Genomic DNA, 54179 nt, shown 5'->3' on the forward strand with positions numbered 1-54179 from the left:
CAACTTGAAGGCGGTGTCAAAGCTTCTACGGGTACGTGATGTCATGTCTTTCTGGGTCCTCGTTGGGGATGATCATCCCCTATCGAGGTGTCCACGAGAATTAGACCAGTACAATCAACTCAAGGCGTGCATCAGGCAACCCTGACCGACCCTCGCGCGCGTTCGACCCAGGCCACAACCACTGACACCGGGACGGCTCCACGTCTGCTCACAGATGTCACGACGCTACCGCGCACCCTGCTGGCCGGCGTCGAGATTCATGGCCGCAGCCTGCGTATTTCGTTCACCTTCCAGGGCCAACGCTGCCGCGAAGTGGTCGAGCGCAGCACCGATGCGGCGGCCCAAGCGCGCGCCGGCCACTTGCGCGCCCAAGTGCTCCAAGCCATCCAGGCCGGTACCTTCTGCTATCGCAGTTTCTTCCCGGACTCACCTCGTGCGGCGCACTTCGATTTGCTCGAGGTCAACCCGGCGGGCCAGCCCTCCCCCTCTAACCTTCACCAAGATATGTCCGTGCGCGCGGACGTGGCCAAATGGTTGGATAGCAAGTGCCTGGAAACTGCCACTGACTCCTCTCCGACATATGAATTATGTAGTGAGACACAACAACTACAAGAAAAACCAACCATGAGAGATTTCTTGATTGAAGCCTACAAAATATTGGGCAGAACTGGTTTTATCGAAGCTGTTAGAAAAGCTGGAGAATCTTTTAGCACTGATAACCTCCGAGGCAGGAAGCGCGATCTGGGCGAGCGTCTAAATGTATCGAGCTTCTATGCAGGCTTGATCGCCAAGCACTTTCCGAGTATACGAAGGTATTACCATCGCGGCTGCAATGCATATCAACGTATTTTTCCGACGCATACATCAGAAGCCATTGAAGCCGAACTGCGGGCCGCGATGGGGCTGAAGGTATCTGCGGCTGAGTTCCCGAATTACCTAAGGGCACGCTTAGTCAGCAAGCTTGACATATAAGCGGAGCACAATCACATCGACAGTTGTTTGAATAAGCCCCTCCCAGGGGCTTTTGTTTGCCATGCCAACTTTCCAGTATGATTGAGTCAAGACTCACAGAACGGACTCACTACGCACATCGACCTTCTCATCACCACCCTCCTCCCCGCGCTGGGCATCGCAGAAGAGCCCAAGATCCTGTTATCTGCACTGCCATTTGCGTGCAGCGAACGCCCGGCCGCTAGCATGAACGCTGACGACAAACTTAAACACTGCTGTCATTACCACGTCGCTCCCGGCACACCAGAAAACGAGCGCAGCTTTGATCTCAATACCTCGTATTTCACCAAAGTCCGGGGTGATGCCAACGCCCTGACGCCCCGGCTATTCAAGTCATCGTGCCATCTGCTTGGGTTCATTAACCCAACAACTGAGTGCCGCGACGAGGAGTACGAGGAAAAGGGGTGCCAAGCGAAAGCGCTGGATTACAGGTTGTACGGGAGGTACCGGGCTCAGTTCAAGCCGTGTCTCGACGATAAGCGTGTCAAGAGCACTGGAAGATGGGGGTATCTCGGCTTCAAAGGAATCAACACGCTTGACGGTATGCACGAACTCTTCATCGGCTCGCTCCCTGCCCGCGCGGACAACTTGATTATCGGCGACAATCTTGACCGGACGGAGGTGCAACCATTCACCGAATATCTTAAAAAGCGCTGAACCTAGCAGGGCTCAACCAGCCGCATGGATACTCGCTCGCCACATACTCAAAGTCACCGCCATTGAGCCTTAAACTACCCAATGGCGGTTAGCCAACTTCTTCTGGATCACGCTGCCAACTGTTTCTTCAATCGGTAATTCTCACGCCGCAGCTCTTCACACACCTGTTTACAGGCATCCAATTGAAACTCCTCAGGTAAATATATCAACACCATAGGTTCTTTACGCAGAGCAACCAATGCAAGCTCCTTGGTACATTTTCCGTTATATAAATGAATAATTGCCATAGGGTAGGCTTCAATCAACTCCCGCATCAGCTCATCCGCTACGTCAATGTACTTAACAATGCCAGGCACGGGGCCCACCATCATCAGCAGCCATTCCCGAGATAGAATTTTCTCTGGCACGAACCGAATCAAAAATGGCTCGTGATCAACAGCCTGAGCGATGACAGGCAAGATGATGTCTGCAACATCGATCCCATACTCCTCGCACCTCAACGTCGTCCGTTGAGACAAGTACTCAATGAAACCCTCCGCCACCGGCACCGTCCAGTGCTCCCCTTCGTCGGGCTGACGCAGCGTAACTGCGACATTGCCAAGATCGCAGTCCACGCGGAATCGCTGGAGCTGCGTCGCGTGCTGCTTGAAGTTTTTGCAAGCATCACTCTCTCCGCGCTTGCTGAAGGCCAACGGGTACAATGAGCGAAACATCAAGGAGTAGATATCCGCCAGGGTAAATCCCTCTTCGGTTTCGTAGTTGTGCATATCAGTCAACTGATTCATGTGCTTACACCTCTTAATGGAAATGGCTTAAAACCTTAACAACCGTCACCGGCAGCGCGTTCACCCCCGGTCATTCCCCCCTTAGTTGGCGATTCTGATCCGCATGTTGGCCTCCTTTGGTGCAGTAGTTTTCACTCGAATACCAATAGCAACAGCTATTACGCTAATCATAAAAATTGACAGAGAGAGGCCTGCCAATCGCTTATTGCAAGTAGAAAGTCGTTACCTTGATATGCGCCTGCACATCAAGGCAGTCGCAGCACCGAACCAAGGCCCGGACATCACCTCGAGCGACAGGCGCGGGCGATGCGAATCCTTGAGCCATGGGCTGCGTTTCTGCGGCGAGCGGCACTTGCGTGCACACCACAGGCGGAACTAAGCCGCTTCAGGTACTTTTCGTCCCTCCACAACCAATGGTGGGATCCAGCGATAGACAAACTTTCGTTCCCCGGTGCGTGGCCCCGTCCAGAAGCCATGCCAGTGCCCCCGACGCAAATGGGTTGTCACAGTGCGCCTGGGACATCCTTCGGCAATGGGGCAGACATTAGCGGACGCTCGCAATGCTTCACCGACATTGCGACCTACCACCCATTGTCGCGGTTGATCGGGAACAAAGAAGCGGCGCCCATGGGGACGGGGGCGAGGATTTGCTCGCGAAGAGTGGCATCCCGGCTGTCGCATCTCGTCAATCTCCGGCTCTTCGGAGCACAAGTACAGCAGGAGCGAAACGAGTGGCATCAATTGCTCTGTAATCGCAATCGTCTCAGACCCGACATCGAATTCTGACAGACGCAGGTGAACCACTTCCTTGAGCGTCCCAACCGCCGTCTTGAGTGACCAAGCCCCCAACGGGAGGGCATGCGGCACCAAGTGCGACTTACCATCGAGCAGGAACCTGAGCTCGGTGCCCCCGGTGTTGATGTCCCATTCCAAGTGCGCCCAAAAGCCAAACAACGGCTCGCCCATCCACGACCAACCTGGCGTCTCGATGTAAATGCACCACTCGGGCAAGTGGAGCAAGGCGTCTGCGGGCAAATCCCCTTCTAGCCTGCTGTGCTTGAGCGCGCTCAACAGCGTCGGGTCAAATCGGTAGATGCCTTGGCTGTATTGCCAGGTACCGATTGCCGCCACCATTGCCGCCTCATAGAAGTAGGCGACACGCAGGTCGGCGATAGAGCTATCCCCGAGGTAATTTCCCATCAAAGTGTGCCACCCGCCAAACGGAAGAAAGCACCAATCAGGCCAACTGGGCGTGCCGCCAACACCGCGCCTCCTAACCAGTTGCTCGGTTAGCTCCGAAAAGCCCCGATACCGTTTTTTCATCATCCGCAGGTGCTTGTGGGGGCGAGCAGCCGTCATTTGCCGCACCTCCCCTGCAACCCAAGGCCATTGTCACAGCGAGCCACATGACCGCTGCCTTGCTCTCGCCCCCTCGACGGACACCAATGCCCACCTCCCCGGTTTTTCATGCTGATCACTCCTCCTGCCCATGTGCAGCACATGCCGCACACACCAACAGCCTTTGCTATCCGTAAAATCATATTAGCGATTAAAATAGCATTGTCAACGACAAATATTGACAATCACATTTTTCCTGATTAGTATCGGCTTACCCATCAAGGAGGCGCACCGATGAACCAAGACCTGGATACGCTGGGCAAGCGCGTCGCATTTGCACGCAAGCTTCGCCGGCTGACTCAAGCAGACTTGGCCACGCGTATTGGTATCGGTCAGTCCAGCATTGCCACCCTGGAAGGCGGACGCAGCAAGAGCTCACGCTACATGCACAGGCTAGCCGAGGTGCTGAATGTCTCAGGCCGGTGGTTGGACGAAGGCGGAGTGCTGCCCCCTGAGTTGGCGTCGGAGCCACAAGCGTCGGACACCTATACAGAGGCTGTCATGTTTTCGGCCCCAACCATGGATGAGCATGCCCCCATGCCGGCGTTGCCCTCTCCAGACATAGCGGCGCCTCAGTTGAAGACCCTCGCACAACGTCTGGTGTATGCCCGTGAACGCCATCAGCTGACGCAAGGGCAACTCGCCACCAAGGCTGGAATCTCGCAAGCCACCGTGGCCAACTTGGAACGCGGAAGGAATCAAGCGACGAGGAAAATCGTCCAATTGGCAGAGGCGTTACGCGTGACGCCGCAATGGTTGTTGTATGGAACGGATGACCGCCTGGCTATCGGTCGGCAAGTCCGAAAAGATTTCCATGTCACCTCCTCAGCAGAGGCCGCACAAATGGACTTTCACAAGCAACTCGCCAATGCCAAGTGCGCCCCGCCAGTCGAAACCTCCGCCGAGGGGACACTGCCAGTAGCGCCGCCCCCGGTGGCTCGCAAGCTGCCTGTCCTCAACTGGATGGACAAACTGCTGCAAAACCCGCTACTGGCCCATACCAGCCTTCTGGCCGAAGCCTGGTACCCCTGCCAGTTCGCGCACAGCCCAGAGTCGTTCTACCTTCGCGTGCCGGGCGACTCGATGGCGCCCGAGTATCGGACGCACGAGCTGATCCTGGTCGACCCCCAAGTCAAACCTGAAAACAATCTGGATGTAGTGGCCATCGATGCCCAGAGAAACCCGGCCTTCGCGCGCCTTACCGACGGCGTGGAGGGCCGGTACCTCACCATTCTCAATCCGTCGTATCCCGACCGCGTAAGACGTCTGACCGAAGACATGCAGATCGTCGGTGTGGTGACCTGGAGCTTCGTCGACCGCACCAAGCGCAACTGAGTAAGAGTCGCATAAGGTTTGTTTTCGCCTGCAAACATAGCCGTTGCTATTTATATATTTGTAATCACTAAAAGGAGTGGCACTATGCAAGAACCCCTGGCCCCATTGGCCGATAGCAACGGTCATTCCGTGGGCAAGACCAGGACGCTGTTCGTGATTCAACCGGCGAAATGGGTCAGGCAGGAACTGCTCTTCCCGATCTTCGGTATCTCGCCGGAGGCGGCCCGCAAGTACCGCACAACCAATCAGTGGTGCCTGGGCAAACACTGGGATCGCGATCCGGCCAATCGCATCGTGTACAACCGCGATGCCATCGAGAAATGGATGATGGGGGCGCTATGACACTTGAATGTCCACGCGGAGTAGAGATCCACGGCCAAGTGGTGCGCATCGCCTTCATGCTCGATGGCAAGCGCTGCCGCGAGCCACTGCGCGACATGCCCGTGAACGAGAAGACCATCGCCTATGCCAAGAGCATCCGCGAGATTGTGCTCGAAGAGATCAAACGGGGCGCCTTTGACTACGCGAAGCGCTTTCCCGACTCTCTCCGGTTCAGGGTCAAACGGCCCGAGGTTACCCAGGGCGAGACGCTCACGCCCGGCCAACCTCTCGCGCCCGCCACCACCAGCCTGGCGCCTGCCGCTGAACCGGCGATCAGCCCTGACACCACCCCGGGGCTGACCGTAAGGGAGGGCGTCAGGCTCTGGCTGGAAGTGGCCAAGACCGACAAGGCCTCGACCACCTACACCAACTATGCCTGCAAGGCCCGCCACGTCGTGCGCCGCTTCGGGGATCGCCTGATTCAGGACATCTCCCTGCAAGAGCTGAAGCTCTTTCGTAATCAGCTAGTGAAGCCCGCGAACGGTAAAAAAGGCCTGTCGCCGAAAACGGTGAACGACATCTTCACAGTGGTACGCGGCGTCTGGGGCGATGCCGAAGCCAACGAGTTGATCGAGATCAACCGGGTGGACAAGATCAAGAATCACAAGGTGAAGTACAAAAGCCAGGCGTTCCCCTTCACCCGCGAGGAAATCACGCGTCTCCTGACGGCAGACTCCAAACGCCATCGCGAGGCACGCGTAGTGGTGTTCAACTGCTGGACAGGGCTGTCCCGCTCTGAATTGCTCGGGCTGGCCCGCGAGGATGTCGACCTGACGCACAACCGCCTACGCGTCCGCCGGGCCTTCGTGGACGGCATTTACCGGATCCCCAAGGAAGAGCACCGTGAACGGGAGATCGAGCTGATTGCGCCTGCCGCCAAGCTGATCAGAAGCATCATGGAGGACACGGCAGCCGTACCGATTAGCCCGATTGAGGTCGTGCAGCGGGATAATCTGAGCACGGAGCCTGAACAGGTGACTCTCCTGTTCCGGGACTGGCGCACGGGGCAGGAGTGGGATGCGGACGAACTCGACGAGTGGTTCAAGCAGCATCTGGTCAAGGCCAAGGTGGCGCATCGGGGGATCAACCAATGCCGCCATACCTTTGCCAGTCAGGCGCTGTCGAGCCACGTAACGCTGGAGTGGCTGGCCAAGCACCTGGGCCATGCCGACACCACCATGATCAAGAAGCACTACGCCAAGCTGATCCCGGACGACACCAAGCGCATGGCCAGTCAGGTCTCGTCGCAGATGGGGTTTGGGGAGGACTGGGACGGTGTATAGCGGTGTGGAGCGACGGTATTTTTGCCCCAAATCGCCAGCAGTTTTGCCCCAAACACCGTCCCCGCTCTGGCCCAGAAAAGCAAAAGCCCCGGAAACCGTAGCTTCCAGGGCTTTTTTGTATGGCGGGAAGATAGGGATTCTAGAAACACCCCCATAAAACCCAACAACCCTCTAATCCTCTGGCCTTCACGGTAATTTTACGTACAATCGCTACGTACAACTGATCCTAAGAAGGTAGATCGATGGCAGACAATCTGGAACGGCAAGGCGGTATTTACCATGTCCGCCTCGCAGTGCCTAAGGACGTGCAACCAGCCTTTGGTAATAGACGGATTCTCTCAAAGTCTCTGGGCACATCGAACAGAGCCGAGGCACTACGCCTACGTTTGCCATACCTCGTCCAGTGGAAGGCTGAATTTCAATCTGCACGTGAAGACGACACATTATCGCAAGAAGACAAGGACGCTGCTCTTCATAAGACGCAGCACCTTGCCAAACTCTTCGATGAGATTGCACAGCGCGGCACACTCGCCGCCCTAAAAGTAAAGCCTGTGAATTATTCGCAGATTGAAGGCGCTGCCATGCTTCCAGCTAGCGACTTAGCTGATCTGGAAGCCTTAACTGACGCCGGAGACGCTCAGGGCGTTATTAGGTTTGTAGAAAGCTCTAGGGCTCAACTACTGAACTTCATAATGGAAAGTGATAAGACCGGGGTCGAAGCACAAGAAGCAACAGACATTCTCTCTGGAACGTACAAACCCCGTTCCCCCATCACAAAAAACTTGCTTCAAGATTTCAGAGCCTACTACGAAAAACAGGGAAAAACTCCAAAAACCACGGACGTGCTAATTCGCAAAATCGAAATGTTTAGCGACTTCCTTGGAAAGACAGGTTCAGCACTAGACTTTGACACCGTAGTCAAATACCTCGACCAACTCACAGACGCCAAAGGAACTCCTCTATCTGCAAAGACCAAGAAGCAACATATTTGGGCCTGCAATAGCTTCTGGAAGTGGGCTTGCAAGTATAGCGCCTCATGGCGTGAGACATACAAGGGCACTCCCAATCCATTTGCAGAGCATGACCTACCAATCGTCAAGGGAGAATCCATTAGCTACAAAGCGTTTGGTCGCGAGCAAGTGGAAGCCTTACACGCCAATGCACGAACTGCTGGTGACCGGAATTTAGCAAACCTAATTGCGTTGGGGGCATACACTGGTTGCCGACTTGAAGAGCTAGGCAGAATCGATCGCGACTCTATAACCTTTGAAGGCAACACCCCTATCAGCTTTGCAATTGCAGACGCCAAGACAAAAGCTGGCATTCGCGAGGTTCCGTTACATAGCCGAGTTGTGCCATTGGTATTGCAACTCTTGGAGAAGTCTAAGGATGGTTTTTTGCTGGAAGGCCGCCCATTAGACCATTCGAACAAATACGGCAATCGCTTGGACGCTGTTGGCAAGCGGTTCGGCAGGCTCAAAACAGCCGCCGGGTTCAACAGGGAGTTTGTGTTTCACTCCGTGCGAAAAACCGCCATTACCGAGTGTCACCAAGCAGGCGGAGACATTGCCACCATGCCCGCCTTATTCGGTCATGAGACAGGCTTGATCACTCTGGACATCTACTCTGCCGGGCCAAGTATGGAGCAAAAATCCAAAGTTATTGAACTGTTGGATTTCACCTTTGACTTCACTCAGTAGCCTGCTTGCAATGGCAATTGAGTCTTGACAACGCCAAAACGATGGATTGACAGAAACCCCAAAGTCACAGTAACATTCGCATCGTTGTCAGCGACCTGACGGCTTATCACCGACACAAAACCTCCGACGCGACCATTGCCGAAACGCAGTGTGCTGCATGGGGGCTTTTTATTGCCTGCGATTTACCAACCGAACCACGGCAGAAACCGAGAGGACTTGCCTATGAACTGAACTTGAACAAGGAGGAACACGAATGCCCTACGCCCCGCATCTGCCCTACGAATACGAACACTGCCCCGCCCCATTCAACCACGCCCCCGCATCTGACTTACTCTCCCCGGCAGAGCTACAGGCCCTGAATGACCGTATCGCAGCCAATGCCGACCGTTGGCTGGGCCAGCGCGTACAGGAGAACAAGGCTAAAGCTAACTCTCGACAGCTTCGCGAACCGAAAAGCCCCAGCGGACGAAAGCCTAAGAGCATCGCGAACCCGTTTTATGCGTTCATCGGTTGCACGACCGAATGGGGGCGCTACCCGGTGTTTGCCTTGGATGTCATCGAGGGCATTGCACGGTTGGATTGGCATGATCGCCCCATTGGTCTTGGCGGCAAGTCCATGCCACTGTCGGTGCGTAACCTAGCGGTGATCTTGGAAAGCCTTGCTGTCGTGACCGTGGTAACGGTGATGGAGTTGCTGCAACTTGGTGAGCGTCACGCTCGGCGTTACGTGAAGGCGATTGAATTGATCATCCCTCGAATGATGGCTTGCCGCCCCAAGTCGCTTCGGAGCGAGATGGAGGGCATTGAACCAGAACCTAGGCCCTGCGAATGGGTTGACGATCTACCACCCCCAAGCCCGGAGGCACTAGCCAAGCTGCACCACGATCTACGCCCCCTGACCCGATACAGGAGCGAGGCCGAGTACGATGCCGAATACAATGCCGAGCTGCTGGGCAAAGCGTTCAACGACAACGTAGTAGTCCTTCCCGTGTGGCCGGAACACCCCGCCAAGCAACAGGCACTTGAACTGCTGGCTCAGGGAGTGGGAATCCGGGCAACGGCAAGAGAACTGAACGTCTCAGTGAACTCCGTCCGAAGCTGGCGGGACAAGGAACTGATGGCAGCGTAACTCGAAGCCGTATCAGGTGTATCAGTATTTCGGCCGCATATATCTAATAGCGAAGTGACCACTTCCCCTACGGGGGAGCTGGGAACCTCAGTGGTTAGAGCGTAAGCTCTGAGCATAACCGCTCTTCGGGTAAGCGGAGCTTACAGAGTTACCCTCAGCGTAGAATGCTTGGGCAAAAAAACACACACAGCATGCCCAATAAAACACTACTACTCACGCTGAAATATTCTCTGTACCAGAGGTTGACCTCTGGTAAGGATTACACCTGATGCTTCGCATCGGAGATTTGCACCAAAGAATATAAGGGAGATGATTTCATCATTTTGTCTCCCCTTACTATGATAACTGGATCAATTCAAACGAGTATCAGCCTCAAGCTAGCGCTTGCAATGGTGTCATTCCTGAATGCTCTCGCATTGATTGCGTACCCCGGGATCAGCGATAGCTGATGGCAGTACACCATATAGATGATTAGGGGAATAATAAATTATAAATTTATTCCCCTTCTTTCTCTAGGAGTGTATCAGTTCAATCCTTCGGATTTCGTGCAACCATACTTGATGCGAGGCATCAGGTGTACATCTATACCAATGGTCGACCATTGGTAGTGTTTGGTCTTTGTTTTGTGAGGAGGATGATTTTCATCATCTATTTTCCTCCTCCTATATCCCATCGTACAATCAACCACAGCGAAGCTGAGGAAGTAGTACCCTCGATAGCTCCCGCTATCCCGTGCAATCTGCTGTCAGAGGTGTAGTTATCGCCAGAGGTAGCATCCTGCGGACGCTGGTCCGTACTTCTGACTAGCACCACGTGGCTGAATTAGATACCAAACCAATATGATCAAAAAATAGCCAGAAATTACCTGTAAACCCATGATTCACAGACGTACTGGTTGGTCATGTTCGAGCAACACCAAAGTGCAGAACGCCTGTAACCCTTGTGTTTGCTGGCCCCTTGGCCTCTCCTGCTAAGCAAAGGCTCTTCTCTCCTGCCCAACACGAATTTCTGCTGATGAAGAGCCGACAGAGTGCGTCGAGGCATGGACTCACAATCGACTGCATTAGGTGACAATTGATCAGAAACTCGAAGAACTGTCTGATGGCACTCATGTGCAGGTGACCTTGATTAAGTAATAACATGCATCATGACTTCTGCATCAGCTCATGAGCCGGAACTTTGCCAGCGAGTTCGACCCACCAATCCCCATCGAACTGACTCAATGCCCCACCCACAAAAACCGTATCCTCATTGAACGACTTAATATCTCGTGGACTGGACTCTGGGTCTTTGGCCAAGCACATTACCAAGTAGCACGGCGCACCTTCTCGAATCAGATCAACGTGATTCCGCCTCTCGGTGTACCCGAAGTTGCTGCTGTCACCCCCGTATTTCTCAAGGTGGGTTAACTGGACGTAGCGTATCCCGTCGCGCTTCTCGCATCTGTCCTGCCACACACGGAGAAATACTGCACCATCAGCTCGCACCGCCCCCCAAGATTGCCGCACCATACGAAGTGGAGCACCCAAGGCGGCAAAGAACTGCGTAATGGACCTTTCGCTCATAACCGCGCCTCCAGACGCTCGGGTCAACGACTCGGACTCTCTGATCGACAACGATCTGAGCATAGTGCACGCCATTGTCCCGACTAGCGTCAAAAACGACCGTATATGACACCATCTAGCGAAGCGGGTGATTCAGGTATCAAAAACTAGGCTTGTCATTTATGACACCAATCCATATAATGACACTACGTTATTGAGCCCTTGGAGATTCTGAAATGTCCCGCACCTTCCTTTATGCACGTTGCTCTACAGCCGAACAGCACACCCAAAACCAAATCATGGAAGTGAAGGCTGCTGGCTTCGATGTGCAAGCTCAACGTGTAATCGAAGAGACAGTGAGCGGCTCTGTTCCTGCCAGTGAACGTAAGGGCTTCCAAAAACTTCTAGAAAGGATGGAGTCAGGTGATGTGCTGATTGTGACCAAGCTAGACCGCCTTGGCCGTAATGCGATGGATGTACGCGCCACTGTTGAGCTGTTGGCTGATCGTGGCATCCGGGTGCATTGCCTTGCCCTGGGTCGCGTAGACCTCACTTCTGCAGCCGGTAAGATGACAATGCAAGTGCTAGGGGCTGTTGCTGAGTTTGAACGTGATCTGCTGATCGAACGTACACAGGCAGGTTTGCAACGTGCGAAGTCTGAAGGGAAGTCTCTTGGCCGTCCTTCTGTAGCTAGTGCAGAGCAGGTAGCACAGCTAAAGGCTGCTGGTATGTCTCAGAGTGCAGTAGTCACTGAGCTTGGAATCAGCCTGAGCACAGTCAAACGTCTTTGGAATGCATGATCTATAGCTAATACAGCGTATATCGAGCAGAGAGCCACTTAGCGGGGTTTTCTTCGCTTCTGGCTACCAATATAGCTCTTTTGCATTGCGCGCATTCTAGGCCCTTTACAGGAGCTTACGGGCGGTATCAGTAGAAATGAGAGTCGTTATTATTTATGGAAGGCTTGGCTTCAGAGTGCCCACCCGGTCGCACAGTTAAGCAGCTCCCGCTCTGAGCTTATTTTTCTGGCCAGCCCTATAGAACACCCCACCCCCATACTAAGGCCCTTCCAGCGGCGGCGGATTTTTGCGGTAATCTGGTGAGTCCACCTTGCAGAGCGTGAGCAGTCATGACGAGTCATTGGGATCTAGGTGCACTAAAGAATAAAGTCGTTGCAACGCAGGCAGGAGATACGAAGGAGCTTGTAGACCTTATCTACGCCATGGGGCGTTATCAGCAAATTTTCGAATATCACAAGTGCCTTGCTCGTGACGCTTTCGCCGCGTTTAGCACAGACTCAGGACCTGATCAGTTGAAATTCCTGACTCATGCATTCGGCTGCGTTTCTCCTGAGGAACAAGGTACGCTTGAACACGCCAGACTTGTAAGTGAGGCCAATCTTCTAGCCTGCATAGGGATAACACGAAGCGCCTTTGATAGCTTTGGGGAGCTTCTGAATCGTCTAGTGTTGCCAGTTCCTCTGAATGGGAAGGTTTATGTGCACACGGTGCGAGATAAGCTCCCGTCGGGAGAGCTCAAAGATTCTCTAGACTCTGCTCTCTCTGCAAGCTGGTTTACTTATGTGAGTGACTTTTCTAATGTATCGAAGCATCGGGCACTCATAGGGCACACCCCTTCCGCTTCATACATTGACGACAACCAAGGTGGCAAGGTGGCAAGCTTCACTTATGAGAATCGTGGTAAGCCAAGAACTCACCCGAGTTACTGGACTAAAGAAATTCTAGAGGGGACTATCGAGGTTTGGCGATCTCTGGTGCTATGCGGGCTTGCACTCAATCGCCATTACATCTGAGACAATGCGCTTGAACTATCAGCCGTTCCGCCTCGCTCTTTTATAGTGCGACCGAATAGAATTCGAGCTGTAAGCCCCCCAGGAAGCGTTTTCTGTGCAGATTGCTAGATGGTCGAAATTCGGATAGAAAATCCATTCCACCCCCTTGCGGATCGTTATACAGCGAGCAAACAAAAGCCCCTTCTCTGCGGGGCTTTGTAATATCTCACCACTGTCAGCTATTCCACCACCACAACCCAACGATTAGAACAATCAGCCCGAACATGAACATCTTGTTTCGTGCATCTTCGTCGAGCTTGTCCAACTTGATCCGTTGGTGAGTTTCAGCATCGCTCATGCCCTGCGATTTGTAGTGCACGATCTGATTCATTTCCTTTGATACTTTCTTGTTGTGTCCCTCATTGCTCCGCATGACGACTCCCCACACGATCAGCCAAAGCCCGCAGGTCAAAATCGTCAGGATCAGGTGAAGGATGTGGTTGGTTTTCTTCTTCTGGGTTTCAAGCAGGAACAGTTTCTCGTTCATGGCGACTCCTGGCTAAGGACCGGCGACTCGGGCGAATGCCCCCTTGACACCAAATGACAACTGACATGTCACGATTAGTGTGTTCACGATTAGAGCACATGCTATGACCATTGGGGAATGCCATCCCCACCCAAATCCCCTTCTCTACGCCGCCAGTTCGGTCACCGAATCCGTGAGCTTCGCGAAAGAAAAGGCATGAATCAGGAAGCCTTCGCGGACAAATGCGGCTTTGCTCGCACCTACATGTCCCGAATCGAGACAGGCGGAGCCAATCCTTCTCTTGATGCTGTCAAGGTACTGGCTGATGCCCTCGGGGTGAGCATTTCCAGCCTGTTCGAAGGTCTCTGATACCTTCCCCCACCGCACACTCGGCCACTTGACCATCGCGTTTTTTGGAAGGAAACAAAAAATCGGGCTTAAAACCTCCATTTAAGGAAGAACTATGAAATTGGATCGAAACTCAGGCGGCAGGATCACCCGATAATGGTTTAACAAGCCTCTCATTGAAATAATTTCCCTCCTCTTTGCCCGTCGGCACAAAATCTGCAATCTTTACAGTCGAAACTTGCTGAGAAATTAGCCTTGCCACCTCCTCTACATAGTCAAGATCAGCACTTACACCCGACAACCTAAATACCTCCAAACCTAATGGGGTAACCGAGTAAGCTGGGATACTAATCATCTTCGAAGCGTCGGAGTCTTCAATAATAATAATTTTAGCCCCCGCAAACATATAGTTGACATATCGATCAGAAACCCTAGACGAATACTGCATTTGCAGACCCAAGGATTCTACCCCAGCAATCAACCCGAGATTCTGCAACAGCAAGAAGTCTTTAAAAACAACCCCCTTAGACTTATAGAAATCCTCAAGATTCTTTGCAATTGCGTTTGTAATAACGAACCTAGCAACTCTCTCGATGACCTCTGCCTCCCCCCTGGACAGGCACTTTAAAAACTCCAGAGTTCTCATTGAGTAGGTTCCAGGCTTCTTCACCTCGCCAGCAAGAACCTTTCCCCATAAAGCCTGCAACTCTTCCGACGAAACTCTCCCTGCATACTCTCTCCAAGCAAAAATCCAGTCTCCATCTATATCTTCATCAACCGAATCCTCAGCACCAGATGAAAGCTCTGTCTCTGCGTACATAATCGCTTTTGCTACGTTTATCTCTCTTTTAACTGACTCAGACTTTGCGGCTGAAACAGCCAAATCAACGACACTTATATCCCCCACATCTGGCTCAATTTTTTCAAAGGCATCGCCAACTCTGCCTCTATTATCCGCAAGCAGCTTAACGCTACCATCCGAACAGTACACAGCCTCCCCGGAAGCTATTTTCTTCACATCTAGCTCTGTTTGAGCAATTAGGAGCATTTCAGCTCGTCTCGTTTGAAGTCGTTGCTTATCAAGACGCTGCTCATGCCATGGCCGCAGTATTCCACCAATACCTTTATCGACCAACGACTCCCACATTTTTATGATTAAATCTTCGCCCAGCATTTTCATGGATCCCACCGGTGCTCAAATCAAGGTCAGAGTCGGAGTTTCTTCATCGCTATCCGTGCATAGCCTCGCCGTCGCAATCACTTTTCCGGACTGGAAACTCAAACCAAATCAAAAGGCCACTATACCGCGACAAACAAGAAAGCCAATCTCCCCAGAACGGCGAAATTGACTAGAGATGGACGGCATGGCACCTGTCACCGACGCTGTGGCACGGCTAAGCATTGAAGTGAGCTTGGAGAGGAGAAATTCTGTCGACTAGAATGCCCAGCATGGTGCACCACTCAGGTGTACCTAAACGCTGTCACACTCTTCGATTTTTTGCGAGAAAAGTCTTTTAGAATTAAAGACTTAGGAAATTGAGGTGGACCCCACCAGCCACACCGATTGTGCTTTCATTCCCTCCCCCACGCATGCGTAATGCTTGCAGCCGTAGCGGCCTCACTTTCCTCCTGCCATCTGTCATCTACATGCCCGCCCACGGACACAGGCGTATGCTGAAATTGTCCCGTAAGAGGACAGAAAAGCCATCGCCAGCCCTTCCCCTTGGGCATTTGTAAACGCGGTGGCTTTCTATTTCCGGGAGCAGGGGTGGCTGCCTGGGAAAAGAGGTCAAGCTTTAGGCTGGAACGCCTTTAAAGCCTCTTCCAGCGAGATTTCGTGTGATCCATGGGTAATCGTTTCGTGGCGGCCGATTCCGGCCCGCTCCAGCCAGTCATGCCAAATGGCATCAAGGTCTTCGAAGCACTGACGCATGAACTCGACGGTTAGGTGTGCCTCCCAGACTCCGCGAAGGTCCGTGGCCAAGTCGCCGAATGTCCCGTCGCTTTCGACCAATTCATCAATTTCGCTTTCGTCGGGTTTACCGTGGGCGATGATGTCTCGGAAGGTCTTCAGCTCTCCCACCGTGCAGTATGGCCTTTCCGAGAGGTCAGGTGTTATGCCCAGCTTCTCCAGCACGTTACCCATCTTCTTGCCAAAGGACCGCCGCTCGTTCCAGTCTGCCACACGCTTCGCCCCTATGAAGTTCATCCGTGATTCAAAGGTGAAGGCGAGCATGGTTAAGCACGCCGTAATGTCGAGGGCGATACCTTCGCGGTTTCCGGTTGCTTCCATTTCCTCGACACGCTTTCGGATGTGGTCAGCCGTGTTCGCTAGGTCGTTGTGAATGTAGATGTTCTTCTGAACCTGCTTCCGTACCCACACCATGTTTTCCACTCCGCAGGTCTCAATGGTTGCAGTGTACCCGGTCGCGACGATTTCACGGGACACGCCATCAGCACGCGGGGCAAACAACACACGGAACAACGACGTGGGTTTGCTGGAGGCTTTGCAGGCGCGGGAGCAAAGCCCGCCCTGCCCTACCGAGTACGTACAACGGCTACGTACAACGCACAAACAAAAAACCCCGCAAACCATTGATTTGCAGGGCTTTTCTCGATATGGCGGGAAGATAGGGATTTGAACCCTAGGTGCCATTGCTGACACAACGGATTTCGAATCCGTCCCGTTCGGCCACTCCGGCATCTTCCCGAACGGCGCGCATCATACCAGCTCAGTGGCAATTGGCGAAGCCCGGGGCGCGATTTTTTCGCGTGGTTTCAGATGGTTGCGAGAATGGGTAGTCCCAGCGACAGAATACATCCCTCACCCCCAGCCCCTCTCCCACCGGGAGAGGGGAGAAAAAACGGCTCAGGAAGTCAGCTTGGTCAGGGCTTCGCGGTATTTGTCGGCAGTCTTCTGCGCGACATCGGCGGGCACGGCCGGGGCCGGTGGCTCCTTGTTCCAGCCGGTGGATTCCAGCCAGTCGCGGACGAACTGCTTGTCGAAGCTCGGAGGATTCTTGCCTTCGACGTAGCTTTCCACCGGCCAGAAGCGGCTGGAGTCGGGGGTCAGCACTTCGTCCATCAGGGTCAAGGTGCCGTCTTCGTCGATGCCGAACTCGAACTTGGTGTCAGCGATGATGATGCCGCGTGTGGCGGCGTACTCGACGGCGGTGCTGTACAGGGCAATGGCGGTGTCACGGACCTTGGCGGCCAGTTCCTTGCCGATGATGCTTTCGCACTGTTCGAAGGAGATGTTCTCGTCGTGGTCGCCGACAGCGGCCTTGGTCGAGGGGGTGAAGATGGGTTGCGGCAGCTTGGAGGCCTCTTTCAGGCCGGCCGGCAGCTGGATGCCGCAGACGGTGCCGGTCTTCTGGTATTCCTTCCAGCCGGAACCGACGATGTAGCCACGTACGATGGCTTCGACGGCAACGGGCTTCAGGCGCTTGGCCACCACTGCGCGACCTTCCACCAGGGGTAGTTCGGCGGCAGGCACCACGTCTTCCACTTTGTCGCCAGTGAAGTGGTTAGGCACCAGACCGGAGAGCTTGTCGAACCAGAAGTTGGAGATGGCGGTGAGGATCTTGCCCTTTTCCGGAATCGGCTGGTCGAGGATCACGTCAAACGCGGAAAGGCGGTCAGTGGCGACCATCAGCATGCGCTTGTCGTCGATTTCGTAGAGGTCACGGACCTTGCCCGAGTAGATCTTCTTCAGACTGAGGGTGGTGGGTGTGCTCATGTCGTTTTCCGCCTTTATCAAACGAAACAGGCGAAACCCGGGGGTTTCGCCTTGTTGTTTCCACGTCGCGCCGCCAAGCGGCGCTGATTAGCCGAGGTTTTCCTGGATCAGGGTCAGCACGCGGCGCGCCACATCGGCAGGTGCCACAGTGTTGATGTCCTTCTCCACGGTGACCTGCACGCTGTCGCCAACGCGGGTCAGGCGCACCTGGTAACGCTCGGCGCGTGCCTCGATCTCTTCCTCGCTGGGATCGCTGCCCCACAGGCGACTGAAGAAGCCAGGCTTCTCATCTTCCTTCGACGCACCTTCCGCGAGGTTGATGTAGTAGACACCCAGGCTGCGGTTGAGGTCGTCGACGCGGACGTCACCGGTTTCCAGCGCACGGCCGACGCTGGACCAGGAGCGGTCGAAGTCGGCGCCGAGGCTGAGCATGGGGTTGCCGTTACCGTCTTCGGACAGGGTCACACGGCTCGGCGCATCGAAGTCGCGAGCGGCGAGCAGGGACACGGAACCGCCCTGTTCGGCGCTGCGGGCCATGCTGGCGAGCATTTCATCCAGCAGCGCTGCTTCGAGGCTCGGGCTGTCGGAACGGCTCGGCCAGCCGGTGTCGGCGGAGCTGCCGGCCGGACGGGTGGTGGTCAGGACGAAGATTTCGCTGGTATTGCGCTGCACGCCTGGCTCGATACGTACGCGAGCGCGGATTTCGCTGTCCGGCTCGACTCCGCTGACGCGGCTGCCCAAGCGACGGGCCAGAGGGCCCGAGAGCTGGTCGAGGCGTTGCCAATCGGTACTGAATTCACCGGTCTGCGGGCGCTCGTCGGCGATGCGGAATCCGCCGTCTTCGAAGAACTGGCGAGCCACTGGCCAGACTTCCGCCGGCACACGCTGGGCAACCACCCAACGGGAATCGCCGCTTTTCTGCAGGCTGTAGTCACTGACCTCACCCTTGGCCTGAAGAGCCAGCGGGCGGGGTACTTCGAATTCGCCTTCGGCACGGCTGTCGGCGACGTTCATCGGCACCGGCAACAGCGGGTCGAGGCGCTTGGCGTCAGCATCCGGGGGAAGCTGCATGGGTGCGGTCTGGCGTGCTTCCAGATAGTCGCTGCCACGGTCGCGGAAGTAGCCATCTTGGCCCCAGAGCCAGCCGCAACCGCTGGTACTGGAAATGATCAGGGCGAGAGCGGAGAGTCCGGCCAGTCGCTTCATGCGGAATGTTTCCTTGGAATTAGGCCAGTACGCCGGTCTGGCGCATGGCTTGGCGCAGAGGCTCGTGGCAACGCGGGCTGAGCCAGGTCAACGGCAGACGGATGCCGTCGGGGATCAGACCCATTTCGTGCAGGGCGAACTTCACCGGAATGGGGTTGGACTCGATGAACAGTGCCTTGTGCAGCGGCATCAGCTTGTCGTTGATGGCACGGGCGGCGTCGGCTTCGCCACGCATGGCGGCGGCGCAGAGATCGGCCATGGCGCGCGGAGCGACGTTGGCGGTTACCGAGATGTTGCCCTTGCCGCCCATCAGCATCAGTTCGACAGCGGTGGCGTCATCGCCGGAGTAGACGAGGAAATCCTTGCTGACACGATTCAGGACTTCCTGACCGCGCTGCAGGTCGCCAGTGGCTTCCTTGATACCGATGATGTTGCTGATCTTGGACAGGCGCTCGACGGTCTCCGGGAGCATGTCACATACGGTGCGGCCCGGTACGTTGTAGAGGATCTGCGGGATGGCCACGGCTTCGGCGATGTGGCGGAAGTGCTGGTACAGGCCTTCCTGGGTCGGCTTGTTGTAGTAGGGGGTCACCAGCAGGCACGCGTCGGCACCGACGTTCTTGGCGGCAGCGGTGAGTTCGACCGACTCACGGGTGGAATTGCCACCGGTGCCGGCGATCACCGGGATGCGGCCATTGACCTGGTCGACGACGCGGCGGATCACTTCGACGTGCTCGGTGACGTCGAGCGTGGCGGACTCGCCCGTGGTGCCGACGGCGACTATGGCGTTGGTGCCCTCTTGAAGATGGAAGTCAACGAGCTTGGAAAGGCTGTCCCAGTCCAATTGACCCTGTGCATCCATGGGCGTAACCAGTGCCACCATACTGCCCGCAATCATGCAACCGCTCCTGCCGGAAAAAGAGAGCCGTAATGGTACTGTCGGCTCTGGCCTTGCACAAGGTGAACGCAAGCGCCGTCAGGCGGTTACAGCATTTCCCTCGGCGCTGCTTTTCGCTAACCTTCTCTGTTTGAACAGCGCGGCCCCGGCCGCCCTCCCCTCTTTAGGAATGCTGCATGTCCACCACCCCGCCCCGCGAACAGTTCCTTCTGATCAGTGCCCTGGGCCGTAACCCGACGGAGCTGACCAACGTGCTGTGCCGCGCCAGCCAGGAAAACCGCTGCGCCGTGGTCAGCAGCCGCCTGACCCGCCACGGTGAGTTCTGCGCCATCGTGTTGCAGATCTCCGGCAGCTGGGACGGCCTCGCGCGACTGGAAGCGGGACTGTCGGCGCTGTCAAAACGCCATGGTTTCACCGCCAACGTAACCCGCAGCAACGCCTTGGAGATACGTCCCCAGGCCCTGCCTTACGTGGCCTATGTCAGTGCCGCTTATCGCCCGGACATCCTCAACGAGCTGTGCCAGTTCTTCGTCGATCATCGCGTCGAGCTGGAGAACCTCACCTGCGACACCTATCAGGCGCCGCAGACCGGCAGCACCATGCTCAACGCCACCATCACCGTGACCCTGCCCGCCGGTACCCAGATCAGTTGGCTGCGCGACCAGTTCCTGGACTTCGCTGACGCCTTGAACCTGGATGCCCTGATCGAACCCTGGCGCCCGCAACACCCTTGAGGAGTCGTTAAACATGGCAGTTTCCCTGGATAACCCCATCGCTGACTTCACCGTTCAGGCCACCAGCGGCCTGGAAGTCACCCTGTCGGCCCTCAGGGGCAAGCAAGTGGTGCTCTATTTCTATCCGAAGGACAGCACGCCCGGCTGCACCACCGAAGGCCAGGGCTTTCGCGACCAGCACGAGGCCTTCCTGGCTGCGAACACAATGATCTTCGGTGTCTCCCGCGACGGCATGAAGTCCCACGAGAACTTCAAGTGCAAGCAGGAGTTCCCCTTCGAGCTGATCTCCGACAAGGATGAATCACTCTGCCAGCTGTTCGACGTGATCAAGCTGAAGAAGCTCTACGGCAAGGAATACATGGGCGTTGATCGCAGCACCTTCCTGATCGACGCACACGGTGTGCTGCGCCAGGAATGGCGCGGCGTGAAAGTGCCAGGCCACGTGGACGCCGTACTCGCCGCTGCGCAAGCGCTGAACCAGGGCTGACGCTCCGCCCCAATGAAAAAGGCCGCAATCGCGGCCTTTTTTTCATTGCAGCGCCACACTCTGTGGCCCTGCACGGGGCCAGGCGTCCAGCACTGCCTTGAACAGGGTCGCCAGAGGGATCGCGAAGAACACGCCCCAGAAGCCCCAGAGTCCGCCGAACAGCAGCACAGCGCAGATGATCGCCACCGGGTGCAGGTTAACCGCCTCGGAGAACAGCAGCGGCACCAGCACGTTGCCGTCCAGGGTCTGGATCACGGTGTAGACCACCATCAGGTAGATGAACTGGTCGCTCCAGCCCCACTGGAACAGCGCGATCAGCGCCACCGGCACTGTGACCACCACCGCGCCGATGTAAGGCACCACAACCGAAAGCCCCACCAGCAATGCCAGCAGCGCCGAATAGTTGAGCCCCAACCAGACGAAGGCCACATAGGTGACCGCGCCACAAATGACGATCTCGATCACCTTGCCGCGGATGTAGTTGGCGATCTGGGTATTCACCTCATCCCAGACCTGGGTCATCAGCCCGCGCTCACTGGGCAGGTAGCCGCTGATCCAGCGCCCTATCAACGCGCGGTCCTTGAGGAAGAAGAACACCAGGATGGGCACCAGGACCAGGTAGATCATGATGTTGACCAGCAGTGGCAAGCTGGAGAGCGAAAAGGTGAGCGCCCACTGGCCGAACTTGGCCACTTCGCTGCGGGTAACCTCGATGGCCTTGAGCACCTGCTCGTCGGTTACCAGGTGCGGGTAGCGCTCGGGCAGGAGCAGCAGCAGCGACTGCCACTCGCCAAGCATGCCCGGCAGCTCCTGGAACAGGGTGCTGAGCTGCTGCCAGAGCAACGGCACCAGCACACCGAGAATCAGCGCCAGGACGCCGATGAACAGCGTGAAGACGACCCACACCGCCAGGGTCTGCGGCAATTGCAAACGTTCCAGCAGGTTGACCAGCCCCTGCATGAGGAAGGCCAGCACCATCCCCGCCAGCACGGGCGCAAGCATGTTGCCGAGGGTAAGGACGGCCGTGAAGCCGAGAACCAGGACCACAGCCAGCACCACAGCCTCTTCATCGGAGAAGTAGCGCTGGATCCAGTCGCGAAGCACCTTGAGCATCGGAAATCCTTGGATGGCCCGCTATACGGGGCCAGGGGGTCAGGCCTTGCGCAGCCAGTAGCGGAATACGCCGTCTTCGACCTCTTCACGCAACAACTGGTGCCCGGCCAATTGCGCAAAGGCGCGGAAATCGCGCTGGGAGCCGGCGTCGGTGGCAATCACCTTGAGAACCGCGCCACTGGGAAGGCGATTCAGCTCGAGCTTGGCCTTGAGCAAGGGCAAGGGGCAATTCAGGCCACAGGCATCCAGCTCGACGTCGAAAGCATCTGTTCGACTGGCAGTGTCAGTCATGGTGAGTCTCCGGAGAAGGTACCTGGCGACCGCCCTGGGCAGGTCGCAGGGCGGGAATACTTGAGCGGGCGGTTAGGATACCCAAGGCAGAGCGCCGCTGGCCAGTTGGCCGCGCTGGAGGCTACAGTTACGCCTTTGCCGCCAACGAGCCCAGTGCATGAATTTTCTGCGCCCCACTCTGCTGACGCTTGCCTGCCTTCTTGCCTCGCCCACCATGGCCGACGACTTGCCGTCGCTGGGGGACTCCAGCTCTTCCATCGTATCCCCGGAACAGGAACATCAACTCGGCCGGGCCTGGCTGAGCCTGCTGCGCGGCCAGGTGCCGCAACTCAATGACCCGCAGCTCAAGGACTACGTGGAAACAAGCGTCTACCGCCTGGCCGAAACCAGTCAGCTGCAAGACCGACGCTTGGAGTTCGTGCTGCTCAACAGCCCGCAGCTGAACGCGTTCGCGGCACCTGGCGGCATCATTGGCGTCAACGGCGGTCTCTTCCTCTATGCCCCCACCGAGGCCGAGTACGCCTCGGTACTGGCTCACGAACTGGCGCACTTGTCGCAGCGCCATTTCGCCCGTGGCGTCGAGGCCCAGCAGCGCATGCAGATACCGGTGATGGCCGCCATGCTCGCCGGCATCGTTGCCGCTGCAGCCGGTGCCGGTGACGCCGGCATGGCGGCCATCATGGGCACCCAGGCCGCTGCCATCCAGGAGCAGCGCCGCTTCTCCCGACAGAATGAACAGGAAGCCGACCGCATCGGCCTGCTCAACCTCGAGAAGGCCGGGTATGACCCACGCGCCATGCCGCGCATGTTCGAACGCCTGATGCGCCAGTACCGCTATGACGCCAAGCCGCCGGAATTCCTCCTCACTCACCCGGTGACCGAAAACCGAATTGCCGACACCCGCAACCGCGCCGAACAACTACCGCCCGGTGGCGTCGAGAACAGCCTGCGCTATCAGTTGATGCGCGCCCGTGTTCAATTGATGTTCGAGGAAACCCCAGGCATCGCCGCCAAACGCTTCCGTGCCATGCTCGACGATGATCCTAAACTGGACGCGGCCCGTTACGGCCTGGCCATTGCCCAGATCAAGGGTGGCCAGCTCAACCAGGCCAAGGAGCACCTGGCACCGCTGCTGGCCAAGGCGCCGAACGAAATCGTCTACAACCTGGCCCAGGTGGACCTGGACATCACAGCCAATCGCATAGCCGACGCCCAGCAACGCGTCGACCGCCTGCTCGGCCAGTACCCTAACAACTACCCGCTGAAGCAGATGCGCAGTGACCTCCTGCTCAAGCAAAGCAAGCCGAAAGACGCCGAGAAGGTACTCGATGGCCTGCTCAAGAGCCGCCCGAACGATCCGGACGTGTGGTATCAGGTGGCCGAGGTACGCGGCCTGGCTGGCAATACCATCGGCCTGCACCAGGCGCGCGCCGAGTACTTCGCCTTGGTGGGCGACTTCGACCAGGCCATCGAGCAGTTGGATTTCGCCAAACGCCGCGCCGGTGGCAACTTCCCGCTGGCCGCGCGCATCGACGCCCGCCAGCAAGAGCTGGTCCAGCAGCAGAAGATGCTCAAGCAGATGATGCGCTGATCATCGTTGAGTGGACCAACGTCCACTTAGAAACGAAAAAGCCCGGACTGGTCCGGGCTTTTTTTCGAGGTAGATCAGGCGTTGCCGGCCTGCTTCAGGCGTGCAGCCTGGGTGAAGTCCAACATGCGCTTGAGCGGCTTGACCGCTCGTGGGATCAGCGCCGGGTCGACGAAGATTTCGTTGGTGCCCTCGCGCAGGCACTGCAGGGTGCGTTCCAGTGTATTCATGGCCATCCACGGGCAGTGGGCGCAGCTGCGGCAAGCCGCGCCATTACCAGCAGTGGGGGCCTCGATGAACTGCTTGTCGGGGCAAAGCTGCTGCATCTTGTAGAAGATGCCGCGGTCGGTGGCGACGATGAAGGTCTTGTTCGGCAGGGTCTGCGCAGCCTTGATCAGTTGGCTGGTGGAACCCACCGCGTCGGCCAGATCGATAACGGCCTCGGGGGACTCTGGATGGACCAGCACTGCAGCCTCCGGGTACAGGGCTTTCATATCCTGCAGCTGCTTGGCCTTGAACTCTTCGTGGACGATGCAGGCACCGTCCCAGAGCAGCATATCGGCACCGGTTTCGCGCTGGATGTAACGACCCAGATGCTGGTCTGGCGCCCAGATGATCTTTTCGCCGTTATCCATCAGGCTCTCGACGATCTCCAGGGCGCAGCTGGACGTTACGACCCAGTCGGCTCGGGCTTTGACCGCCGCCGAAGTGTTGGCATAGACAACCACAGTGCGCTCAGGGTGATGGTCGCAGAAGGCCGAGAACTCGTCGACCGGGCAACCCAGGTCCAACGAGCAAGTTGCCTCCAGCGTGGGCATCAGCACGCGCTTTTCCGGGTTGAGGATCTTCGCGGTCTCGCCCATGAAGCGCACACCAGCGACGACCACGGTCTGTGCCGAATGCTGGTTGCCGAAGCGGGCCATTTCCAGGGAGTCGGAAACGCAGCCACCGGTTTCTTCAGCCAGCGCCTGGATCACCGGATCGCAGTAGTAGTGCGCAACCAGCACGGCATCCCTGGCCTTCAGCTCAGCAGCGATGGCGGCACGAAAGTGCGCCTCCTCCTCGGCCGTCAGCTGCTTGGGCTGCTTGGCGGCAAGATGGGCCTGGACCAGAAAGCGTTCGGAAAGCTGTGTCATAGGAGCTGAACCTGCGAGCGCGATGGCGCGAAATCGATTATACACCCGCCCCCTGTGGCCACTGCGCCCCGGGAGGGTCGCGGATGATAACGCAGATTTGGCGACGCCGGGACAGCCGCGGCAAGCACCTTTCGTCTGTCGCGACCGGTGAGTTTCAACGAGAAAGTTCGCCACCCGGAAACGAAAAAGCCCGCCTTGATAAGGCGGGCTTTTGAAGGTGGTGGGTCGTGTAGGATTCGAACCTACGACCAATTGGTTAAAAGCCAACTGCTCTACCGACTGAGCTAACGACCCAACGCGAGGCGCATGATACTGATTTTATTCAGGAATTCAACACCTCTCCTCGAAAAAAATTATTGATAGCGCGTTGGGTCCTGAACGCCGGCCGCTACGAAGCCCGCCGCACGCAGCCTGCAGCTGTCACATTTCCCGCAAGCGCGACCATCGTCGTCGGCCTGATAGCAGGACACCGTCAGCCCATATTCCACACCATGACGCAGACCGGCCTGGACGATCTCCGCCTTGCTCAGGTTCTGCAGCGGCGCCTGGATACGGAAGCCCTCCCCCTCGACACCGGCCTTGGTGGCGAGGTTGGCCATGCGTTCGAAGGCTTCGACGAACTCGGGGCGGCAATCCGGGTAGCCGGAATAGTCCACTGCGTTGACACCGATGAAGATGTCTCGAGCGCCGAGCACTTCAGCCCAACCGAGGGCAAGGGACAGGAAGACGGTATTGCGTGCCGGTACGTAGGTGACCGGGATGCCCTCGGTTGGGCTCTCCGGCACATCGATGGAGGTGTCGGTCAGGGCGGAGCCGCCGATGCCGTTCAGGTTGAGGCCGATCACCTTGTGCTCCACCACGCCCAACTGGCGGGCGACGCGCTCCGCCGCATTCAGCTCGGCGCGATGACGCTGGCCGTAATCGAAACTCATGGTGTAGCAGGCGTAGCCCTCGGCGCGGGCCAGGGCGACCACGGTGGCCGAGTCCAGGCCGCCGGATAACAAAATGACCGCTTTCTTCTCGCTCATGGGGGTATCCCTCGATATCGGCCTGCCTCGTACCCAAGGCACAGGCAGGCAAGGTGCGCAATCGCGCCGGATCAGTGACCCGGCTCGTCGCTCCAGAGGATTTTGTGCAGCTGCAGCTGCAGACGCACCGGCAGGTTGTCGGCCACGATCCAGTCCGCCAGGTCGCGCGCGCTCACTTCCTTATGACTGGGAGAGAACAGCACCTCGCCGGCGCGCTGCTCGAGGCGGTACTCGATCAGCTTGGACACCGCCCAGTCATAGTCCTCGCGGGAGCAGATGACGAACTTCACCTGATCGTTGGCCGTCAGGTAGGCGATATTCTCGTAGCGGTTGCGACCGACCTCGGCTGAACCGGGGGTTTTCAGGTCGACCACCTTGCTCACCCGCGGGTCCACAGCGGAAACGTCAAGGGCGCCACTGGTTTCGATGGAGACCTCGTAACCGGCATCGCACAGGCGCTGCAGCAGCGGGATGCAATTCGGCTGGGCCAGCGGTTCACCGCCAGTGACGCAGATATAGCGCGGCTTGAAGGCGGCAACGCGTTCGAGGATGGCGTCGAGTGTCATGATCTCGCCGCCGCTGAACGCGTAGGCGGTATCGCAGTACTGACAACGCAGGGGGCAGCCGGTCAGGCGCACGAAAACCGTCGGCAATCCGGCGGTACGTGTTTCCCCCTGCAACGAGTAGAAAATCTCGGTAATTCGCAGGGTTTGATGCATATCAGCCACGGGCGTGACGGCTAAACAGGCCATCCGCCTCCGTTGCGGGAATGAAGGTTGGAGGCCGGCGATTCTAACGAAAAAACCCGCGACTGGCGCGGGTTTTCGTGATTCGGCGGTCCGAAGTCAGGGCAGGCGTTGCAGGTCGCGTTGAGCGAGCTGCGCAGCGGAACTGCCGGGGAACTGAGTGACCACCTGCTGAAGGATGGTCTTGGCCTTGGCAGTGTTGCCCTGGCGCTGCTCGACATCCGCAAGCTTGTACAGGGAATCCGGCACCTTCGGATGCTGCGGATAGGCCTGGCCAACGCGGGCAAAGGCTTGACTGGCGCCAGGCAGGTCGCCTTTGGCGAGATTCACTTCCCCCAGCCAGTACTGCGCGTTACCAGCATATTGGCTATTGGGGTACTTGCGCAGGAAGGCGTTGAAGGCCTGGCTGGCCTTATCGAAGTCTTTCTGCTTGATCAGGTCGAAGGCCGCGTCGTAGTAGAGCTTTTCCTTCGCGGGGTCGCCCGGTTCGCTGCTGGCAGCCGGTTGCTGCGCGGGAGCGGCTGGGGCGCCGTTGGCAGCGGGGGCGCCAGCGGCAGGAGAATTCGGGGCTACCGGTGCGCCGGCGGCGGCACCACCGGAAACACGGCGATCGAGGTCCTGGTAACGCTCCAGGCTTTCCTGTTTCAGGCGCTGGATCTCGTACTGCTGCTCCTCGAGCATGCCGCGCAGGCGAGCAATCTCTTCCTGCATTTGTTGGAGCTGCATGAACAGCTCGCCCTGCGCTGAGACAGGGGCCGCTGGGGCCCCTGTCCCGGCGTAGGCAGCGCCAGTCGTGCCGTAACCGGCCGGCGGGTAACTGGTGCCGTAACCGGCGTTGTTATCCACCACGGGAACCTCAGCCAGCGCCGAGAACGGCAAACTGGAGAGGGCCAGGAAAGTCAGAGCACGACTGGACTTGCGCATCGCGAATTACTTACGCAGTTCTACGCGGCGGTTTTGCGCCCAGGACTGCTCGTCGTTGCCAGTGGCAACCGGACGCTCTTCGCCGTAGGAAACCAGTTCAGCCTGAGCCGGGGAAACGCCCTGCAGAACCAGGTAGCGCTGAACAGCCTTGGCACGACGCTCACCCAGAGCCATGTTGTACTCGCGGGTGCCGCGCTCGTCGGTGTGGCCTTCCAGGACAACGCGGTTGCCGTTGGCCTTCAGGTCTTTGGCGTGTACGTCCAGAGCGCGCATGGCTTCCGGCTTCAGGTCGGAGCTGTCGTACTCGAAGTAGAAGGTGGTGATAGCGCGCAGAGCGGCTTCTTCGCTCATGCTGCCGTCTACACCGCTGCCACCGGCATTGTAGCCAGCGTTCGGGTCAACAGCGCCTTCACCGGTGCCTTCGCCGCCTTTGGACGAGCAACCAACAGCTACGGCCATGGCCAGAGCGAGAGCGGCAAACTTGCCGAATTTCAGCATTTCCATCATGTAACTCCTAATGAACCCCAGGTGTGTTTAGCAAAGGTATTTTTTGTGACCGCTTCAGTTCAGGTACGGCGACCAGGACGGTTCGCGAATGTCGCCCTGAACTGTGGGAATCGGGACCCGTACGCGCCCGTTTGTAGACACGAGCATCAGTACGCCGCCCCCCTGCTGGCGAGTTGCGTAGATTAGCATGGTGCCATTGGGCGCAACAGTGGGCGAGTCGTCCAGCGAGGTGCCGGAAAGGATGCGCGGAGCACTGCCCGAGCGGGTCAGATCCTGGGCAGCCACCTTGAAGTTGGTGAAGCCATCCTGACGATGGATCATCACCAGCATCTTCTCGTCAGCCGAGAGTTTCGGGTTGGCGTTGTAGTTGCCCACGAAGGTCACGCGCTGCGGCTCGCCGCCGTTGATGTTGGCCTTGTAGATCTGAGGCTTGCCCGCACGATCCGAGGTGAAATAGATGGTCTGGCCATCCGCGCCCCAGAAGGGTTCGGTGTCGATCGACATGTTGTTGGTCACACGGCGCATCTGGCGGCTTCCCAGGTCCATCACATAAATCTCCGGGTTGCCATCGCGAGACAGCACGAACGCCAGGCGGTTGCCTTCCGGCGACCAGGCCGGGGCGCCGTTAAGGCCTTCGAAATTAGTGATCTGCTCACGGCGACCGGTATCGATGTGCTGGATGAAGATGCGCGGGCGCTTCTGCTCGAAGGAGACATAAGCGATGCGACGGCCATCGGGTGCATAGCGCGGCGACAGGATGGGCTCGCGGGACTGCAGCAGGGTTACGGCGCGCTGGCCATCGTAGTCGGAGCGCTGCAGGGTGTAGCGGGTGTTGTTCACCGAGAAGCGTTCAGCGGTCACGTAGAGCATGCGGGTAGAAAATGCGCCCTTGATGCCGGTGAGTTTCTCGAAGGACTGGTCGGCGATGTAGTGGGCCATGTCGCGCAGCTGGTCGTTGGTACCGCTGACGTTGCCGGCCAAGACCTGCTGTTCGGTGGTGACGTTGAACAGGGCAAACTGCACTTGCAGACGGCCGCCGGCCGGAACGATGCTGCCTACCAGCACGTACTGGGCACCCAGGGCCTTCCAGTCACGGTAGATGACTTCGCTGGCCTGGCTCGGCAGGCTGATCATGTTCTGGCGCGGAATCGGCTCGAAGTAGCCGGAGTTGCGCAGGTCGTTGCCGACGACTTCGGAGATGTCGGTGGGCAGCACGGTACCGCCCTGCCAGCCAAAGGGCACCACGGCGATCGGGGTTGCCCGGTCGGTACCGCTGGTGATCACCAGCGGGTCGGCGGCCTGGACAGAGCCGACCAGCATGGCCACTCCGATCAGGGCGATACGAATCAGGGTTTTCACAGACCTAAATCCTCCGGTTTGAAGATGATGCGGCGCTGCCTGTACATCTGGTCAAAGGTAGCGCGATCCAATTGTTGCATCTCGGGAATGCGCCCGACGCTGCGGACCGCACTCACGGCCGAGCTGTCGAAGGGCGCATCACCGCTGGAGCGAGTGACACTGGCGTTGGTGATGGTGCCATCGGGCAGCATCTCGATCAGTACCTCTACGCTCATGCCATTACGCGCCGATGGCGGACGACGCCACTGCTCGCTGACCAGTTTGATGATCAGGTCATCAAGACTGCCCGCGACCTGGTCGCCCACTTCATCAGCCAGTGCTTGCTGGCGACCGACGTCCTCGGAAAGCAACTCAGCCAGCGCCGCGGCTTTCTTGTCCTCGGTAGCTTTACGCTTGGCCTCCTCCGCTGCCTTCTTTTTCGCAGCATCGGCGGCGGCTTTCTTCTTGGCATCCTCGGCAGCCTTTTTCTTGGCTGCTTCGGCCGTCGCCTTTTTCTTGGCCTCTTCCGCGGCTTTCTTCTTGGCGTCTTCGGCAGCCTTCTTCTTGGCTTCCTCTTCCGCTTTCTTCTTGGCGACGTCGGCGAGTTTCTTTTGTTCTGCCTTCTTCGCTTCGTCGGCTTTCTTGGCTTCGGCCGCTTGCTTGGCCTCCTCGGCCTTCTTCTCAGCCTGCTCGGCCTTTCGAGCCTCTTCGGCTTTCTTTTGTTCCGCCGCCTTGGCCGCGGCGATCTTCTGTTCCTCGGCCTTCTTCTGCTCCATCTGTTCGGTCTCGAACTGCGGTGCAGAAGTCTTCTTGGCCTCACCAGCGATCTTCTGGTTGGTCTGCGTAGTGGCCTGGCTCTGAGACTTCAGTTGGTACAGGGTGGCCTGCACGATGGGCCGGGATGGCGGCAATTCCGGCGTGAAAGCGAAGCTGACGAACAGCATGCCGAACATCAGCGCGTGCAGGGACACGGCCCAGACAGTCGGCCAGAAATAGCTTTCCGAGGAGGAGCGTTCGCTCTGCTGTTGCATCAGGGCGCCTCGGTGATCAGCCCGACATTACCCACGCCGGCCTGCTGCAGGCCGCCCATGACGGCCATGACGGAGCCGTAGTCGACGGCTTTGTCGCCGCGCACGAAGACCTGCACTTTCTTACCCTGGCTGGTGTTCTGGCTCATGATCGCAGTGACCGTCTGTACCAGTTGCGGCAGCGCAGTAGCGGTTTCGCTGCCTTTGCCCTGGTCGGGGTCGACTTCCTCGCCCATGTTCCAGTAGTACGTCTTGTCGGCCTTGATGGAGATGGTCAGCACGCGGGAGTCGTTGTCCTGCGGCAAGGCCTCGCTGGAGACCTTGGGCAGGTCGACCTTCACGCCCTGGTTGAGCATGGGCGCGGTGACCATGAAGATCACCAGCAGCACGAGCATGACGTCGATGTAAGGCACGACGTTCATCTCGGCGACCGGTTTGCGTTTGTGGCGGGTTCTGGCCATGGCTTTAAACCTTTCCTCTCAGGGGCCCGGCGACTTACTCGTCGCTGGTGTGCACTTTGCGGTGCAGGATGGCCTGGAACTCGTCAGCGAAGGTGTAGTAACGACTGATCAGGGTCTCACCACGAGCGGAGAAGCGGTTGTAGGCGATTACGGCCGGAATCGCGGCGAACAGGCCGATCGCGGTGGCGATCAGCGCTTCGGCGATGCCGGGTGCCACAGTGGCCAGGGTCGCCTGCTGCACCTGGGCCAGGCCGCGGAAGGAGTTCATGATGCCCCATACGGTACCGAACAGGCCGATGTAAGGGCTGGTGGAACCCACCGTCGCGAGGAAGGGCAGGCTCTGCTCGATCTTCTCTTCTTCACGGGAAATGGCCACGCGCATTGCACGGGCAACGCCTTCCATCACGGCGTCCGGGTCCACGCCGGCCTGCTGGCGCAGTCGGGAGAACTCCTTGAAGCCGGCACGGAAGATCTGCTCGACGCCGCAGTCCGGATCCGGATTGCTGCCGGCCTGACGGTAGAGCTTGGACAGGTCGATACCGGACCAGAAACGCTCTTCGAAGGTCTCCAGGGACTTCTTGGCGGCGCGCAGCATGTTGCTGCGCTGGAAAATCATGATCCAGGAGGTGACCGAGGCGGCCACCAGGGTCAGCATGACCAGCTGCACCACGATACTGGCGTTGCTGATCAGGCTCCACATGGAGGTATGGTCGACGACGTTGGCTTCCACGCTTAATCTCCTGCTGGGAATAGACCCGGGTCGGCGGCGAAGGCTGAACGCAGCGCTTCGGGAATCGCCCGGGGTTTCAAACTGTCGGCACGTACACAGGCAATCAGGAACTGCCCTTCGCATAGCAATGCGCCATCGGCAGCTCGCCTGACCTGTTGACGAAAACGCAGGCTGGCACGGTTCAACTCGATTACCTCGGCACTGACATCCAGCTCATCGTCCAGCTTCGCGGGCGCCATATAGCGCGCTTCGGCCGAATGCACGACGAACAGCAGGTTCTCCCCGGCCAGCTCCGACTGGGCAAAGCCCAGACTGCGCAGACACTCGGTACGAGCCCGCTCCATGAACTTGAGGTAATTGACGTAGTAGACGATGCCACCAGCATCAGTGTCCTCGTAATAGACACGACAACGATGCTGGAATGGCTGGGCCCCATTTTGCGCGCGCATACTCTAGTGCTTACTCCTAAGGTTGCCAATCCGTCGGGGCAACTGTTTTTTTCATGGCTCAGTCCTTGCCGAGCGCTTCGACCACGAAAGCGTCTATTCGTCACCCGAGCCGAACAGATCGGCTGTCGGATTTTCCGCCATCCGCTTGGGCAGGTTCAGCCCGAAGTGTAAGTAGGCATGACGGGTCACCATCCTCCCCCGTGGCGTGCGCATGATGTAGCCCTGCTGGATCAGGTAGGGCTCGAGCACGTCCTCGATCGTGTGACGATCCTCACTGATGGCCGCAGCCAGGTTGTCGACACCCACCGGACCGCCGTCGAACTTGTCGATCATGGTCAGCAAAAGACGCCGGTCCTGGTGGTCGAAGCCACGCTCGTCAACATCCAGCAGGTTCAGGGCCTTGTCGGCGATGACGCGGGTGATCTCCCCCTGCCCGCGCACTTCGGCGAAATCGCGCACCCGGCGCAGCAGGCGGTTGGCGATACGCGGCGTACCCCGGGCGCGACGGGCAATCTCGAAGGCCCCCTCGGGCTCGATGTGCAGGCCGAGGATGCCGGCGGATCGGGCTACGATCGTGGCCAGGTCCTGGGTGTTGTAGAACTCCAGGCGCTGGACAATGCCGAAGCGGTCGCGCAATGGGTTGGTCAGCATGCCTGCGCGCGTGGTGGCGCCCACTAGCGTGAAGGGTGGCAGGTCAAGCTTGATGGAACGCGCTGCCGGGCCCTCGCCGATCATGATGTCGAGCTGGAAATCTTCCATCGCCGGGTAGAGCACTTCTTCGACTATGGGCGAGAGGCGATGAATCTCGTCGACGAAGAGCACGTCGCCGGCTTCCAGGTTGGTCAGCAATGCTGCCAGATCGCCCGGGCGTTCCAGCACAGGGCCGGAGGTGCTTTTGATGGCCACGCCCATTTCACTGGCGATGATGTTTGCCAGCGTGGTCTTGCCAAGGCCAGGCGGGCCGAAAATCAGGGTGTGGTCGAGGGCCTCGCTCCGCCCCTTGGCAGCCTGGATGAACAGCTCCATCTGCTCGCGCACCACCGGCTGGCCGATATAGTCGGCCAGTTTCAGCGGGCGGATGGCACGGTCCAGCTGCTCGTCGCGGTCGCGGCTGCTGGCGGTGATCAGGCGGTCGGCTTCGATCATGCGGGTTTACACCATTCCTTTCAGGGCGCGGCGGATCATTTCTTCACTGGACAACCCGTCTTCCTTGATGGCGGACACCGCGCGACTGGCCTCCGGCGGCTTGAAGCCAAGAGCGATAAGCGCGGCCAAGGCATCACTCTCGGCACTGGAGACTGCCACGCCAACCCGGGGTTCGACCACCAGGGTGGCGATGGCCGGCATGCTTTCCCAGGCTTTGAAGCGGTCCTTGAGTTCCACCAACAGGCGCTCGGCGGTCTTCTTGCCGACACCGGGAATCTTCACCAGGGTCGACGTATCCTGGGCCTGCACACAGCGCACCAGCTCGTCCACTTCCAGGCCGGACATCAGGGCCAGGGCCAACTTGGGGCCGACCCCGTTCAGCCGAATCAACTCACGGAACAGCTCACGCTCGCGTTTCTCGAAGAAGCCGTACAACAGATGGGCGTCCTCGCGCACCACCAGATGGGTGTGCAGGGTCACCGGCTCACCTACCGACGGAAGGCGATAAAGAGTCGTCATGGGCACTTCCAGCTCATATCCCACGCCGTTGACGTCGAGAATCAGGTGCGGCGGTTGCTTCTCAGCCAGGTTGCCGCGCAGGCGTCCAATCACGAATAGCGTCCTATGTATTGATTACAAACGGAGACGGCCGCCCCGCCGCTTGGCGGTGGCCAGACCATGGGGAATCAGACTCTGCCGGTGGTGCGCATGGCACAGCGCAATGGCCAGAGCGTCCGAGGCGTCGATCTGCGGCTTCTGTACCAGCTTGAGCAGGTGCATGACCATCATCTGGACCTGTTGCTTGTCGGCGCCGCCGGTTCCAGCGATGGCCTGCTTGACCTGACTGGCCGTGTACTCGGCGATTTCCAGGCCAGCCTCGGCTGCCGCGACTATGGCGGCACCCCGAGCCTGGCCCAGCTTGAGCGCGGAATCGGCGTTGCGCGCCATGAACACCTGTTCGATGCCCATGGTCACGGGCTCGAAGGTGCGAATGACCTCGCTCACGCCGCGAAAGACAATCTGCAAGCGTTCATGCAGCGGACCGGCGCCGGTGCGGATGCAGCCCGAGGCGATGTATTCGCAGCCGCGCCCGGTGTCGCGAACCACACCGTAGCCGGTGATGCGCGAGCCGGGGTCGATACCAAGAATCAGGGTCATGCCGCCGCAAGCTCCACGAGCTGACCCAAGGCCAGCACACTGTTTATTTATCCAGCCGCGAGTATACGGACCGGCCCACCAACAAAAAAGCCGGAAGCGCACGGGGGCGACTTCCGGCTTCGGGATCACGCAAGCAATCAGCCGAGTTGCTCCATGATCTCGTCGGAGATTTCAGCGTTGTGGTAGACGTTCTGCACGTCGTCCAGGTCTTCCAGCATGTCGATCAGCTTCAACACCTTCTGCGCCGTTTCCAGATCGGCGATCGGCGCGGTGATCGACGGGATCATCGCCACCTCGGCCTCGTCGCCCTTGAAGCCAGCTGCGGTCAGGGCCTCGTTCACCGAGAGGAAGTCGGCAAAGGTGGTGTAGACCTCGACGGAACCGTCTTCTTCGGCCACGACGTCGTCAGCGCCAGCTTCCAGCGCCGCTTCCATCAGAGCCTCTTCGTTGACCCCCGGGGCGTAGCTGATCTGACCCTTGCGATCGAACATGTAGGCAACCGAGCCATCGGTGCCCAGGTTGCCGCCGCACTTGCTGAAGGCGTGACGCACTTCGGCCGCGGTGCGGTTACGGTTGTCGGTCATGGCTTCGACGATGATGGCCACGCCACTCGGCGCATAACCTTCGTAGCTCAGCTCGACCATGTTGTCGGCGTCGTTGGAACCGGCACCGCGAGCGATGGCCCGATCGATGGTGTCGCGGGTCATGTTCGCAGTCAGCGCCTTGTCCACGGCCAGGCGCAGACGCGGGTTGTCCGCCGGGCTCGGACCGCCGTGCTTGGCGGCTACCGTCAGCTCACGGATGAGCTTGGTGAAGATCTTGCCGCGCTTGGCGTCCTGGCGTTCTTTGCGGTGCTTGATGTTGGCCCATTTGGAATGACCAGCCATAACTCACTCCGTACTCTCTGAACGGACGGCGCCTTCTGGCGCCGTCTCGGGTTGGTTCTACTTACTCGGCCTTGGCCTGTTCGCGCAGGCGGATGTTCAGCTCGCGCAGGGCCTTGGCATCCACAGCACCCGGAGCCTGGGTCATGACGTCGCCAGCGCTCTGGGTTTTCGGGAAGGCGATGACCTCGCGGATCGACGAAGCGCCGGTCATCAGCATCACCAGACGATCCAGGCCGAAGGCCAGGCCACCGTGCGGCGGGGCACCGTACTTCAGGGCGTCGAGGAGGAAGCCGAACTTCTCTTCCTGCTCCGCATCGTCGATGCCCAGCACACGGAATACCGCCTGCTGCATGGACTTGTCGTGGATACGGATGGAGCCACCGCCCAACTCGGTGCCGTTCAGCACCATGTCGTAGGCGCGGGACAGGGCCGCGGCCGGATTGCTCTCCAGCTCCTGCGGAGTGCACTTGGGCGAGGTGAACGGGTGGTGCAGCGAGGTCAGGCTGCCATCGTCGTTCTCTTCGAACATCGGGAAGTCCACGACCCACATCGGCGCCCACTCCTTGGTGAGCAGCTTGAGGTCATGGCCGACCTTGATACGCAGCGCGCCCAGGGCGTCGCAGACGATCTTGGCCTTGTCGGCGCCGAAGAACACGATGTCGCCGTCAACCGCACCGACGCGGTCGAGGATCACATTGAGGTTCTCTTCGGGGATGAACTTGACGATGGGCGACTGCAGGCCCTCGACACCCTTGGCGCGCTCGTTGACCTTGATGTAGGCCAGACCCTTGGCACCGTAGATGCCGACGAACTTGGTGTAGTCGTCGATCTGGCTGCGCGGCATGGAGGCGGCACCCGGCACGCGCAGGGCGGCAACGCGGCCCTTCGGATCGTTGGCCGGACCGGAGAAGACCTTGAATTCCACTGCGCTCAGCTGGTCGGCAACGTCAACCAGCTCCAGCGGAATACGCAGGTCCGGCTTGTCGGAACCGTAGCGACGCATGGCTTCTTCGAACGGCATGTGCGGGAACTCGTCGAACTCGACATCCAGCACTTCCTTGAACAGCTGGCGCACCATCTTCTCGGTGATACCGATGATGTCGCTTTCATCCAGGAAGCTGGTCTCGATGTCGATCTGGGTGAATTCCGGCTGGCGGTCGGCACGCAGGTCTTCGTCGCGGAAGCACTTGGCGATCTGGTAGTAGCGGTCGAAGCCGGCCACCATCAGCAGCTGCTTGAACAGCTGGGGCGATTGCGGCAGGGCGAAGAAGTGGCCCGGGTAGGTGCGGCTCGGCACCAGGTAGTCACGGGCACCTTCCGGAGTCGGACGACCCAGGATCGGGGTTTCCACGTCGAGGAAACCGTTCTCGTCCAGATAGCGGCGGATGCTGCTGGTGATGCGCGCGCGCAGCTTGAGCTTGGCTGCCATTTCCGGACGGCGCAGGTCGATGAAGCGGTAGCGCAGACGGGTTTCTTCACCCACGTCGGAGTACTCGTCCAGCGGGAAGGGGGGAGTCTCGGCCTGGTTCAGGACTTCGAGTTCGTAGCCCAGCACTTCGATGGCGCCGGACGCCATGTTGGCGTTGCGCGCGCCTTCCGGACGCAGGCGGACCTTGCCGGTGATCTTGACCACGAATTCACTGCGGACGCGGTCGGCGCGGGCGAAGGTTTCTTCGCGATCCGGGTCGAACACCACCTGGGCCAGGCCTTCGCGGTCACGGATATCGAGGAAAATGACCCCGCCGTGGTCGCGGCGGCGGTGTACCCAACCGCAGAGGGTGACTTCCTGGCCGTCCAGGCTCTCGTTCAGTTGGCCGCAATAGTGGCTGCGCATCATGGTCGTGTTTCGCTTCTCTTGAGTCGTGAGTTCGTCCGCCCACCGAAGGACGGCAGAGCATCCGGCGGAGGTGCAACCCCCTGCCGGACAGGCCGGGGTTCGCGGCAAAGAGCGGGATTATATAGCGTAAATTGTCACCGCGCAGCCGCCTGCCCTGCCACCCCGCAAGCCCTGATCAAGAGCGGGGTCGCTTGCTGGGCCGCGGGGCAGTGTCTAATCTCGCCAACACTCGCCCGACGGACGGACGCGAAGCACATAAGGAAGGAGCGGAGATGCAATCGCTTGCAGGGAAAGTCGCAGTAATCACGGGGGCTGGCTCCGGTATCGGTCGCGCCCTGGCCAACCACTTGGCCGACCAGGGCTGCCACCTCGCTCTTGCGGATATAGATGTCGAGGGCCTCGAAGCCACTGCCGCGCCGCTGCGTCGAGATGGCCTGCAACTCTCGACCCATCCACTGGACGTCTCCGATCGCGACGCCGTACATGCCTTCGCCGGCAATGTGCTGACCCACCACGGACAAGCCCACCTTGTGATCAACAACGCCGGCGTGGCGGTATCCCAGACCATCGCCGAGCTTCGCTACGACGATTTCGAGTGGCTGATGGGCATCAATTTCTGGGGCGTGGTCCACGGTACCAAGGCCTTCCTGCCTCACCTGCTGAGCAAGGGCGAAGGCCACATCATCAACGTGTCGAGCATCTTCGGCATCGTCAGCCTGCCCACCCAGGGCGCCTATAACGCCAGCAAGTTCGCGGTGCGCGGGTTCACCGAAGCGCTGCGTCAGGAACTCTGCGGCACCGCGATCAAGGTCAGCTGCGTCCACCCAGGGGGCATCCGAACCAACATCGCCCGCTCGGCGCGCTTTTATCAGGGCATCGATGGCAGGACCGACGCCACCAAGGCTGCGGCCCGCTTCGACAAACTGGCGCGCACCTCTGCGGATCAAGCCGCACAGATCATCATCAAGGGCATAAAGGCCGGTCAGCCGCGCATCATGGTCGGTGCCGATGCCCGCTTCCTCGACCACCTGCAACGCCTGCTACCTGCCAACTACCCTCGCCTGCTGGGCAAACTGCTGAAAAAGAGTTGAACCCCGTGCAGACCAATGACTTCTAAGCATCGCCTTCATTGATAGAAGACAAGGCTACCCCCTACGCACCCCGTGTTAGGCTTTGCCCATCACGGCCCCGGTCCGGGCCACAAGCTACCGAGAGGAGAACTGGTATGGAAATCAACATCGGAATCGCGGAACAGGATCGCGCCGCCATCGCAGAGGGTCTGTCCCGCCTGCTGGCCGACACCTACACCCTCTATCTCAAGACTCACAACTTCCACTGGAACGTCACCGGGCCGATGTTCAACACCCTGCACCTGATGTTCGAAGGGCAGTACAACGAACTCTCCCTAGCAGTGGACGCCATCGCCGAACGTATCCGCGCTCTGGGCTTCCCAGCGCCCGGCACCTACGCTGCCTACGCCCGCCTGTCTTCCATCAAGGAAGAAGAAGGCGTACCGGCCGCCGAGGACATGATCAAGCAACTGGTCCAAGGCCAGGAGGCCGTCGTGCGTACCGCCCGCGGCATTTTCCCGCTATTGGACAAGGTCAGCGACGAACCCACCGCCGACCTGCTGACCCAGCGCATGCAAGTCCACGAAAAGACTGCATGGATGCTCCGCAGCCTGCTCGCCGCCTGACCTCCAGGCACATAAAATAGGCCCGGGATAGCCGGGCCTTTCGCTATGCGCGAAAGCCCGCCTGATCTATGCTCTGGCAATTCGAAATCTCGCCACAGTGAAGTGCATGAGCAAGCCTCCGAAACATCCGTCGCTGCTTGAGCTTTTCCCCGAAGAAACCCGTGAGGCGGCCGACCTGCTGAAGCAGGCCATTCCTCACATGGTGCGCCATGCAATACCGCCAAACCCGGTGCACTACGCCCTCTGGTACACCTACAGCAAGGGTGTGGAGCCGGACCTCAACCGCCGACTGGACAAGATCACCAACGATTTCGACATCTTCCCGCCGGAGTCGGCCATCAAGCTGTTCCGCGAATACATCATTCGCGGAGAATTGGACGAGGCGCGTCATGGCCAGCAACAGGTCATCGACCTGGTAGACGACATCGAGGGCGACGTCAGCCGCAGCGTCAATGGCAGCCAGGCCTACCAGAACAGCCTGACTGCAGGGCTGGCCGCCCTGCACGAACCCATCATCGACGATCTACCCAGCGTGCTGAACCATCTCCAGGAAAGCACCCAGCTGATGCAGGAACAGCAGGAGCAGTTCCTCTATCGCCTGCGCGCTGCACAGGCGGAAATCCAGAACCTGCGCAACCAACTGGAACGCGCGCAGCTGGCCGCCACCCTGGACGGCCTGACTCAGGTGTTCAACCGCCAGGCATTTACTCGCCTGCTGGAGCAATCCCTGAAAGGCGGCCAGGAAGGCCTGGCGCTGGTGATGCTGGATATCGACCACTTCAAGCAATTCAACGACCAGTTCGGCCATCCACTGGGGGATCGCGTGCTCCAGCACGTAGGACAGTTGCTGCGGGAGCTGTTGCCACCGCGCGCCATGGCCGGTCGCTACGGCGGCGAAGAGTTCTGTGTGGTACTGCGTGACTGCCAGGACCTGGACGCTGCACGGACCTTTGCCGAGAAACTGCGCAACAAAATGCAAGCACTGCGCGTGAAAGTCCGCCGCACAGATCAAGTGCTCGACACGATCACCGCCAGCTTCGGCCTGGCCCTGGCGGAACCCGGCGACACCCTGGAAAGCCTTATCACCCGGGCCGACGACGCCCTCTATCAGGCCAAGCGCAATGGCCGCAACCAGGTGCATCCGCCAGCCACGGAAGAAGCGCTAACCGCTTGATTTGAGTAGCCCTCTCCTTTCCTGTTAAATACAGCCGGTGCCGCAGGTCGATCCAGCGACCTGCGGCATAGGCCGATGGCATGCCCTCTTCATCTCGCGTGGCCCGGCTCTTCCGTTAGAGATTCCGTTTCCAAGGTGAATCCATTGAACATACTGAAAATCGTCCATCTGTTGACGGGCGCTGCCGCTTTGCTGCTGTCCTTCATTCCTAGCCTGCGCGCTGACGCCCTCCCCTACCTGCAACAACCCGATGCGCTTTACCTGGCCTTCTGCGGCCTGCTTAACCTGCTGCTGGCGCCGGTGGTTCCTGCCTGGGCCAAGGGCCTTCACAACCAGCTGCAGAACCTGGTTTCCGCCCTGCTGGTGCTGGCAGTGATCCTGCAGACCCTGATTCTTCTGGCCCCTCTGCCGACAATCGGCGAGCAGCCGGCCGTCCTCGTCAGCCTCCTTGCGGTGATTCTCGGCGTCGCACTTCATCTGGCCATCAACCTGCGCAAGGTAACCCAGGCACCGCTACTGCCCCAGGACATGTCCAACCGCGAAACCGGCACCGTGAAGTGGTTCAACACCTCAAAGGGCTTCGGTTTCATCTCCCGTGACTCCGGGGATGACATCTTCGTGCACTTCCGCGCCATTCGCGGCGAAGGCCACCGCGTGCTGATCGAAGGCCAGCGCGTGGAGTTCTCGGTGATCCAGCGGGACAAAGGCCTGCAGGCCGAAGACGTGATTGCCGCACTGCCCAGCCGACGCTGATAGCAACAACGAAACAGGCCGCCAATTGGCGGCCTGTTTCATGGGCGATCAGTAATGGGGCGGGGGCGCCTCGTCCTCGCTAGGGCCGAACTGGCCAAGCAGCTCCTCCTGGCGCTTGGCCAGTGCCGCCACCTGAAGCTGCAGGCGATCTACCGCTTTCTGCTGCTCAACCAGTACATCGTTCAGGGTCTGGATGGTGTCATCCTGAAAAGCCAGTCGGCTCTCCAGGTCAGCAATGCGTAGCTCCAAACTCATGGTTCACTCCTCCACGAAGCGGAAATCATCGGCCAGTACCAGGCGCAGCTTGGCGCGAATGGCAGCCACATCCTCAGCTGAATAGGCCACAGCCGGATGGCGCCCCCAGACCGGGGCAGGCCAGGCCACATCCTCACGGCGCCGCACGATTACATGCATGTGCAACTGACTGACCACATTACCCAGCGTGGCGACGTTCATCTTGTCGGCCCCGAAGGTGTCCTTGAGGGTTTCCGCCAGGAAAGCGGTCTCTTGCCAGAGTTGACGCTGCTCGTCAGCGCCGAGCTGGAACAGCTCACTGACTTCCTCGCGACGCGGCACCAGAATGAACCACGGGTACTGGGCATCGTTCATCAATAGCAGGCGGCACAGGGGAAAATCACCGATGGGCAGGGCGTCCTGCTGAAGTCTTGGGTCCAGGGCGAACATACTGGCCTCTCCTGTTCGACGGTAGGGAATTCGAGATTAGCACCCTGCCGCAGCCATACCACCAGCGCAGGGGCGCGCAGCATAGCCAAGGCGCGCGGTGAGCGGAACTCGGAGCGTCCCGCCACCTATATATAAGGAAGCGAAGCGATACAGCGCACCAGAATCGCGCACATCCCGCGTTTCGTTACCTCTCGCCACACTCGGGTTACTCTCCACAAGCGAAGCCGCAACCCTTGGCCATCCGAGGCTTTGGCGCGATTGCCTGTCAATAGCCTCCCAGCGTACAAAGCGCCTCATTTCGGGGCAGAGACTTTCCGCTCCAAGCATGCAGGGATCAGGCATTGGCCAAGCTGGAACGACCGCACCACGTGGGTAAGGGAGGTTTTCTTTCCGCCCGCCCCAGTTTGTGCACGGTTGTTGCTTAACAGGTGCCAGGCCACACGCGGGAACGGCAACAACTCCAATGGACGCGCACCCGCATAGTGCCTCGGATACATAGGGGATGAAGGGATGCAAGGCTGAACCTATAGATATGCGACACAGGTCTTTTCGATTTGCGACAGCACTGTGAAGAAATCGTAAGGACTAGGTTTCAACTATCGCCATAATTGTCGCCGTGCTATAAGTTAGCGCCGACACAAAAAGAAAGAACCGCCTTCCATAAATTAAGAAAGCGGCGAGAATCTTCAAAACCAAAGGAGCAATCACAATGCAAGTGATGAAGTGGAGCGCACTGGCTCTGGCCGTGACCGCCGGTAGCATGCAGTTGGCTTTTGCCAGCGCCCAGGAAGAGTCCAAGGGCTTCGTAGAAGACAGCAATCTGACTCTTCTGAACAAGAACTTCTTCTTCTACCGCGACTTCCGTAACAACCCTTCCACCAGCCAGAACTACCGTAAAGAATGGGCCCATGGCATCAGCGCCATGTATGAGTCCGGCTTTACTCAAGGCGTTGTTGGCTTCGGCGTTGATGCCCACGGCATGCTGGGCCTGAAGCTGGACAGCGGCAACGGCACCAACGGTACCGGCCTGCTCCCCACCGGCTCTGACGGTCGCTCCCAGGACGATTACTCCTATGCGGGTGGTTCCGTTAAAATGCAGGTGTCCAACACCCAGCTGAAATACGGCAACCTGTTCCCGACCGCTCCGGTATTCGCTACCGGTACCGCTCGTATGTTCCCGGGCTCTGCTGAAGGCTTCCAGCTGCTGAGCAGCGAGATCGAAGGCCTGAACATCGACGCCGGCCACTTCACCTCCATCCGTGACGGCAGCTCCTCCACCAACAGCCACGGCGAAATCACCACCACCTACACTGGCATCGCCAGTGATAGCGCCGACTACGTGGGCGGTTCCTACTCCTTCACCGACAACGTCAGCGCTAGCCTGTATGGTTCCGAGCTGGAAGACATCTGGCGCCAGTACTACGGCAACCTGAACTGGAACATTCCGTTCAGCGACAGCCAAGCGCTGAACCTGGACTTCAACGTCTACCGCACCCTGGACGAAGGTCAGGCCCTGGCTGGCGATCTCGACAGCACCGCCTGGTCTGCCGCCGCCGCCTACTCCATCGGCGCCCACAAGTTCACCCTGGCCTACCAGAAGAACAATGGCGACGAGCCCTTTGACTACATCGCGATGGACGGCCAGAACTCCGGCGACTCCATCTACCTGGCCAACTCCGTTCAGTACTCCGACTTCAACGGCCCGAACGAGAAGTCCATCCAGGTTCGCTACGACCTGAACATGGCTGAGTACGGCGTACCTGGCCTGAGCTTCATGGCTCGCTACATCACCGGTGAAGACGTTGACGGCACCAAGGCCGACCCGAATGGCGCCTTCGCTGGTGCAATCGGCGAAGATGGCAAGGAATGGGAACGCGACATCGAAGCCAAATACGTGGTTCAGGAAGGTGCTGCTAAAGACCTGTCCATCCGTATTCGTCACGCCAGCTGGCGCGCTAACAACGACATGGCCTTCTTCGGCTCCGCTGGCGGCACCGCCAACGACGAAATCCGTGTGATCACCGAGTACCCGCTGGATATCCTGTAATATCCCTCGCGTACACGTAAGTGATAAAAGAAACCCGGCCTAGGCCGGGTTTCTTTTTGCTCAAACTTTAATCACCCAAGGGCAACGCATAAGTACCCGTTACATGTGCGACGAGATCCTCTTCCTCACCTTGCGAATAGAGGGACACTTCACAAACTGCTTGACGGCGACCAAGTTTAAGTATCTGCGCCTCAGCAACTAGATCCACTGGTTTGGGTTTCGCGAGGAAGTTGATATTCAAGTTGGACGTCACTGCCATCTCGACTTTACCGAGCCGCCCCAGCACGACTGCATACATGGCTGCATCGGCCAGCGCCATGATGGTCGGACCGGACAAGGTTCCCCCTGGACGCACCAATCTGGACTGGAAAGGCACCCTCGCCAACGCGCCTTGATTGTCGATCCGCTCGATACGGAGGTCGATATCCTCTGCCATGGGCACCCCAGCGCGAATCAATGCTTCAACCTGCTCCGCTGTCAGACTCACTACGTCGCCCTCCTCCCTCTACGGGACTGCAATCCTGTACGCCACTTGATCAGGGCCGTACAATGCCGAGCCATTCAAACCCATCGCAACCGACAGAACGGCCAAACATGCGTACCAGTCAGTACCTGCTGTCTACCCTCAAGGAAACCCCCGCCGACGCCGTGGTGATCAGCCACCAGTTGCTGCTGCGTGCCGGTATGATCCGCAAGCTTGCCTCCGGCCTCTACACCTGGCTGCCAATGGGCCTGCGAGTACTGCGCAAGGTCGAGACGGTGGTCCGCGAAGAAATGAATGCCGCCGGCGCGCTCGAGGTGCTGATGCCCGCCGTGCAGCCCGCCGAGCTGTGGCAGGAGTCCGGCCGCTGGCAGCAGTATGGCCCCGAACTACTGCGCCTGAAGGACCGCCATGAGCGCGAGTTCTGCGTTGGGCCAACCCATGAAGAAGTTATCACCGACATGGCGCGCAATGAGCTGAACAGCTACAAGCAGCTGCCGCTCAACTTCTATCAGATCCAGACCAAGTTCCGTGACGAGATCCGCCCGCGCTTCGGCTTGATGCGTGGCCGCGAGTTCGTGATGAAGGACGCCTACTCCTTCCACATGAACCAGGAATCGCTGCAGGAAACCTACGACCGCATGCACCAGGCCTACTGCAACGTGTTCAGCCGCCTGGGCCTGGACTTCCGTCCCGTGCTGGCCGACACCGGTTCCATCGGCGGCACGGGCTCCCACGAGTTCCATGTGCTGGCAGACTCCGGTGAAGACGATATCGCCTTCAGCGACAGCTCCGACTACGCCGCCAACGTCGAGAAGGCGGAAGCCCTGCCCCGCGAGACCGAGCGTCCCGCCGCGAGCCAGGAACTCAAGCTGGTCGACACGCCGAATACCAAGACCATCGCCGACCTGGTGGAAAACTTCGACCTGCCGATCGAGAAGACCATCAAGACCCTGGTGGTGCATGCCGCCGAGGAAGGCAAGCTGGTCGCCTTGATTGTCCGCGGCGACCACGAGCTGAACGAAATCAAGGCCGCCAACCTGCCCCAGGTCGCCAGCCCGCTGGTATTCGCCAGCGAAGCTGAGCTGCGCCAAGCCATTGGTGCCGGCGCGGGCTCCCTCGGCCCGCTGAACCTGCCGCTGCCCTGCGTGGTGGACCGCTCCGTCGCCCTGATGAGCGACTTCGCCATCGGCGCCAACATCGACGACAAGCACTACTTCGGCGTGAACTGGGAGCGCGACCTGCCCCTGCCGGAAATCGCCGACCTGCGTAACGTGGTCGCTGGCGACCCGAGCCCAGACGGCAAAGGCACCCTGGTGATCAAGCGCGGCATCGAAGTCGGTCACATCTTCCAGTTGGGCACCAAGTACAGCGAAGCCATGAAGCTGAACGTGCTCAGCGAACAAGGCAAGCCGGTCACGCTGATCATGGGTTGCTACGGGATTGGTGTCTCTCGCGTGGTCGCGGCTGCCATCGAGCAGAATTACGACGACCGCGGCATCCTGTGGCCTGAAGCCCTGGCACCGTTCCAGGTCGCCCTGGTACCGCTCAAGTACGAGACCCCAGCCGTCAAGGAAGCTACAGACAAGCTCTATGCCGAGCTGCGCGCAGCTGGCGTCGACGTGTTGCTGGATGACCGTGACAAGAAAACCAGCCCCGGCGTCAAATTCGCCGACATGGAGCTGATCGGCATTCCGCACCGCATCGTGGTAAGCGAGCGCGGCCTGGCCGAAGGCAACCTAGAATACAAGAACCGCCGCGAAACCGACAGCCAGGCTGTACCGGTGGCTGAGGTTCTGTCCTTCATCACCGCCCGCGTGAATCGCTGATCGAAAGAATGTCCATGCGTAGTTCCCATTACCTCGTCGGCGCCGCCTTGTGCGGCACCCTCTTCGTCAGCGGCTGTGCCAACCATTTGCCACAGCGCAGTGAGCACGAAGAGCGTGTCGAGCGCAAACTGCTGAACCATAGCCTGCAGATCGACGTGGGCGACCCACAGGTACTGGAACTGCCGCAACGACGCATCCGCATCAACGAGCAGAAGACCTTCGAAGTCACTGAGTTCGAGGTTAGCCGTCACTATGATCGCTACACGCCCTACCAGCCCTGGCGGGAGCTCTACGAGGTTCCGTTGGGCGCGGTGGCGGTAGTAGCCGGTGTTGGCGCCAACGTACTCAACGTGGTGTTGCTCGGCAGCCTGCCGGACACGGCAACCAAGGACTGGATCAGCTACGGCTTTGCCGGCCTCAACCCGGCAATGAACGTCGAATCCAACGGCCGCTCCGAGCAAAACCTGGCCAGCATTGACGAGAAGCAGCAGGACAAGCGCATGGAGTACTCCAGCCTGCCCTGGGCCGAACGTCCGGTACTGGTGAAGTTGGGCGGCCACACCCATGAGCTACTGACCGATCGCAACGGCATCCTGCGCCTGAACCTGCTGGACGGCCCCTTCGCCGACCAGGACATCAGTCGCATCGGCCAGCTCCTGCTGAGTGCCGAAGACCCCATGGACAGCGCCCGAGCCGATGCCACCCTAGGCATCAGCCATACCTTGCGTGGCAAGCTCGCGGAAGCCCATGCGCTGATCTTCGAAGACCTCGAAGACGACGAAGTCCCGCAGTGGGTCCATCGGGTCAAGCGCCTGTCGGAGCTGGGTCTGGAAGAGGAAGCCAGCGAACTGGAGCAGAGCCTGATCGAGCTGACTCGCAACGATCCGGAGCTGCAGCAGGAGTTTCTCCAATCACTGATGAAAGATGCCGGGCGACTGGCTGCCGACCCCGGCGATTCGGATTGAGCCTTTCCAGGAGCGAGCCTGGCTCGCTCTTGCCTTGCGGCCTCAGCGCCGCACGATAAAGCCGGTGATGCCCTGCAGCGGCTGCTCTTGAAGCTCCACGCCCGTCACCTGTGCCTCGGCCGGCCCCTGCTCCAGCCAGGCAGCCAACTCGCGCACCGCACCATCCTCCCCCTCCACCAGCACCTCGACCCGGCCGTCAGCCAGGTTGCGTATCCAACCGTCCAGCTCCAGGCGGTCGGCCTGTTCCTGCGTCGACTGGCGGTAATAGACACCCTGCACCTTGCCGCTCACGTAGCCATGCAGACAGATTCGCGCCATCGTCCTACCCCCCTTTGCGCAGCTCTTCGAGGCGCGCGGTCAGGCCCGCCGCACTCTGCTCGCCCAGCAGGCGCTCCCGCAATTTGCCCTGAGCATCGATGATGTAGGTGACAGGCAACGCTTCACTGCGCGGCAGGTCGTAACGCGTGGACGGGTCCTCTGCCAGCACCGTGAACTGGATGCCCATTTTCTGCGCGGCCTGGCCGAGCTCATCGCCCTTCAGCCCGTCGAAATTGACCCCCAACACCTTTACGCCCTTGTCACGTTGCTGCGTGGCCAAAGCGTTGAGTTCGGGGATCTCCGTACGGCAGGGCGCACACCATTCGGCCCAGTAATTGATGACCAGCCACTGGCCTTCGAGGCGCTCAACCGCTACCTTCTGTCCATGCTGATCGACGCCAACGTCGTCCGAGCAGCTGGCCAGGAGCAGGCCGGCGCCCATCAGTGCGAACACCCCTATTACAGCCTGGAGTCGCGATCCCATGCATTCGGTCCTCGTGTACGCGGGGTTGGTATGACGCTCGATGCCCTGCGCCTGGAAGTGCCGGACATCCTGGAAGAAAACAGCACTCCACTGGCAAGCGTTCCGGCGCTCCTCGCGCAAGCGCGTCAACTCCCTCAGGATAGTGCCCTGCAGCAGGTCCTGGGGCTTTTGTTCAGGCTCAACCGCAGCGCCCTGACCTTACTCGAAAGGCAGCGCGTGCTGCAAAGCTTCAGCGAGGAGTTTCGCCACTACGCCCAGTCCTACCAGGACCGGACGGTGCCGCCCACCCTCTTCGTCAAGTTCTGTGACGAACTGGCCTGCGGATTCAAGCGCCTATTGCTGCAGATTCTCCAGGGGCACCAGCCTTCGCGCCCGCACCTGGCGTGGTGTTTGTACATGGCCCAGCACTTCCTCGCCCAGACTCAGCTGCGCCACTACCAGCTCTATCAGGAACCCAGCCCGCGCCTGTGGCGCGACAGCCACTTGCTGTACTGGATCGGCGAGCACCAGAGTTGCCTGGACGAGCCGGTTGCAGCTGCCTTCCGCCCCACGCCAGCGAACACCCTGCGCGGCCTCTACCAGCAGATGCTGCTGCTGGCCCTGAGCAACCCCTTCCATCTGAGCGAAGGCGAATGCCCGCTGCTGTTCGGCGCCCTGGCGCCGCTCGCCGGCCTGGCGCGGCTTCTCCCCTGGGACGAGGAAGACGAGAATGGCAGCCCGACCGTCGACCTGACCGAATCCCAGCCCTGCTTGCCACTGGATCAGCGCCCGGACGGTGCCAGCACGTATTTGCGCCGTTTCGAGTTGGGTGCGCTGCTGATCGCCGTGCATGAACCCGCTCCCCTGCGCAGCGAAAGTGAAAACCAGCTCCTTGAAAAGGTTCGCCAGCACTGGCTGGGACGCCAGCAGCGCCGCCATCCGCGCACCGAACAATCGGGGCAGTGCCAGTTGGTGGTGGGCCTGGCGGCCATCCATGCCGAATTGCTCGCCCAGCATCCTGGCCGCTGCGACGCGCAGTTGCTCGATGCCAGCCCTGGCGGCGCTCGCCTGCTTTGCCATGGCGATCTGGGCAACCCGTTGCCGGTGGGGCAGCTAGTGTTGGTCCAGACCCAGGGCACGCCGGTCCTCGCCCTGGTGCGCTGGCGTTATCAGAACACTGAGGGGCTTCACCTCGGCTTGCGTTACCTGAAGGGCCTGCCACGTCCGGTCTGGTTGCGCCGTGCGCCCAACGCTCAGACACATCCCGGTGTACTGCAGAGCACGCCAGAACCCGGCAATGGCTGGCACCACGGCCTGTGGCTGCCGTGCAAACAGTTCGGCGAAGAAGAGAACCTCTGGCTGCAGCTGGCCAGCGTGCACAACCAGGCCATCGTGCGACTACCAGAGCCCAATCTCTGCACCGCGCTGGTGGCGCGCTATCGCCTGCAACTTGCCTGAGTGGTCAAACTGCGAGGCGGGTCACGTCATCCGGTAGCCAAGGCGCACAGTTCGCGTGGGAATGGCTGCTTATAATCCCGGCCCATCGGTACGAGCGTACCTTTTCCAGCCTGGATGCCCCATGCAACAGCAAGACAGCCTGATCGGCCCAGTCCCTGCCCGCGTCGTCGAAGTCGCCCGCTCTACCGTCACGCCCTTCGAAGGCCGGGTGGCAGATTTCAATGTGGCGGCCTGGCTGCATCTACCGGGCATGACGGATCTGCCGGTCTCGCTGCAGGTGAGCTACATGGACGGCGAACAACGACGCGAAGTCGCGGTGGATCACGGCAGGCTCAATGCCAAGGGCAAGATCCTGCTGGCCGGTATCGCTCGCTTGCCTTTCAAGCAGAAGATCGACCAGATGCAGGTGCGCCTTCGCGCCGTCGTCCCGATCAAGGGATTGCTGGTGGAAGAACTCTTCGTGCAGCCCGTGGAACTGGCCGAGCCAGCCAACCGCCAGGTACGTGCCTGACGGGCTTCAGCCGGGCAGCGCCCGATTGTTTTCCTGGGACGGTAACTCTGCCCCGTCCTGCTCCGCTTGCACGACCACTGGCGCCAGGGATTCCGGCCAGTGGCGGAACTTCAGCCCGGTCACCCGGTTCAGCCCCTCCAGCGCCCGTTGCGGTGCGCGCTCGTGCAGGTGGATCAGTTTGTCTTTCGCGGTACCCATTGCCTTCATCCCCTGGCCATCGGTTCGATGGCCCCTTCCCTGTCAGTGCCATAAACATGCCAACCGCAACGGCCCGCAACTTCACGGCCCGCTGCTGGATCGAGCCGGCGCCGTCTACCGTCCACTGACAAATTTCGTCAGTCGTGCCCCGGCTTGAGCCATTGAGCCAGGCTGCCACCAAACAAGGCCTGCTGCTCTTCCTCAAGCAGCTCCAAAGCCTTGCGCAGCGGCGGATACCACGCCTCATCCAGATGTTCGGGCAACTGGCCAAGCCGTGGCAGCGGCCAGGGCATGTGGACGAGTAGCTGATAAAAACCGTAGCCGCTCAAATCACGACAGAGCACCCACGAACCGCCACTGGCGCGGCAGACCAGGTGCTGACTTTCCAGCAACTCCAGCATCTCCAGCCACTCATCCTCCGGCAGGTGCCAGCCGGCCCGCTGTACATCCAGGTGACGCACCGGCATGCCGCGCAACTGCCGATCATGGAACACCCGCAGGATCCCGAGCAGCACCAGCAAGCGCGGCAGCGCGCGGCGACGCCAGTGCCAGGGCGTGGAAAGGTTGCACACCAGTTCGGCACCAAACAGCACGATGACCCAGGACAAGTAGATCCACAGCAGGAACAACGGCACCGTGGCGAACGCACCATAGATCAGTTGGTAGCCAGGAAAGAAGCTGACGTAGAGGCCGAACAGGGCCTTGGCGGCCTCGAACAGCAGCGCGGTGAAGACGCCGCCCGCCAAAGCGTGGCGCACCGGCACCCGGGCGTTGGGTACCGCGGCATAGATCAGCGTGAAAGCGGCAATGCTGGATAGCAACGGCATGAACCCGAGCAGGGTCTTGGCGCCAATCAGGGCATCCGGACCGGAAAGCAGCGACAACGAGGTGATATAGGTACTGACGGCGAATCCCGCCCCCAGCAGCAAGGGGCCAAGGCTGAGAATCGCCCAGTAAAGCAGAAAGCTGGAAACGCCCCGCCGCGGTTGGCGCACTCGCCAAATGGTGTTGAAAGCTTTCTCGATGGTCACCAGCATCATGAACGCGGTCACGACCAGCAGGCCGACGCCGACCCAGGTCAGGTGCCGCGCCTGCACCGTGAAACCACGCAGGTATTCCTGCAGGGTTTCCCCCGTGGAGGGCACGAAGTTACGGAAGATGAAGCTCTGGATCTGCTCGCCCGTGCCCTGGAAAGCCGGAATGGCCGAGAGCATGGTGAACGTCACCGTCATCATCGGCACCACGGCGAACAGGCTGGTATAGGTGAGGGCTGCGGCGCTGTTGGTGCCACGATCGGCAATGAAGCGTTGCAGCAGAAAGCGCCAGAATTCGACGACGTCGGTGAGGCGTTGGCGCATTCCATCTCCTTGATTCATATCGGCCCGGCCCGGCTCAGCAGACCGCAACCACGGTGCACGGTTCAGGCCGACACCGCGACACGGTTAGAATAGCCGTCTCGACCAAGCCCATGCGACCCCCGACATGACTGAACTGACCCTCTACCACAACCCTCGCTGCTCCAAATCCCGCGGCGCCCTGGAGCTGCTGGAAGCCCGGGGCCTGGCCCCTTCCATCGTGCGCTACCTGGAAACGCCGCCCAGTGCCACCGAATTGCGAGACCTGCTGGCCAAGCTGGGGCTGACCGCCCGTCAGCTATTGCGCACCGGTGAAGATGAGTACAAAGCCCTCAGTCTGGACGACACCAGCCTCTCCGAAGAGCAACTGATCGCCGCCATGGCCGCCCATCCGAAGCTGATCGAACGCCCCATCCTGGTCGCCGGCGACAAGGCCGTGGTCGGCCGTCCGCCAGAGAAGGTACTGGAGATCCTTCCTTGAGCGCGCCCTACATCCTGGTTCTCTACTACAGCCGTCACGGCGCCACCGCCGAGATGGCCCGACAGATCGCCCGTGGCGTCGAGCTGACCGGCCTGGAGGCGCGCCTGCGCACCGTACCCGCGGTGTCCACCGAGTGCGAAGCCGTGGCTCCGGACATCCCCGCCGACGGCGCGCTCTACGCCACCCTCGACGACTTGCGCCACTGCGCTGGTCTGGTGCTGGGCAGCCCCACCCGCTTCGGCAACATGGCAGCGCCGCTGAAATACTTTATCGACGGCACCAGTAGCCTTTGGCTGACCGGCGAACTGGTGGGCAAACCGGCGGCAGTGTTCACCTCCACCGCCAGCCTGCACGGCGGCCAGGAGACGACCTTGCTGTCGATGCTGCTGCCACTGATGCACCACGGCATGCTGGTCACCGGCCTGCCCTACAGTGAACCCGCGTTGCTGGAAACCCGTGGCGGCGGCACCCCCTATGGGGCCAGCCATCATGCCGGGGCCGACGGCAAGCGGCCGCTGGACGAGCACGAAATCGCACTCTGCCGCGCCCTGGGCCAGCGCCTGGCGCAAACAGCGCAACGCCTGGAGACCCCGCGTGGCTAGAAAACCCAAGAAACTGCCGGAACTCGCCTGGCTGGCTCCGCGCATGTCTTCCAGCCGAGTAGTCAGCCTGGCGAGCTTCATCGCCCTGGCCCTGCTACTGACTGTGAACACTCTATTCTTCGCTGACCTGCACGGCGCCAGGACCTGGGTAGTCCTGGCTATCCAACTGGTCCCCCTGGCCCTGCTCGCCCCCGGCATGATTCTCGGCAACGCCCGCGCCCATGCCTGGACCTCCTTCGTAGTGAATATCTATTTCATCCAGGGCGTACTCGCCGCCATCGACCCGGCACGCAGCCTGTTCGGCTGGCTGGAAGCCGGCCTTAGCCTGCTGTTGTTCTGCGCGGCGCTGCTCTATACCCGGTGGCGTTTCCAGTACAACCGCAAGCTCGCCGGGGAGTGATTCCCGACCAGAAACAAAAAAGCCCGGACTTCGCTCCGGGCTTTTTCTTCTGGCAGCTTGCAAGCGCTCGTGACTACCAGCCAAAGATTTCCTTGAGGAACGGAATGGTCAGCTTGCGCTGGGCCTGAAGCGATGCCTGATCAAGGATATCCAGCAGGTCGAACAACAAGTTCATGCTGCGCGGGCCACGGGTCAGGATGAAGCGCCCGACTTCGTCGGTCAGGTGCAGGCCACGGCGGGAGGCACGTAATTGCAATGCCCGCAGCTTGTCTTCATCGGACAGCGCATGCAGCTGGAACACGAGCGCCAGGGTCAGGCGTGACTTCAGGTCCGGCAGCTTGATACCCAATTCGCGAGGTGACTTGCTGGCCGACAGGAGCAGCTTGCGGCCGGCGTCGCGAAGACGGTTGAACAGGTGGAACAAACCCTCCTCCCATTCCGGCCGCCCCGCCAGGGCATGCAAGTCGTCCAGGCAGACCAGCTCGCACTGTTCCAGGTTGTCGAAGACTTCCGGGCCGTAGTGCACCAGTTCGTCCATGGGCAGGTAGATCGCCTGCTCATCGCGCTGCTCGAAGCGCAGACAGGCGGCCTGCAGCAGATGACTGCGCCCTGCGCCTTCACCTCCCCACAGATAGATCAGGCTCTCGGTCCAGCCGGCATCGGGTTCGCACAGGCGTTCGACATAGCCGAGTGCCGCAGCGTTGGCGCCGGGATAGAAGTTGGCGAAGGTGGCGTCGTCACGCAGACGCACACTCAGGGGAAGCTGGATCGGTGTCATGCCGTACTGGGAGGGTCGTCGGGACCACTACTCGACTGTCCGTAAAGGTCGGAAAGTTTATAGAAATCATGCGCATGGCGCAGCAAAACCATGATGATTGCCGCCACGGGTAGTGCCAGCAGCACGCCGGTGAAGCCAAACAACTGGCCGCCAGCAAGTATCGCAAAGATTACCGCCACCGGGTGCAGGCCAATGCGATCGCCCACCAGCAGCGGGGTCAGCAGCATACCCTCAAGTAACTGCCCAATGGTGAAAACCGCCACCACACCTATCAATGGATAGAGTTCGAAGCCCCCGTACTGGAACATTGCCGCCAACACCGCAGCGCCGAAACCCACCACGAATCCCATGTAGGGCACGATGCTGGCCAGCCCGGCTACCAGGCCGATCAGCAATCCCAGGTCCAGCCCCACCAGCATCAGCCCGGCGGCGTAGATCAGGCCCAGCGCCAGCATCACCAGCAACTGGCCCCGCACGAAAGCACCCAGCACTTCATGGCACTCGCCTACCAGCAGGACGACATAGGACTCGCGGCTGCGGGGCAACAAACCACGGAGCTTGGCCACCATCAAGTCCCAGTCCCGCAGCAGGTAGAACGCCACGACCGGAATCAACAGCAGGTTGCCCAGCCAACCCAACAGTGCCAGGCCCGAGGCCGTGACTCTT

The 54179-nt window shown here is 59.6% G+C and carries 59 protein-coding genes, 2 tRNA genes and 1 pseudogene (1 of these 62 running past the window's edge); 26 read left to right on the forward strand and 36 right to left on the reverse strand.

Features of this window, described 5'->3' with window-relative positions:
- Positions 1 to 126: 126 nt before the first annotated feature.
- Together FFS60_RS16280 and FFS60_RS16285 are read left to right on the forward strand one after the other, a co-directional pair.
- A complete protein-coding gene (locus FFS60_RS16280; RefSeq protein WP_171016532.1) occupies positions 127 to 972 on the forward strand; it encodes an Arm DNA-binding domain-containing protein in 846 nt (281 codons plus the stop codon).
- Between the two features lie 225 nt (positions 973 to 1197).
- Positions 1198 to 1668: a hypothetical protein gene (locus FFS60_RS16285; RefSeq protein ID WP_137822549.1), complete on the forward strand. Its 471-nt coding sequence runs from the start codon at positions 1198 to 1200 to the stop codon at positions 1666 to 1668.
- Between the two features lie 107 nt (positions 1669 to 1775).
- Here FFS60_RS16285 and FFS60_RS16290 read toward each other — a convergent pair whose 3' ends face one another.
- Positions 1776 to 2453, reverse strand: a complete 678-nt coding sequence (locus FFS60_RS16290; RefSeq protein WP_137822550.1) for a DUF4116 domain-containing protein — start codon at positions 2451 to 2453, stop codon at positions 1776 to 1778.
- A 375-nt stretch (positions 2454 to 2828) separates the two neighbouring features.
- Entirely contained in the window at positions 2829 to 3812 is a 984-nt protein-coding gene (locus FFS60_RS16295; protein WP_137822551.1) for a hypothetical protein, read from the reverse strand.
- Positions 3813 to 4085: 273 nt separating this feature from the next.
- Here FFS60_RS16295 and FFS60_RS16300 point away from each other — a divergent pair, with 273 nt between their 5' ends.
- The 7 genes from FFS60_RS16300 to FFS60_RS16335 all read left to right on the forward strand — a co-directional run bounded on the left by FFS60_RS16300 (position 4086) and on the right by FFS60_RS16335 (position 13036).
- Positions 4086 to 5186, forward strand: coding sequence for a LexA family transcriptional regulator (locus FFS60_RS16300; RefSeq protein ID WP_137822552.1), 1101 nt, complete (start codon positions 4086 to 4088; stop codon positions 5184 to 5186).
- 84 nt (positions 5187 to 5270) lie between these two features.
- The gene (gene xisR / locus FFS60_RS16305; protein ID WP_137822553.1) at positions 5271 to 5528 is read left to right on the forward strand and encodes an excisionase family protein; all 258 of its coding nucleotides are present in this window, start codon (positions 5271 to 5273) and stop codon (positions 5526 to 5528) included.
- The gene (locus FFS60_RS16310; protein ID WP_137822554.1) at positions 5525 to 6850 is read left to right on the forward strand and encodes a site-specific integrase; all 1326 of its coding nucleotides are present in this window, start codon (positions 5525 to 5527) and stop codon (positions 6848 to 6850) included. Before xisR ends, FFS60_RS16310 begins: the two co-directional genes overlap by 4 nt.
- A gap of 242 nt (positions 6851 to 7092) precedes the next feature.
- The gene (locus FFS60_RS16315; protein ID WP_137822555.1) at positions 7093 to 8550 is read left to right on the forward strand and encodes a DUF6538 domain-containing protein; all 1458 of its coding nucleotides are present in this window, start codon (positions 7093 to 7095) and stop codon (positions 8548 to 8550) included.
- 253 nt (positions 8551 to 8803) lie between these two features.
- Positions 8804 to 9679: a helix-turn-helix domain-containing protein gene (locus tag FFS60_RS16320; RefSeq protein ID WP_256658100.1), complete on the forward strand. Its 876-nt coding sequence runs from the start codon at positions 8804 to 8806 to the stop codon at positions 9677 to 9679.
- 1780 nt (positions 9680 to 11459) lie between these two features.
- Positions 11460 to 12023, forward strand: a complete 564-nt coding sequence (locus FFS60_RS16330) for a recombinase family protein (RefSeq protein ID WP_137822557.1) — start codon at positions 11460 to 11462, stop codon at positions 12021 to 12023.
- 329 nt (positions 12024 to 12352) lie between these two features.
- Positions 12353 to 13036 (forward strand): hypothetical protein, encoded by a 684-nt coding sequence (locus FFS60_RS16335; protein WP_137822558.1) that lies wholly within the window; start codon positions 12353 to 12355, stop codon positions 13034 to 13036.
- Between the two features lie 214 nt (positions 13037 to 13250).
- On the opposite strand, the gene FFS60_RS16340 is transcribed toward FFS60_RS16335, so the two are convergent.
- On the reverse strand, positions 13251 to 13562 hold the full coding sequence (locus FFS60_RS16340; protein WP_137822559.1) for a DUF4234 domain-containing protein: 312 nt from the start codon (positions 13560 to 13562) through the stop codon (positions 13251 to 13253).
- 117 nt (positions 13563 to 13679) lie between these two features.
- On the opposite strand from FFS60_RS16340, the gene FFS60_RS16345 reads away from it, so the two are divergent.
- Positions 13680 to 13910 (forward strand): helix-turn-helix domain-containing protein, encoded by a 231-nt coding sequence (locus FFS60_RS16345; RefSeq protein WP_137822560.1) that lies wholly within the window; start codon positions 13680 to 13682, stop codon positions 13908 to 13910.
- Between the two features lie 112 nt (positions 13911 to 14022).
- Here the strand turns inward: FFS60_RS16345 and FFS60_RS16350 are convergent, their stop codons facing one another.
- From FFS60_RS16350 to dapA, 6 genes are all read right to left on the reverse strand, one after another.
- Positions 14023 to 15069: a DUF2806 domain-containing protein gene (locus tag FFS60_RS16350; protein WP_137822561.1), complete on the reverse strand. Its 1047-nt coding sequence runs from the start codon at positions 15067 to 15069 to the stop codon at positions 14023 to 14025.
- A gap of 609 nt (positions 15070 to 15678) precedes the next feature.
- Positions 15679 to 16338 carry a hypothetical protein gene (locus FFS60_RS16355; protein WP_137822562.1) on the reverse strand — a complete coding sequence of 220 codons (660 nt, stop codon included), beginning with the start codon at positions 16336 to 16338 and terminating at the stop codon, positions 15679 to 15681.
- Between the two features lie 171 nt (positions 16339 to 16509).
- Positions 16510 to 16599 (reverse strand) — tRNA-Ser (locus FFS60_RS16360).
- A 159-nt stretch (positions 16600 to 16758) separates the two neighbouring features.
- The gene (locus tag FFS60_RS16365) at positions 16759 to 17628 is read right to left on the reverse strand and encodes a phosphoribosylaminoimidazolesuccinocarboxamide synthase (protein ID WP_028627614.1); all 870 of its coding nucleotides are present in this window, start codon (positions 17626 to 17628) and stop codon (positions 16759 to 16761) included.
- 87 nt (positions 17629 to 17715) lie between these two features.
- On the reverse strand, positions 17716 to 18834 hold the full coding sequence (gene bamC / locus FFS60_RS16370) for an outer membrane protein assembly factor BamC (RefSeq protein WP_028627613.1): 1119 nt from the start codon (positions 18832 to 18834) through the stop codon (positions 17716 to 17718).
- A gap of 19 nt (positions 18835 to 18853) precedes the next feature.
- On the reverse strand, positions 18854 to 19732 hold the full coding sequence (dapA, locus tag FFS60_RS16375) for a 4-hydroxy-tetrahydrodipicolinate synthase (protein ID WP_028627612.1): 879 nt from the start codon (positions 19730 to 19732) through the stop codon (positions 18854 to 18856).
- Positions 19733 to 19908: 176 nt separating this feature from the next.
- Here dapA and FFS60_RS16380 point away from each other — a divergent pair, with 176 nt between their 5' ends.
- Both FFS60_RS16380 and FFS60_RS16385 read left to right on the forward strand, forming a co-directional pair.
- The gene (locus FFS60_RS16380; RefSeq protein WP_028627611.1) at positions 19909 to 20466 is read left to right on the forward strand and encodes a glycine cleavage system protein R; all 558 of its coding nucleotides are present in this window, start codon (positions 19909 to 19911) and stop codon (positions 20464 to 20466) included.
- Positions 20467 to 20479: 13 nt separating this feature from the next.
- On the forward strand, positions 20480 to 20953 hold the full coding sequence (locus tag FFS60_RS16385; protein ID WP_028627610.1) for a peroxiredoxin: 474 nt from the start codon (positions 20480 to 20482) through the stop codon (positions 20951 to 20953).
- Positions 20954 to 20995: 42 nt separating this feature from the next.
- On the opposite strand, the gene FFS60_RS16390 is transcribed toward FFS60_RS16385, so the two are convergent.
- Together FFS60_RS16390 and FFS60_RS16395 are read right to left on the reverse strand one after the other, a co-directional pair.
- Positions 20996 to 22066, reverse strand: a complete 1071-nt coding sequence (locus FFS60_RS16390) for an AI-2E family transporter (RefSeq protein ID WP_137822563.1) — start codon at positions 22064 to 22066, stop codon at positions 20996 to 20998.
- 39 nt (positions 22067 to 22105) lie between these two features.
- Positions 22106 to 22357, reverse strand: a complete 252-nt coding sequence (locus tag FFS60_RS16395; protein WP_028627608.1) for a sulfurtransferase TusA family protein — start codon at positions 22355 to 22357, stop codon at positions 22106 to 22108.
- A gap of 157 nt (positions 22358 to 22514) precedes the next feature.
- On the opposite strand from FFS60_RS16395, the gene FFS60_RS16400 reads away from it, so the two are divergent.
- On the forward strand, positions 22515 to 23948 hold the full coding sequence (locus tag FFS60_RS16400) for a M48 family metalloprotease (RefSeq protein WP_137822564.1): 1434 nt from the start codon (positions 22515 to 22517) through the stop codon (positions 23946 to 23948).
- Between the two features lie 74 nt (positions 23949 to 24022).
- On the opposite strand, the gene nadA is transcribed toward FFS60_RS16400, so the two are convergent.
- The 16 genes from nadA to aspS all read right to left on the reverse strand — a co-directional run bounded on the left by nadA (position 24023) and on the right by aspS (position 37320).
- Positions 24023 to 25081 (reverse strand): quinolinate synthase NadA, encoded by a 1059-nt coding sequence (nadA, locus tag FFS60_RS16405; RefSeq protein WP_137822565.1) that lies wholly within the window; start codon positions 25079 to 25081, stop codon positions 24023 to 24025.
- Between the two features lie 218 nt (positions 25082 to 25299).
- Positions 25300 to 25375, reverse strand: a tRNA-Lys gene (locus tag FFS60_RS16410).
- 59 nt (positions 25376 to 25434) lie between these two features.
- Positions 25435 to 26109, reverse strand: a complete 675-nt coding sequence (gene queC, locus FFS60_RS16415) for a 7-cyano-7-deazaguanine synthase QueC (RefSeq protein ID WP_028627605.1) — start codon at positions 26107 to 26109, stop codon at positions 25435 to 25437.
- Positions 26110 to 26180: 71 nt separating this feature from the next.
- Complete coding sequence (gene queE / locus FFS60_RS16420) at positions 26181 to 26828, reverse strand: 7-carboxy-7-deazaguanine synthase QueE (protein ID WP_137822566.1); 648 nt, start codon at positions 26826 to 26828, stop codon at positions 26181 to 26183.
- A gap of 126 nt (positions 26829 to 26954) precedes the next feature.
- Positions 26955 to 27779, reverse strand: coding sequence for a tol-pal system protein YbgF (gene ybgF / locus FFS60_RS16425; protein WP_137822567.1), 825 nt, complete (start codon positions 27777 to 27779; stop codon positions 26955 to 26957).
- A gap of 6 nt (positions 27780 to 27785) precedes the next feature.
- Positions 27786 to 28283 carry a peptidoglycan-associated lipoprotein Pal gene (pal, locus tag FFS60_RS16430; RefSeq protein ID WP_028627602.1) on the reverse strand — a complete coding sequence of 166 codons (498 nt, stop codon included), beginning with the start codon at positions 28281 to 28283 and terminating at the stop codon, positions 27786 to 27788.
- A 57-nt stretch (positions 28284 to 28340) separates the two neighbouring features.
- The gene (gene tolB, locus FFS60_RS16435; protein WP_028627601.1) at positions 28341 to 29645 is read right to left on the reverse strand and encodes a Tol-Pal system beta propeller repeat protein TolB; all 1305 of its coding nucleotides are present in this window, start codon (positions 29643 to 29645) and stop codon (positions 28341 to 28343) included.
- Positions 29642 to 30655, reverse strand: a complete 1014-nt coding sequence (gene tolA / locus FFS60_RS16440; RefSeq protein ID WP_028627600.1) for a cell envelope integrity protein TolA — start codon at positions 30653 to 30655, stop codon at positions 29642 to 29644. The genes tolB and tolA overlap by 4 nt, the downstream gene beginning before the upstream one ends.
- A complete protein-coding gene (gene tolR, locus FFS60_RS16445; protein ID WP_028627599.1) occupies positions 30655 to 31113 on the reverse strand; it encodes a protein TolR in 459 nt (152 codons plus the stop codon). Before tolR ends, tolA begins: the two co-directional genes overlap by 1 nt.
- 34 nt (positions 31114 to 31147) lie before the next feature.
- A complete protein-coding gene (gene tolQ / locus FFS60_RS16450; protein WP_028627598.1) occupies positions 31148 to 31843 on the reverse strand; it encodes a protein TolQ in 696 nt (231 codons plus the stop codon).
- Between the two features lie 2 nt (positions 31844 to 31845).
- Positions 31846 to 32292, reverse strand: a complete 447-nt coding sequence (gene ybgC / locus FFS60_RS16455) for a tol-pal system-associated acyl-CoA thioesterase (protein ID WP_028627597.1) — start codon at positions 32290 to 32292, stop codon at positions 31846 to 31848.
- A gap of 93 nt (positions 32293 to 32385) precedes the next feature.
- On the reverse strand, positions 32386 to 33438 hold the full coding sequence (gene ruvB / locus FFS60_RS16460) for a Holliday junction branch migration DNA helicase RuvB (protein WP_137822568.1): 1053 nt from the start codon (positions 33436 to 33438) through the stop codon (positions 32386 to 32388).
- A 6-nt stretch (positions 33439 to 33444) separates the two neighbouring features.
- Positions 33445 to 34050 carry a Holliday junction branch migration protein RuvA gene (gene ruvA, locus FFS60_RS16465; protein WP_028627595.1) on the reverse strand — a complete coding sequence of 202 codons (606 nt, stop codon included), beginning with the start codon at positions 34048 to 34050 and terminating at the stop codon, positions 33445 to 33447.
- A 21-nt stretch (positions 34051 to 34071) separates the two neighbouring features.
- Positions 34072 to 34596, reverse strand: a complete 525-nt coding sequence (gene ruvC / locus FFS60_RS16470; protein ID WP_028627594.1) for a crossover junction endodeoxyribonuclease RuvC — start codon at positions 34594 to 34596, stop codon at positions 34072 to 34074.
- 137 nt (positions 34597 to 34733) lie between these two features.
- Positions 34734 to 35483, reverse strand: coding sequence for a YebC/PmpR family DNA-binding transcriptional regulator (locus FFS60_RS16475; protein ID WP_028627593.1), 750 nt, complete (start codon positions 35481 to 35483; stop codon positions 34734 to 34736).
- Between the two features lie 61 nt (positions 35484 to 35544).
- Positions 35545 to 37320, reverse strand: a complete 1776-nt coding sequence (gene aspS, locus FFS60_RS16480) for an aspartate--tRNA ligase (protein ID WP_028627592.1) — start codon at positions 37318 to 37320, stop codon at positions 35545 to 35547.
- Between the two features lie 272 nt (positions 37321 to 37592).
- Here aspS and FFS60_RS16485 point away from each other — a divergent pair, with 272 nt between their 5' ends.
- From FFS60_RS16485 to FFS60_RS28705, 5 genes and pseudogenes are all read left to right on the forward strand, one after another.
- A complete protein-coding gene (locus tag FFS60_RS16485) occupies positions 37593 to 38411 on the forward strand; it encodes an SDR family oxidoreductase (RefSeq protein WP_137822569.1) in 819 nt (272 codons plus the stop codon).
- 134 nt (positions 38412 to 38545) lie between these two features.
- Positions 38546 to 39016 (forward strand): Dps family protein, encoded by a 471-nt coding sequence (locus FFS60_RS16490; protein ID WP_028627590.1) that lies wholly within the window; start codon positions 38546 to 38548, stop codon positions 39014 to 39016.
- Between the two features lie 106 nt (positions 39017 to 39122).
- Positions 39123 to 40190, forward strand: coding sequence for a GGDEF domain-containing protein (locus FFS60_RS16495; RefSeq protein WP_028627589.1), 1068 nt, complete (start codon positions 39123 to 39125; stop codon positions 40188 to 40190).
- 75 nt (positions 40191 to 40265) lie between these two features.
- A pseudogene (locus FFS60_RS29255) lies at positions 40266 to 40664 on the forward strand (cold shock domain-containing protein membrane protein); the annotation flags it as partial.
- A 54-nt stretch (positions 40665 to 40718) separates the two neighbouring features.
- A complete protein-coding gene (locus tag FFS60_RS28705; RefSeq protein WP_162945915.1) occupies positions 40719 to 40943 on the forward strand; it encodes a cold shock domain-containing protein in 225 nt (74 codons plus the stop codon).
- A gap of 48 nt (positions 40944 to 40991) precedes the next feature.
- Here FFS60_RS28705 and FFS60_RS16505 read toward each other — a convergent pair whose 3' ends face one another.
- Complete coding sequence (locus tag FFS60_RS16505) at positions 40992 to 41198, reverse strand: SlyX family protein (RefSeq protein ID WP_028627587.1); 207 nt, start codon at positions 41196 to 41198, stop codon at positions 40992 to 40994.
- Between the two features lie 3 nt (positions 41199 to 41201).
- Complete coding sequence (locus FFS60_RS16510) at positions 41202 to 41627, reverse strand: HIT domain-containing protein (RefSeq protein WP_137822570.1); 426 nt, start codon at positions 41625 to 41627, stop codon at positions 41202 to 41204.
- A 709-nt stretch (positions 41628 to 42336) separates the two neighbouring features.
- On the opposite strand from FFS60_RS16510, the gene FFS60_RS16515 reads away from it, so the two are divergent.
- Positions 42337 to 43674 carry an OprD family porin gene (locus FFS60_RS16515; RefSeq protein WP_137822571.1) on the forward strand — a complete coding sequence of 446 codons (1338 nt, stop codon included), beginning with the start codon at positions 42337 to 42339 and terminating at the stop codon, positions 43672 to 43674.
- A gap of 67 nt (positions 43675 to 43741) precedes the next feature.
- Here FFS60_RS16515 and FFS60_RS16520 read toward each other — a convergent pair whose 3' ends face one another.
- On the reverse strand, positions 43742 to 44155 hold the full coding sequence (locus FFS60_RS16520; protein WP_137822595.1) for a PaaI family thioesterase: 414 nt from the start codon (positions 44153 to 44155) through the stop codon (positions 43742 to 43744).
- Positions 44156 to 44268: 113 nt separating this feature from the next.
- On the opposite strand from FFS60_RS16520, the gene FFS60_RS16525 reads away from it, so the two are divergent.
- Both FFS60_RS16525 and FFS60_RS16530 read left to right on the forward strand, forming a co-directional pair.
- Complete coding sequence (locus FFS60_RS16525; protein WP_137822572.1) at positions 44269 to 45984, forward strand: proline--tRNA ligase; 1716 nt, start codon at positions 44269 to 44271, stop codon at positions 45982 to 45984.
- 8 nt (positions 45985 to 45992) lie between these two features.
- Complete coding sequence (locus tag FFS60_RS16530; RefSeq protein WP_137822573.1) at positions 45993 to 46949, forward strand: hypothetical protein; 957 nt, start codon at positions 45993 to 45995, stop codon at positions 46947 to 46949.
- 42 nt (positions 46950 to 46991) lie between these two features.
- On the opposite strand, the gene FFS60_RS16535 is transcribed toward FFS60_RS16530, so the two are convergent.
- Complete coding sequence (locus FFS60_RS16535; protein ID WP_137822574.1) at positions 46992 to 47267, reverse strand: acylphosphatase; 276 nt, start codon at positions 47265 to 47267, stop codon at positions 46992 to 46994.
- A gap of 4 nt (positions 47268 to 47271) precedes the next feature.
- The gene (locus FFS60_RS16540; protein WP_137822575.1) at positions 47272 to 47751 is read right to left on the reverse strand and encodes a TlpA disulfide reductase family protein; all 480 of its coding nucleotides are present in this window, start codon (positions 47749 to 47751) and stop codon (positions 47272 to 47274) included.
- A 30-nt stretch (positions 47752 to 47781) separates the two neighbouring features.
- Between FFS60_RS16540 and FFS60_RS16545 the strand changes: the two genes are divergently transcribed.
- Entirely contained in the window at positions 47782 to 49188 is a 1407-nt protein-coding gene (locus tag FFS60_RS16545; protein ID WP_137822576.1) for a PilZ domain-containing protein, read from the forward strand.
- 121 nt (positions 49189 to 49309) lie between these two features.
- Positions 49310 to 49699 carry a hypothetical protein gene (locus FFS60_RS16550; RefSeq protein ID WP_137822577.1) on the forward strand — a complete coding sequence of 130 codons (390 nt, stop codon included), beginning with the start codon at positions 49310 to 49312 and terminating at the stop codon, positions 49697 to 49699.
- A gap of 6 nt (positions 49700 to 49705) precedes the next feature.
- Here FFS60_RS16550 and FFS60_RS16555 read toward each other — a convergent pair whose 3' ends face one another.
- Both FFS60_RS16555 and FFS60_RS16560 read right to left on the reverse strand, forming a co-directional pair.
- Positions 49706 to 49897, reverse strand: a complete 192-nt coding sequence (locus FFS60_RS16555) for a hypothetical protein (protein ID WP_137822578.1) — start codon at positions 49895 to 49897, stop codon at positions 49706 to 49708.
- Positions 49898 to 50034: 137 nt separating this feature from the next.
- Positions 50035 to 51255 (reverse strand): virulence factor BrkB family protein, encoded by a 1221-nt coding sequence (locus tag FFS60_RS16560; RefSeq protein WP_028627577.1) that lies wholly within the window; start codon positions 51253 to 51255, stop codon positions 50035 to 50037.
- Between the two features lie 124 nt (positions 51256 to 51379).
- Between FFS60_RS16560 and arsC the strand changes: the two genes are divergently transcribed.
- The 3 genes from arsC to FFS60_RS16575 are packed head-to-tail and all read left to right on the forward strand — an operon-like array spanning position 51380 to position 52735.
- Complete coding sequence (gene arsC, locus FFS60_RS16565; RefSeq protein WP_028627576.1) at positions 51380 to 51733, forward strand: arsenate reductase (glutaredoxin); 354 nt, start codon at positions 51380 to 51382, stop codon at positions 51731 to 51733.
- A complete protein-coding gene (gene wrbA, locus FFS60_RS16570) occupies positions 51730 to 52335 on the forward strand; it encodes an NAD(P)H:quinone oxidoreductase (protein WP_137822579.1) in 606 nt (201 codons plus the stop codon). The genes arsC and wrbA overlap by 4 nt, the downstream gene beginning before the upstream one ends.
- Positions 52328 to 52735: a DUF2069 domain-containing protein gene (locus FFS60_RS16575; protein ID WP_137822580.1), complete on the forward strand. Its 408-nt coding sequence runs from the start codon at positions 52328 to 52330 to the stop codon at positions 52733 to 52735. Before wrbA ends, FFS60_RS16575 begins: the two co-directional genes overlap by 8 nt.
- Positions 52736 to 52808: 73 nt before the next feature.
- On the opposite strand, the gene hda is transcribed toward FFS60_RS16575, so the two are convergent.
- Positions 52809 to 53513, reverse strand: coding sequence for a DnaA regulatory inactivator Hda (hda, locus tag FFS60_RS16580; protein ID WP_028627573.1), 705 nt, complete (start codon positions 53511 to 53513; stop codon positions 52809 to 52811).
- Positions 53510 to 54179 carry the 3' portion of an AI-2E family transporter gene (locus FFS60_RS16585; RefSeq protein WP_028627572.1) on the reverse strand. 425 nt of this gene lie beyond the right edge of the window, so the window shows 670 of its 1095 coding nt (coding positions 426-1095); the start codon falls outside the window, past its right edge; its stop codon occupies positions 53510 to 53512. Before FFS60_RS16585 ends, hda begins: the two co-directional genes overlap by 4 nt.

It is taken from the genome of Pseudomonas sp. D(2018) (assembly GCF_005502555.1).
GTDB classification, from domain to species: domain Bacteria; phylum Pseudomonadota; class Gammaproteobacteria; order Pseudomonadales; family Pseudomonadaceae; genus Metapseudomonas; species Metapseudomonas resinovorans.

What these genes read in the sequence shown, in the direction of transcription:
- FFS60_RS16285 (WP_137822549.1), top strand. Translation starts at nt 1,198, where the DNA reads ATGAACGCTGACGACAAACTTAAACACTGCTGTCATTACCACGTCGCT.
- FFS60_RS16290 (WP_137822550.1), bottom strand. Translation starts at nt 2,453, where the DNA reads ATGAATCAGTTGACTGATATGCACAACTACGAAACCGAAGAGGGATTT.
- FFS60_RS16295 (WP_137822551.1), bottom strand. Translation starts at nt 3,812, where the DNA reads ATGACGGCTGCTCGCCCCCACAAGCACCTGCGGATGATGAAAAAACGG.
- FFS60_RS16300 (WP_137822552.1), top strand. Translation starts at nt 4,086, where the DNA reads ATGAACCAAGACCTGGATACGCTGGGCAAGCGCGTCGCATTTGCACGC.
- xisR (WP_137822553.1), top strand. Translation starts at nt 5,271, where the DNA reads ATGCAAGAACCCCTGGCCCCATTGGCCGATAGCAACGGTCATTCCGTG.
- FFS60_RS16310 (WP_137822554.1), top strand. Translation starts at nt 5,525, where the DNA reads ATGACACTTGAATGTCCACGCGGAGTAGAGATCCACGGCCAAGTGGTG.
- FFS60_RS16315 (WP_137822555.1), top strand. Translation starts at nt 7,093, where the DNA reads ATGGCAGACAATCTGGAACGGCAAGGCGGTATTTACCATGTCCGCCTC.
- FFS60_RS16320 (WP_256658100.1), top strand. Translation starts at nt 8,804, where the DNA reads ATGCCCTACGCCCCGCATCTGCCCTACGAATACGAACACTGCCCCGCC.
- FFS60_RS16330 (WP_137822557.1), top strand. Translation starts at nt 11,460, where the DNA reads ATGTCCCGCACCTTCCTTTATGCACGTTGCTCTACAGCCGAACAGCAC.
- FFS60_RS16335 (WP_137822558.1), top strand. Translation starts at nt 12,353, where the DNA reads ATGACGAGTCATTGGGATCTAGGTGCACTAAAGAATAAAGTCGTTGCA.
- FFS60_RS16340 (WP_137822559.1), bottom strand. Translation starts at nt 13,562, where the DNA reads ATGAACGAGAAACTGTTCCTGCTTGAAACCCAGAAGAAGAAAACCAAC.
- FFS60_RS16345 (WP_137822560.1), top strand. Translation starts at nt 13,680, where the DNA reads ATGCCATCCCCACCCAAATCCCCTTCTCTACGCCGCCAGTTCGGTCAC.
- FFS60_RS16350 (WP_137822561.1), bottom strand. Translation starts at nt 15,069, where the DNA reads ATGAAAATGCTGGGCGAAGATTTAATCATAAAAATGTGGGAGTCGTTG.
- FFS60_RS16365 (WP_028627614.1), bottom strand. Translation starts at nt 17,628, where the DNA reads ATGAGCACACCCACCACCCTCAGTCTGAAGAAGATCTACTCGGGCAAG.
- bamC (WP_028627613.1), bottom strand. Translation starts at nt 18,834, where the DNA reads ATGAAGCGACTGGCCGGACTCTCCGCTCTCGCCCTGATCATTTCCAGT.
- dapA (WP_028627612.1), bottom strand. Translation starts at nt 19,732, where the DNA reads ATGATTGCGGGCAGTATGGTGGCACTGGTTACGCCCATGGATGCACAG.
- FFS60_RS16380 (WP_028627611.1), top strand. Translation starts at nt 19,909, where the DNA reads ATGTCCACCACCCCGCCCCGCGAACAGTTCCTTCTGATCAGTGCCCTG.
- FFS60_RS16385 (WP_028627610.1), top strand. Translation starts at nt 20,480, where the DNA reads ATGGCAGTTTCCCTGGATAACCCCATCGCTGACTTCACCGTTCAGGCC.
- FFS60_RS16390 (WP_137822563.1), bottom strand. Translation starts at nt 22,066, where the DNA reads ATGCTCAAGGTGCTTCGCGACTGGATCCAGCGCTACTTCTCCGATGAA.
- FFS60_RS16395 (WP_028627608.1), bottom strand. Translation starts at nt 22,357, where the DNA reads ATGACTGACACTGCCAGTCGAACAGATGCTTTCGACGTCGAGCTGGAT.
- FFS60_RS16400 (WP_137822564.1), top strand. Translation starts at nt 22,515, where the DNA reads ATGAATTTTCTGCGCCCCACTCTGCTGACGCTTGCCTGCCTTCTTGCC.
- nadA (WP_137822565.1), bottom strand. Translation starts at nt 25,081, where the DNA reads ATGACACAGCTTTCCGAACGCTTTCTGGTCCAGGCCCATCTTGCCGCC.
- queC (WP_028627605.1), bottom strand. Translation starts at nt 26,109, where the DNA reads ATGAGCGAGAAGAAAGCGGTCATTTTGTTATCCGGCGGCCTGGACTCG.
- queE (WP_137822566.1), bottom strand. Translation starts at nt 26,828, where the DNA reads ATGCATCAAACCCTGCGAATTACCGAGATTTTCTACTCGTTGCAGGGG.
- ybgF (WP_137822567.1), bottom strand. Translation starts at nt 27,779, where the DNA reads ATGCGCAAGTCCAGTCGTGCTCTGACTTTCCTGGCCCTCTCCAGTTTG.
- pal (WP_028627602.1), bottom strand. Translation starts at nt 28,283, where the DNA reads ATGGAAATGCTGAAATTCGGCAAGTTTGCCGCTCTCGCTCTGGCCATG.
- tolA (WP_028627600.1), bottom strand. Translation starts at nt 30,655, where the DNA reads ATGCAACAGCAGAGCGAACGCTCCTCCTCGGAAAGCTATTTCTGGCCG.
- tolR (WP_028627599.1), bottom strand. Translation starts at nt 31,113, where the DNA reads ATGGCCAGAACCCGCCACAAACGCAAACCGGTCGCCGAGATGAACGTC.
- ybgC (WP_028627597.1), bottom strand. Translation starts at nt 32,292, where the DNA reads ATGCGCGCGCAAAATGGGGCCCAGCCATTCCAGCATCGTTGTCGTGTC.
- ruvB (WP_137822568.1), bottom strand. Translation starts at nt 33,438, where the DNA reads ATGATCGAAGCCGACCGCCTGATCACCGCCAGCAGCCGCGACCGCGAC.
- ruvC (WP_028627594.1), bottom strand. Translation starts at nt 34,596, where the DNA reads ATGACCCTGATTCTTGGTATCGACCCCGGCTCGCGCATCACCGGCTAC.
- FFS60_RS16475 (WP_028627593.1), bottom strand. Translation starts at nt 35,483, where the DNA reads ATGGCTGGTCATTCCAAATGGGCCAACATCAAGCACCGCAAAGAACGC.
- aspS (WP_028627592.1), bottom strand. Translation starts at nt 37,320, where the DNA reads ATGATGCGCAGCCACTATTGCGGCCAACTGAACGAGAGCCTGGACGGC.
- FFS60_RS16485 (WP_137822569.1), top strand. Translation starts at nt 37,593, where the DNA reads ATGCAATCGCTTGCAGGGAAAGTCGCAGTAATCACGGGGGCTGGCTCC.
- FFS60_RS16490 (WP_028627590.1), top strand. Translation starts at nt 38,546, where the DNA reads ATGGAAATCAACATCGGAATCGCGGAACAGGATCGCGCCGCCATCGCA.
- FFS60_RS16495 (WP_028627589.1), top strand. Translation starts at nt 39,123, where the DNA reads ATGAGCAAGCCTCCGAAACATCCGTCGCTGCTTGAGCTTTTCCCCGAA.
- FFS60_RS28705 (WP_162945915.1), top strand. Translation starts at nt 40,719, where the DNA reads ATGTCCAACCGCGAAACCGGCACCGTGAAGTGGTTCAACACCTCAAAG.
- FFS60_RS16505 (WP_028627587.1), bottom strand. Translation starts at nt 41,198, where the DNA reads ATGAGTTTGGAGCTACGCATTGCTGACCTGGAGAGCCGACTGGCTTTT.
- FFS60_RS16510 (WP_137822570.1), bottom strand. Translation starts at nt 41,627, where the DNA reads ATGTTCGCCCTGGACCCAAGACTTCAGCAGGACGCCCTGCCCATCGGT.
- FFS60_RS16515 (WP_137822571.1), top strand. Translation starts at nt 42,337, where the DNA reads ATGCAAGTGATGAAGTGGAGCGCACTGGCTCTGGCCGTGACCGCCGGT.
- FFS60_RS16525 (WP_137822572.1), top strand. Translation starts at nt 44,269, where the DNA reads ATGCGTACCAGTCAGTACCTGCTGTCTACCCTCAAGGAAACCCCCGCC.
- FFS60_RS16530 (WP_137822573.1), top strand. Translation starts at nt 45,993, where the DNA reads ATGTCCATGCGTAGTTCCCATTACCTCGTCGGCGCCGCCTTGTGCGGC.
- FFS60_RS16535 (WP_137822574.1), bottom strand. Translation starts at nt 47,267, where the DNA reads ATGGCGCGAATCTGTCTGCATGGCTACGTGAGCGGCAAGGTGCAGGGT.
- FFS60_RS16540 (WP_137822575.1), bottom strand. Translation starts at nt 47,751, where the DNA reads ATGGGATCGCGACTCCAGGCTGTAATAGGGGTGTTCGCACTGATGGGC.
- FFS60_RS16545 (WP_137822576.1), top strand. Translation starts at nt 47,782, where the DNA reads ATGACGCTCGATGCCCTGCGCCTGGAAGTGCCGGACATCCTGGAAGAA.
- FFS60_RS16550 (WP_137822577.1), top strand. Translation starts at nt 49,310, where the DNA reads ATGCAACAGCAAGACAGCCTGATCGGCCCAGTCCCTGCCCGCGTCGTC.
- FFS60_RS16555 (WP_137822578.1), bottom strand. Translation starts at nt 49,897, where the DNA reads ATGGGTACCGCGAAAGACAAACTGATCCACCTGCACGAGCGCGCACCG.
- FFS60_RS16560 (WP_028627577.1), bottom strand. Translation starts at nt 51,255, where the DNA reads ATGCGCCAACGCCTCACCGACGTCGTCGAATTCTGGCGCTTTCTGCTG.
- arsC (WP_028627576.1), top strand. Translation starts at nt 51,380, where the DNA reads ATGACTGAACTGACCCTCTACCACAACCCTCGCTGCTCCAAATCCCGC.
- hda (WP_028627573.1), bottom strand. Translation starts at nt 53,513, where the DNA reads ATGACACCGATCCAGCTTCCCCTGAGTGTGCGTCTGCGTGACGACGCC.